Annotated in this window: 41 protein-coding genes and 3 tRNA genes; 22 read left to right on the top strand and 22 right to left on the bottom strand. The window is 71.0% G+C overall.

Annotated features, from left to right (window positions below; translation table 11 throughout):
• Window positions 1-391: 391 nt before the first annotated feature.
• On the top strand, window positions 392-1,426 hold the full coding sequence (locus tag ACFVW8_RS16510; protein WP_389690431.1) for a glycoside hydrolase family 6 protein: 1,035 nt from the start codon (window positions 392-394) through the stop codon (window positions 1,424-1,426).
• A gap of 33 nt (window positions 1,427-1,459) precedes the next feature.
• Here the strand turns inward: ACFVW8_RS16510 and ACFVW8_RS16505 are convergent, their stop codons facing one another.
• The 3 genes from ACFVW8_RS16505 to ACFVW8_RS16495 all read right to left on the bottom strand — a co-directional run bounded on the left by ACFVW8_RS16505 (window position 1,460) and on the right by ACFVW8_RS16495 (window position 5,926).
• A complete protein-coding gene (locus tag ACFVW8_RS16505) occupies window positions 1,460-3,394 on the bottom strand; it encodes a galactose oxidase-like domain-containing protein (RefSeq protein ID WP_389690425.1) in 1,935 nt (644 codons plus the stop codon).
• Window positions 3,391-5,304 (bottom strand): glycosyltransferase, encoded by a 1,914-nt coding sequence (locus tag ACFVW8_RS16500; protein WP_389690423.1) that lies wholly within the window; start codon window positions 5,302-5,304, stop codon window positions 3,391-3,393. Before ACFVW8_RS16500 ends, ACFVW8_RS16505 begins: the two co-directional genes overlap by 4 nt.
• A 548-nt stretch (window positions 5,305-5,852) precedes the next feature.
• Window positions 5,853-5,926, bottom strand: a tRNA-Lys gene (locus ACFVW8_RS16495).
• A 183-nt stretch (window positions 5,927-6,109) separates the two neighbouring features.
• On the opposite strand from ACFVW8_RS16495, the gene ACFVW8_RS16490 reads away from it, so the two are divergent.
• From ACFVW8_RS16490 to ACFVW8_RS16475, 4 genes are all read left to right on the top strand, one after another.
• Window positions 6,110-7,492: a peptidoglycan-binding protein gene (locus ACFVW8_RS16490; RefSeq protein ID WP_389690421.1), complete on the top strand. Its 1,383-nt coding sequence runs from the start codon at window positions 6,110-6,112 to the stop codon at window positions 7,490-7,492.
• A gap of 25 nt (window positions 7,493-7,517) precedes the next feature.
• Complete coding sequence (locus tag ACFVW8_RS16485) at window positions 7,518-9,860, top strand: SPFH domain-containing protein (protein ID WP_389690419.1); 2,343 nt, start codon at window positions 7,518-7,520, stop codon at window positions 9,858-9,860.
• Window positions 9,861-10,016: 156 nt separating this feature from the next.
• Complete coding sequence (locus ACFVW8_RS16480; RefSeq protein WP_389690417.1) at window positions 10,017-10,607, top strand: lytic polysaccharide monooxygenase; 591 nt, start codon at window positions 10,017-10,019, stop codon at window positions 10,605-10,607.
• 26 nt (window positions 10,608-10,633) lie between these two features.
• Window positions 10,634-12,310 carry an AMP-binding protein gene (locus ACFVW8_RS16475; protein WP_389690415.1) on the top strand — a complete coding sequence of 559 codons (1,677 nt, stop codon included), beginning with the start codon at window positions 10,634-10,636 and terminating at the stop codon, window positions 12,308-12,310.
• Here ACFVW8_RS16475 and ACFVW8_RS16470 read toward each other — a convergent pair.
• The gene (locus ACFVW8_RS16470) at window positions 12,287-13,792 is read right to left on the bottom strand and encodes an MFS transporter (RefSeq protein ID WP_389690413.1); all 1,506 of its coding nucleotides are present in this window, start codon (window positions 13,790-13,792) and stop codon (window positions 12,287-12,289) included. The two genes, ACFVW8_RS16475 and ACFVW8_RS16470, sit on opposite strands and share 24 nt — an antisense overlap.
• Window positions 13,793-13,922: 130 nt before the next feature.
• Window positions 13,923-13,996 (bottom strand) — tRNA-Lys (locus ACFVW8_RS16465).
• 163 nt (window positions 13,997-14,159) lie between these two features.
• Between ACFVW8_RS16465 and ACFVW8_RS16460 the strand changes: the two genes are divergently transcribed.
• From ACFVW8_RS16460 to ACFVW8_RS16435, 6 genes are all read left to right on the top strand, one after another.
• Window positions 14,160-15,170 (top strand): LacI family DNA-binding transcriptional regulator, encoded by a 1,011-nt coding sequence (locus ACFVW8_RS16460; RefSeq protein ID WP_389690411.1) that lies wholly within the window; start codon window positions 14,160-14,162, stop codon window positions 15,168-15,170.
• 148 nt (window positions 15,171-15,318) lie between these two features.
• On the top strand, window positions 15,319-16,692 hold the full coding sequence (locus ACFVW8_RS16455; RefSeq protein ID WP_389690409.1) for an ABC transporter substrate-binding protein: 1,374 nt from the start codon (window positions 15,319-15,321) through the stop codon (window positions 16,690-16,692).
• Complete coding sequence (locus ACFVW8_RS16450; protein ID WP_389690407.1) at window positions 16,689-17,684, top strand: carbohydrate ABC transporter permease; 996 nt, start codon at window positions 16,689-16,691, stop codon at window positions 17,682-17,684. Before ACFVW8_RS16455 ends, ACFVW8_RS16450 begins: the two co-directional genes overlap by 4 nt.
• 11 nt (window positions 17,685-17,695) lie before the next feature.
• Window positions 17,696-18,583, top strand: a complete 888-nt coding sequence (locus tag ACFVW8_RS16445) for a carbohydrate ABC transporter permease (RefSeq protein ID WP_389690405.1) — start codon at window positions 17,696-17,698, stop codon at window positions 18,581-18,583.
• Window positions 18,584-18,653: 70 nt separating this feature from the next.
• The gene (locus tag ACFVW8_RS16440; protein ID WP_389690403.1) at window positions 18,654-20,780 is read left to right on the top strand and encodes a glycosyl hydrolase family 28-related protein; all 2,127 of its coding nucleotides are present in this window, start codon (window positions 18,654-18,656) and stop codon (window positions 20,778-20,780) included.
• Between the two features lie 80 nt (window positions 20,781-20,860).
• Window positions 20,861-22,477 carry a glycoside hydrolase family 13 protein gene (locus tag ACFVW8_RS16435; RefSeq protein ID WP_389690401.1) on the top strand — a complete coding sequence of 539 codons (1,617 nt, stop codon included), beginning with the start codon at window positions 20,861-20,863 and terminating at the stop codon, window positions 22,475-22,477.
• Between the two features lie 345 nt (window positions 22,478-22,822).
• On the opposite strand, the gene ACFVW8_RS16430 is transcribed toward ACFVW8_RS16435, so the two are convergent.
• From ACFVW8_RS16430 to ACFVW8_RS16405, 6 genes are all read right to left on the bottom strand, one after another.
• Window positions 22,823-23,581, bottom strand: a complete 759-nt coding sequence (locus tag ACFVW8_RS16430) for an IclR family transcriptional regulator (protein ID WP_389690399.1) — start codon at window positions 23,579-23,581, stop codon at window positions 22,823-22,825.
• 166 nt (window positions 23,582-23,747) lie between these two features.
• A complete protein-coding gene (ehuA, locus tag ACFVW8_RS16425; protein WP_389690397.1) occupies window positions 23,748-24,599 on the bottom strand; it encodes an ectoine/hydroxyectoine ABC transporter ATP-binding protein EhuA in 852 nt (283 codons plus the stop codon).
• A complete protein-coding gene (ehuD, locus tag ACFVW8_RS16420; RefSeq protein WP_389690395.1) occupies window positions 24,589-25,233 on the bottom strand; it encodes an ectoine/hydroxyectoine ABC transporter permease subunit EhuD in 645 nt (214 codons plus the stop codon). Before ehuD ends, ehuA begins: the two co-directional genes overlap by 11 nt.
• Entirely contained in the window at window positions 25,230-25,961 is a 732-nt protein-coding gene (ehuC, locus tag ACFVW8_RS16415; RefSeq protein ID WP_389690393.1) for an ectoine/hydroxyectoine ABC transporter permease subunit EhuC, read from the bottom strand. The genes ehuD and ehuC overlap by 4 nt, the downstream gene beginning before the upstream one ends.
• 19 nt (window positions 25,962-25,980) lie before the next feature.
• Entirely contained in the window at window positions 25,981-26,883 is a 903-nt protein-coding gene (gene ehuB, locus ACFVW8_RS16410; protein ID WP_389690391.1) for an ectoine/hydroxyectoine ABC transporter substrate-binding protein EhuB, read from the bottom strand.
• A 256-nt stretch (window positions 26,884-27,139) separates the two neighbouring features.
• Window positions 27,140-28,099 (bottom strand): D-2-hydroxyacid dehydrogenase, encoded by a 960-nt coding sequence (locus tag ACFVW8_RS16405; RefSeq protein WP_389690389.1) that lies wholly within the window; start codon window positions 28,097-28,099, stop codon window positions 27,140-27,142.
• A gap of 182 nt (window positions 28,100-28,281) precedes the next feature.
• Between ACFVW8_RS16405 and ACFVW8_RS16400 the strand changes: the two genes are divergently transcribed.
• Window positions 28,282-29,106: a decarboxylase gene (locus tag ACFVW8_RS16400; RefSeq protein WP_389690387.1), complete on the top strand. Its 825-nt coding sequence runs from the start codon at window positions 28,282-28,284 to the stop codon at window positions 29,104-29,106.
• 72 nt (window positions 29,107-29,178) lie between these two features.
• Window positions 29,179-30,276, top strand: a complete 1,098-nt coding sequence (locus tag ACFVW8_RS16395; RefSeq protein ID WP_389690385.1) for an LLM class flavin-dependent oxidoreductase — start codon at window positions 29,179-29,181, stop codon at window positions 30,274-30,276.
• Window positions 30,277-30,317: 41 nt separating this feature from the next.
• Here the strand turns inward: ACFVW8_RS16395 and ACFVW8_RS16390 are convergent, their stop codons facing one another.
• Entirely contained in the window at window positions 30,318-32,213 is a 1,896-nt protein-coding gene (locus ACFVW8_RS16390) for a putative bifunctional diguanylate cyclase/phosphodiesterase (protein WP_389690382.1), read from the bottom strand.
• A gap of 431 nt (window positions 32,214-32,644) precedes the next feature.
• Here ACFVW8_RS16390 and ACFVW8_RS16385 point away from each other — a divergent pair, with 431 nt between their 5' ends.
• A complete protein-coding gene (locus tag ACFVW8_RS16385) occupies window positions 32,645-33,859 on the top strand; it encodes a M6 family metalloprotease domain-containing protein (protein WP_389690429.1) in 1,215 nt (404 codons plus the stop codon).
• A gap of 82 nt (window positions 33,860-33,941) precedes the next feature.
• On the opposite strand, the gene ACFVW8_RS16380 is transcribed toward ACFVW8_RS16385, so the two are convergent.
• The 7 genes from ACFVW8_RS16380 to ACFVW8_RS16350 all read right to left on the bottom strand — a co-directional run bounded on the left by ACFVW8_RS16380 (window position 33,942) and on the right by ACFVW8_RS16350 (window position 40,294).
• Window positions 33,942-34,015, bottom strand: a tRNA-Lys gene (locus ACFVW8_RS16380).
• Window positions 34,006-34,722: a bifunctional DNA primase/polymerase gene (locus ACFVW8_RS16375; protein ID WP_389690380.1), complete on the bottom strand. Its 717-nt coding sequence runs from the start codon at window positions 34,720-34,722 to the stop codon at window positions 34,006-34,008. The genes ACFVW8_RS16380 and ACFVW8_RS16375 overlap by 10 nt, the downstream gene beginning before the upstream one ends.
• Window positions 34,723-34,864: 142 nt before the next feature.
• Window positions 34,865-35,206 carry a hypothetical protein gene (locus tag ACFVW8_RS16370; protein ID WP_389690378.1) on the bottom strand — a complete coding sequence of 114 codons (342 nt, stop codon included), beginning with the start codon at window positions 35,204-35,206 and terminating at the stop codon, window positions 34,865-34,867.
• A gap of 112 nt (window positions 35,207-35,318) precedes the next feature.
• Entirely contained in the window at window positions 35,319-36,653 is a 1,335-nt protein-coding gene (locus ACFVW8_RS16365) for an AAA domain-containing protein (RefSeq protein ID WP_389690376.1), read from the bottom strand.
• Complete coding sequence (locus ACFVW8_RS16360; RefSeq protein WP_389690374.1) at window positions 36,650-38,260, bottom strand: hypothetical protein; 1,611 nt, start codon at window positions 38,258-38,260, stop codon at window positions 36,650-36,652. Before ACFVW8_RS16360 ends, ACFVW8_RS16365 begins: the two co-directional genes overlap by 4 nt.
• Window positions 38,251-39,417 (bottom strand): hypothetical protein, encoded by a 1,167-nt coding sequence (locus ACFVW8_RS16355; protein ID WP_389690372.1) that lies wholly within the window; start codon window positions 39,415-39,417, stop codon window positions 38,251-38,253. Before ACFVW8_RS16355 ends, ACFVW8_RS16360 begins: the two co-directional genes overlap by 10 nt.
• Window positions 39,323-40,294 (bottom strand): phosphatase PAP2 family protein, encoded by a 972-nt coding sequence (locus tag ACFVW8_RS16350; RefSeq protein ID WP_389690427.1) that lies wholly within the window; start codon window positions 40,292-40,294, stop codon window positions 39,323-39,325. The genes ACFVW8_RS16355 and ACFVW8_RS16350 overlap by 95 nt, the downstream gene beginning before the upstream one ends.
• A 299-nt stretch (window positions 40,295-40,593) precedes the next feature.
• On the opposite strand from ACFVW8_RS16350, the gene ACFVW8_RS16345 reads away from it, so the two are divergent.
• Window positions 40,594-41,190 (top strand): histidine phosphatase family protein, encoded by a 597-nt coding sequence (locus ACFVW8_RS16345; protein ID WP_389690370.1) that lies wholly within the window; start codon window positions 40,594-40,596, stop codon window positions 41,188-41,190.
• A 539-nt stretch (window positions 41,191-41,729) separates the two neighbouring features.
• Here the strand turns inward: ACFVW8_RS16345 and ACFVW8_RS16340 are convergent.
• The gene (locus tag ACFVW8_RS16340) at window positions 41,730-43,091 is read right to left on the bottom strand and encodes a tetratricopeptide repeat protein (protein ID WP_389690368.1); all 1,362 of its coding nucleotides are present in this window, start codon (window positions 43,089-43,091) and stop codon (window positions 41,730-41,732) included.
• 246 nt (window positions 43,092-43,337) lie between these two features.
• On the opposite strand from ACFVW8_RS16340, the gene ACFVW8_RS16335 reads away from it, so the two are divergent.
• On the top strand, window positions 43,338-43,832 hold the full coding sequence (locus ACFVW8_RS16335; RefSeq protein WP_389690366.1) for a hypothetical protein: 495 nt from the start codon (window positions 43,338-43,340) through the stop codon (window positions 43,830-43,832).
• A gap of 98 nt (window positions 43,833-43,930) precedes the next feature.
• Window positions 43,931-44,863 (top strand): spermidine synthase, encoded by a 933-nt coding sequence (locus ACFVW8_RS16330; RefSeq protein WP_389690364.1) that lies wholly within the window; start codon window positions 43,931-43,933, stop codon window positions 44,861-44,863.
• A 72-nt stretch (window positions 44,864-44,935) separates the two neighbouring features.
• On the opposite strand, the gene ACFVW8_RS16325 is transcribed toward ACFVW8_RS16330, so the two are convergent.
• Window positions 44,936-45,475, bottom strand: coding sequence for a hypothetical protein (locus ACFVW8_RS16325; RefSeq protein ID WP_389690362.1), 540 nt, complete (start codon window positions 45,473-45,475; stop codon window positions 44,936-44,938).
• Between the two features lie 89 nt (window positions 45,476-45,564).
• On the opposite strand from ACFVW8_RS16325, the gene ACFVW8_RS16320 reads away from it, so the two are divergent.
• The 3 genes from ACFVW8_RS16320 (at window position 45,565) to ACFVW8_RS16310 (ending at window position 49,376) form a co-directional block, all read left to right on the top strand.
• Entirely contained in the window at window positions 45,565-46,272 is a 708-nt protein-coding gene (locus ACFVW8_RS16320; protein ID WP_389690360.1) for a response regulator transcription factor, read from the top strand.
• A complete protein-coding gene (locus ACFVW8_RS16315; RefSeq protein ID WP_389690358.1) occupies window positions 46,269-47,729 on the top strand; it encodes an ATP-binding protein in 1,461 nt (486 codons plus the stop codon). The genes ACFVW8_RS16320 and ACFVW8_RS16315 overlap by 4 nt, the downstream gene beginning before the upstream one ends.
• A 129-nt stretch (window positions 47,730-47,858) precedes the next feature.
• Window positions 47,859-49,376 (top strand): cellulose binding domain-containing protein, encoded by a 1,518-nt coding sequence (locus ACFVW8_RS16310; protein ID WP_389690356.1) that lies wholly within the window; start codon window positions 47,859-47,861, stop codon window positions 49,374-49,376.
• A 198-nt stretch (window positions 49,377-49,574) separates the two neighbouring features.
• Here ACFVW8_RS16310 and leuA read toward each other — a convergent pair whose 3' ends face one another.
• The gene (leuA, locus tag ACFVW8_RS16305; protein ID WP_389690354.1) at window positions 49,575-51,371 is read right to left on the bottom strand and encodes a 2-isopropylmalate synthase; all 1,797 of its coding nucleotides are present in this window, start codon (window positions 51,369-51,371) and stop codon (window positions 49,575-49,577) included.
• Window positions 51,372-51,516: 145 nt separating this feature from the next.
• Here leuA and ACFVW8_RS16300 point away from each other — a divergent pair, with 145 nt between their 5' ends.
• Both ACFVW8_RS16300 and ACFVW8_RS16295 read left to right on the top strand, forming a co-directional pair.
• Window positions 51,517-52,218 (top strand): FadR/GntR family transcriptional regulator, encoded by a 702-nt coding sequence (locus ACFVW8_RS16300; protein WP_389690352.1) that lies wholly within the window; start codon window positions 51,517-51,519, stop codon window positions 52,216-52,218.
• A gap of 842 nt (window positions 52,219-53,060) precedes the next feature.
• Window positions 53,061-54,386 carry an ABC transporter substrate-binding protein gene (locus tag ACFVW8_RS16295; protein WP_389690350.1) on the top strand — a complete coding sequence of 442 codons (1,326 nt, stop codon included), beginning with the start codon at window positions 53,061-53,063 and terminating at the stop codon, window positions 54,384-54,386.
• Window positions 54,387-54,479: the final 93 nt, after the last annotated feature.

Raw genomic sequence — 54,479 nt, 5'->3', positions numbered from 1 at the left:
GCCCAGCCCGGGTCTGGGGGCCCCCGGTTGCGCCGTCTTACCCGTGGGCTCCCCGCCCGGGCCCTCCGCCCGGTGTTCCGGGCGCCGGCCGGGCCGGTCCTCGACCGCTGGGCGCGGGCCGCGGGAGTGGCCCTGCGCGGACACGGGAGGTCGGTGGCGTCCGGTCCGCCGCACACCCACTGTAGGACGCCGAACTCACCCCGCACACCTGAGTTCTGACGGTGCGTCGATAATCAGTCACTCTCCGCGCCCGGTCAAGCCGGGCAGAGCGTGGTGAACCCCCCGTAACAGCTCTTCGATGAAGTCGTGAGGGTCCGGGCCGCTCCCGTGCGCTGTGCCAGGATGGGCGGCGATGCGACTGTGCACCGCCGTCGCACCCGAGGGGGAGTGGATGTACGGCAGTCACAACGGCCGGTTCGGCATGCGGGGCACGGGCGTGGCCGTGATCGGAGCGGCACTGCTGCTCGCGGGATGTTCCTCTTCCGGCGACGACGGCAAGGGCTCCGGCGGGGGCAAGAACCCGGCGGCCATCGGCCAGCAGCCCAAGGCCACCGACCCGTACTGGGTCAACCCCGACGGGAACGCCGCCCGGCAGGTCGCCCGCTACACCGAGGACGGCGACACCAAGAACGCCGCACTGGTCCGCAGGATCGCGCAGCAGCCGGTCGGTGAATGGATCGGACCGGACAACCCGGAGGCCGAGGCGAAGGGCTTCACGGAGGCCGCCGACAAGGCCGGCCGGGAGGCACTGCTGGTCCTCTACAACATCCCGCACCGCGACTGCGGACAGTTCTCCAAGGGCGGCGCCGCCGACGGTGACGCGTACCGCAGCTGGCTGGAGGGCGTCGCCAAGGGCATCGGCGACCGCGGCGCCACGGTGATCCTGGAGCCCGACGCGGTGCTGCACCTGGTCGACGGATGCACCCCGCAGCAGTTCCACGAGGAGCGCTACGACCTGCTCAAGGGCGCGGTGGAGCGGTTGAAGAAGCAGCCGGGTACCAAGGTCTACCTGGACGCGGGCAACGCGGGCTGGCACACACCCGACGCGCTCTTCCAGCCCCTGCGGCAGGCGGGCATCGAGGCGGCCGACGGATTCGCGGTGAACGTCTCCAACTTCCAGACCACCGCGGTCAGCAAGGACTTCGGCAAGCAGCTGTCGGCGAAGGTCGGCAACAAGCCCTTCGTCATCGACACCAGCCGCAACGGCAAGGGCCCGTACACCGGCGGCGACCCCGCGAACAGCTGGTGCAATCCGCCGGGGCGCGCCCTCGGCGAGACGCCGACGACGTCCACGGGCGACGAGCAGGTCGACGCGTACCTGTGGATCAAGCGCCCGGGGGAGTCCGACGGCGACTGCCGGGGCGGCCCGAAGGCCGGTGCCTGGTGGCCCGAGTACGCGCTGGGACTGGCCCGCGGCACCGAGTAGGAAGGGACCTGTCCGGTGCCGCGGCCCGGGCGGCTACGGCACCTCCACCCAGGTCCCCTCGGACGGCGTGCCCTTGTCGTCGGTGACGAACAGCATGTACCAGCCCGACGGCACCAGCGCCCGGTTCTTCGGCACGGTCACCGAGATCCCGTCGTCGGACTTCTTCACGTCCAGCGCCACCGACCGCTGGTCGGTGTCGGTCACATGCGTGACCGCGCTCGGCCGCATCAGCTTCGCCGATTTGATCGTCGAGGCCTGGTTGGTGGTGAACATCGCCGTGCCGCCGCGCTCGATCCTCTTCGGTCCGGCGGTCAGCTCGGGCCGGGAGTCGCGGTACAGGTACGGCGGGGTGTAGATCTCGATGCGCTGCTCGAAGACGCCGGGCCGGGTGTTGGCCTTGTCGGAGTAGAGCGAGTCCGATCCGAAGATCATGACCCGGCCGTCCGGCAGCAGCACGGACCCCGAGTGGTAGTTGCGGCCCACCGCCGGGTCGGCGACCCGCTTGTACGTGTCCGACTTGGCGTCGTACAGCCGGGCCTGCAGGACGTTGGATCCGCCGCGGCCCCGGTAGTCGTTGGAGCCGCCGGTGACCAGCAGGGAGTCGTCGGGGAGCAGGGACGCGCTCGGGTAGCGGGTGCCCTCGTCCAGGGAGGCGCCGTCCTTGAACTTCGGGTCGGCGTCCTGGAGGTCGACCAGCCGGGACTTCTCACTGGACTTGTCGGACTCGCCGACCCCGCCGCCGCCGATCACCATGAACTTCTCGTCCTGGGCCGGAGGCAGCCGTACGGTCGCCGAGGTCTCCATCTTGTCCGGGTCGCTCAGACCGGGGATCTTGACGAACTTGTTCGTCGCCAGGTCCCAGACACCGGGGGCACGGCCGACCTTGGCGGGGCCGTAGCCGGCGTTGGAGCCGGAGTAGAAGAGCTTGCCGTCGTTGAGGAGGAAGACCGCGGGATAAGTGGGGAACTTCCGGATGACGCCGGTGTACTTCCACTTCTTGGTCTTCGGGTCGTAGACCTCGTCCTTGCCGGGGACGATCTGCCCGATCTCGTCCAGACCGGAGAGGGCGAGGACCTTGCCGTCCTTGAGCGTGGTGAGCGTCGGGTACCAGCGGGCCTCGTTCATCGGGTCGACGGTGATGTACTTCTCCGCCACCGGATCGAACTCGAAGGCCTCCCGGATGCCCTGGAAGTCCTTCTTGTCCATGGCGAGCTTCTGGGCGATCCCGTACACGTTGCGGGTGTCGGAGCCGGACAGGCCCGCTATTCGGTAGTTGTCCTCGGTGCCCGTCTCGTACTTCGTGCCGGACTTCTGCGCCTCGACGTAGATCCGGCCGAGTCCGGGGTCGTTGCGCAGGAACGCGCCGGTGTTCTTGTCGAACACCTTCTTGGCCTTCTCCACCAGCACGGGGTCCTTGGTGACGAAGGTCTTGCCGTTGTCCTTGCCGGTGAATCTGGTGCCCGCCGGAAGCGTGATCGGCTTGTCCGGGTCCTCGTTGTGGACGATCATCAGGCCGCCGGCCTTGGTGACGTCGCCCTTGAGCTTCTCGTACTGCTTCGTACCGCCGGCTATCAGCAGTTTGCCGTCGGGCAGCTGGGTGTGACCGGCACAGAACATGTCCTTGGGCGTGGGTATGTTCTTGAACTCATTGGTCTTCGGGTCCCACAGCACCGACCGGAAGCTCTTCGCGTCGAAGTTCTTCTGGTTGTTGCCCGAGCCCGCGACGAGCAGCACCTTGCCGGTGTGCAGCAGCGCCGCGTGGATCGTGTTGATCTTGTACTCGGACGGGATGTCCAGGAAGTCCCAGTGACCGTTGTCGGCCTTGTAGCCGGCCTGGTTGATCTTGTAATCGTGGTAGCGCTCGGTGCTGAAGCGGTAAAGCCACGGCCCGTTCGCGCCCACGAGCGCGAGAACCACCGCCGTACTGATCGCCATGCGGCGGGTACGGCGGCTCGGACGGTACTTCATGGTTTACGTCCCCCAAGGGCGATCTGCATGGTCTCTTCGTTGCCGGCCCAGTGGGGTTTCTCCTGCTGGGCGTCGGCGGGCGGGCCGCTCGGTGGCGGTGGTCCCGCGCGTCGCTTCTTCTTCTCCGCCCGCACGGTGTACTGCCAGCCGAAGACCGGCGCCGCGGTGATCAGCAGCGCCAGTGCGGCCCAGGTGAGCATCGCCGGATGGCTGTGGCCGAGAACGAACGACGCCACGATCGAGCCGCCGAAGACCAGGATGAAGAAGAGGTGGATGCGGAAGGTCCCGAAGAGGGTGTCCGGGCTGGAGGAGTCGCCCTTGGGCGTGACCACGAACGAGCTCTTGCGGCGCAGCACCGCGTCCATCAGCGAGCGGGCGTAGATCGGCGCGGAGAGGGCGGACATCACCATGCCGGCCAGACCGCCGGAGCCCTCGGGCTCGTGCGGCGAGACGTTGTGCCGGCGGTTCCAGATGTACAGGCCGATCTGGAGCGCGGAGGCGTTGCCGTACAGCATCATCCAGACCGTCGGATCGATCTGCACACCCGAGGCGCCCATCCCCAGGAACAGCGCGCAACTCAGCGCCGCGAGGATCCAGTTCATGGCGGACATCGGGTAGAAGATGATCATCATGGTGTAGTTGAAGAGCTTGCCCACGGGCAGTGAGAAGAAGCCCTTCCAGTACTGCTTGAGGATCGTCTCGTACGTCCCGCGCGACCAGCGCAGCTGCTGGGTGAAGAAGTCGGTCCACGCGGTCGGGCCCTCGCCCACGGCCAGGACGTCCGGGGTGTACACGGAGCGCCACTTGCGGCCGGTGTGCGGATTGCGGGCGCGGTGCATCTCGAAGCCGGTCGCCATGTCCTCGGTGATCGAGTCGTACAGACCGCCGATCTGCTTGAGCGCCGAGATCCGCACCGCGTTGCTGGTGCCGACGAACATCGGCGCGCCGTAGCGGTTGCCCGCGCGCTGGATCAGCGCGTGGAAGAGGAACTGCTGCGACTCCGCGGCCTTGGTGACGAAGGTGTCGTAGTTGCCGTAGACCTGCGGGCCGATGACGAAGCCGACGTCCGGGTCGCGGAAGTAGCCGAGCATCCGCTCCAGATAGTTGGGCATCGGCACGTGGTCGGTGTCGACCGAGGCGAAGAAGTCGTACGCGTCGCCGTGCGCGTCGAGCCAGGCGTTGTAGTTGCCGTGCTTGGTCTTCGCGCGGTGCGGGCCCTTGGCCTGGTTCCAGTGCGCCACGCCCTTGCGGGTGAAGTGGTGCACCCCGAGCCGCCGGCAGACCTCCTTGACGGCCGGGTCGTCGCCCTCGTCGAGGAGCCAGACGTGCATCAGTCCGCGGTGCCGGATGCGGACGGCGGCCTCCAGGGTCTTCGTCACCATCTCCAGCGGCTCCTTGCCGGGGACGAAGGAGGTGAGGAAGGCGACCCTGGTGCCGTTCTCCGGCACGACCGGGACGGGATCGCGGGCGACCAGCGTGGCGTGCGCGTTGGACAGGACGTTCATGGTGCGGAAGAGCTCGATCAGACCGATCGACACCAGCATCACGATGTCGAGGATCAGCAGCGTGTCGTTCTTGAGATTCGGATCGCGCTGCGTCCAGTGCTCGGGCTGCATCAGCCAGGCGAACAGGCCGAGCGAGACGAGCGGAGCGGCGCCCAGCAGGAGCGCCGCGCGTATCCGGTGCGGTTCCTGGGAGAGGAGCGAGCGGTACTGCACGGTGTACGGCTTGGCCGGATCGGGCTGGGTCAGTGGCCCGGCGAGCCGGCTGTAGTGCTCGTAGTCGTAGCGTGGCAGCGCCTTCTGCGGACGCCGGCGGCGGCCCCCGGTCCGGAGCTGCGGGGGTATCCGAAGCTGCGTGGTCCGGGACGGGTCGTTGTTCTGCCGGGCGCCTGGCGGCGTCGACGTCATGGGTCATCCCCCTGCACGCAGTCGGGCTGCGTGGTCGGTCGGTCCTTTCGCCCGCCGCGTGCCCCCCTGGAACGCGACCGACGGTTCAGTGGCAGGTCACCCTTCCTGAGACATGGAACGGCGCCCTTCCGGTTGCATGATGCCTGCTCGGCATTTGCTCATGCACGAGGCCCCCACCTCGTATCCGACACAACCGGAATATCCCCCTACTCACGCCCCCAACTGCGCGGGTCCCCGGTCCGGTTGGCGCCGACGACCCCCAGACAGGTTGGCCGACACCGGCCGTGATCGCAAGGGTGAAACAGGCTGTTAACCGCTCATACGCACGATTTGAGGGACTCTTGCGACGGGGGGACGCGGAGGCGTATGAGGTGGTCTGTGAGGTGTCCGCGAGAGCCCCTCGCGCCGCACGGTGACCGGATGGTGACTGTCCGTCGGCTGTGAGTGAGCTGTGCGTGAGCAAAGGGGCGGCGTGTCGTCCCCCGTGCGGAGGCGCCGGACAACGGTCAAGGCCCCCTCGCGCGTGGTGAGGGGGCCTTGACTTCGCGTGCGCCGCCAGGGACTCGAACCCCGGACCCGCTGATTAAGAGTCAGCTGCTCTAACCAACTGAGCTAGCGGCGCCTGCTGACCTGGAGAACATTACCCGATCCGGGGTGGTGCTTCCGACCATTTCCCTGCCGCAGCGGCCTGTCGGATGGTCGTTTTTTCTCTTCTATCCGTCAAAATGCATTATGTCAGGAGAGTTGAGACACTGACGCCCGTGCAGATGCGCCCAAAGATCTTGACGACTGCGGAGGGAATCGCATGACTGTGCCGGCCTTCGAGGAGTACGTACCCGCCATCGACTGCACCTGTGCGGGGTGCGCCGTACAACGGCGAACCGCAGCCGCGGCCCTGCCGACGCGGCAGGGAGGACATCCGGCCGCGCACGGCGCGCGGCGTGCGCTGGTGCTGGTCACCGCTGCCGGAGTGGTGCTGAGCGCCGGTCTGGCGGAGGCGGCGACCGCTGCGGCCGACCCCGCCCCGGTCACCGATCCGGGCCCGGTGGCGGACGGCGGCCCGCCGGCGTCCGGCGCGGTGACGGCGGACCTGGTCACACCGGCCGACCCGGTCGACGCGGCCGATCCGGACGATCCGGGTCCGCAGAGCCCACAGGGCGGACCGGGCCCCCTGCAGGGCGCGGGAGCCTCCGGCCCACCGGCCTCGCAGACGAGTACGCCCACGCTGCGCAAGACCACCCGGGCCGACATCATCAACCGCGCGAAGAAGTGGGTCACCGCGCAGGTCCCGTACAGCATGAGCAAGTACTGGTCGGACGGGTACCGCCAGGACTGCTCCGGCTATGTGTCGATGGCCTGGGACCTGGCCGGCAACGAGTGGACCGGCAGCCTCGCCTCGTACGGGACGCGGATCGCCCGGGAGGACCTCCAGCCCGGCGACATCCTGCTCTTCCACAATCCGGCCGACCCCACGAAGGGCTCGCACGTCACGATCTTCGGCGGCTGGACCGACTACACGCACACCCACTACACGGCGTACGAGCAGACCACGCCGCACACCCGCAAGCAGACGACGCCCATGGCGTACTGGACCAACTCGGGCAACTACGTCGCCTACCGCTACAACGGGCTGACCACCGGGTCCGGCGGCAGTGACTCGACGACGGCGTTCCCGGGGGCCGGGAAATTCGGCCCGGGTGCGAACAACGCCTACGTCACCCAGCTCGGGAAGCTGCTCGTCGAGCGGGGCGGCAAGCGTTTCTACAAGGTCGGCCCCGGCCCCGCCTGGGGCAGCGCCGACCAGAAGGCGACCGAGGCGTTCCAGAAGGCCCAGGGCTGGAAGGGCAAGGAGGCCGACGGGATCCCCGGCCCCGACACCTGGCGTCTGCTGACCACCGGAGGCGGCCACGACATCCCCGCCGCGGGCGGAACCGGCGGCTCGACCGCGGTGCCGGCCTTCCCCGGACGGGGCTATTTCCGGCCGGGTCAGTCCAACAGCCATGTCGACAAGCTCGGGAAACAGTTGGTGAAGAAGGGATACGGCAAGTACTACCTGTCGGGCCCCGGGCCGCGGTGGACGGAGGCGGACCGGCGCAATGTCGAGGCCTTCCAGAAGGCCCAGGGCTGGCGGGGCACGGAGGCCGACGGCTACCCGGGTCCGGAGACCTGGCGGCGACTCTTCGCGTGACACGACGGACATGACGGAGGCGGGAATGCGATCCACGGTGTCGGACAGCTCCGGAAACCCCGGGAACGGGGAGCATCCGGAGGACGGGGAGGAAAGGTACGGGGTGCTCCCGGTGCGGGAGTGGTCCGTGCCGGAGCACGGGCCCGAGGCGGGTGCGGACGCGTCGGCAGACGCGGAACCGCCCGCCCGCGCGGACGCGGAGGCGTCGCCCGCGGATGCGGACGCGGCACTCCGTGCGGGCGTGTCGGCTCGTGCGGACGCGTGGGCCGGTGCGGAAACGTCGGCGCGCCGGGACACGTGGGCCGGTGCGGGTGTGCCGGCCCGCGCGGGCGCCCGGCCGGATCCGGGCGGGCCGGCGGGCCCGCGTCCGGCGGCCGGGGTGTACGACTGGTCGGCCCCGGGAACATCGGGCGCTTCGAGTGTGTCGGAGGGGTGGCCGAGAGCGGGTTCCGCTTCGGCTCCGGTTCCGGGTGCGCCTCATGACGGCGGCTCGGGGGCGCGGACCGGTCCGGACTCCGTGGTCGATCTGGTGCTCGACCTGATGCCGGGCGAGGGTGAACGCGGAGGCTCCGCCTTCGGCGCGACCTCGGCGTCCGTGTCGGTGCCTGGCGCGCCGGCGGAAGCGGCGCGGCCTGCTGCTGATGCCGCCTTCGCCGATACGCCCTCTGCCGATACGCCCTCTGTTGATTCGGCCGCCGCTGATTCGGCCGCCGTGACGGAGGACGCCCTGCCGGAGGGTGCTCGGCAGGAGAGCGTCGGTCCTGAGGGTGCCGGTCCGGGGGGCATGACGACCGGTGCGGTCCCGGGGCCGGGGACCCGTTCCGGGCGGCCCCCGTGGGACGCGCAGCCGGGCAGCCTGGATCTGCTGCCCGCTCCCTCGCCGGAGAAGCGCGCGGCGACATGCGCGCCCGATCCCGGCGCGAGGGACGGCGCCTCGTGTCCGGAGGACGCCACGATCGCTTCCGCTTCCGCTTCGGCTTCCGCTTCTTCCTCCGACCCCGCGCCCGACGCCGATCCGGCCGCGCGTGAAGTCGTACGCGACTCCGCACCCGAAGTCGTACGCGACTCGGCCCCCGACCCGGAGGAGGAACCGTTCCTCTTCGATCTGGGTGACGCACCGGGTCCCGGCCGGGGGCTGGTTCCCGGCCCCGGGGCCGCCCCGGTCCGCCGGGACACCGGCCCGTCCCTCTCACTGTCCTTCGGCGGCGCCGACACCGGCGAACTCCGCACCGAGGTGCGGGTGGACACCGGCCGGCGCCACTCGGTCATCGCCAATGAGCGCACCGCCTCCATCCCCGTACACCTGCTCTTCCGTGACGATCCCTCGGACGCCTCGGACGCCGCCGCCCTGCCCGCCACCGTCGTACGGAGGGACGCGGTGAGCGAGCAGACGGCCGGGTTCCGCCGGCCACCGGTGCCGCGGACGCCGCAGGTGCGGCCCTCGACCCGGCCCGCGCCGGTCGCCGATCCGCGGCTCCACGAACGGCCGGGACCCGCGCTGCCCGGCTGGGTCGCGCTGCTCACCGGCCTCGGCGGACTCGCCGCCGCGGGCGGGGCCCTGTGGTGGACCGGTGCGCTGCCGGGCAGGGTGCTGTCCCGGATCGGGCTCGGCCCGCGTCCGTACGACGGCATCGGGCTCGGCACCTGGGCGGCGCTCGCGCTGCTGGGGACCGTGGTGCTCTTCGCGCTCGGCGGTCTGACCCGCGGCAGGGTCGGGTACGCGTGGGTGCTCACCCTCTTCGGCCAGTACCGCGGCAGCGTGCGGCGCACCGGGCTGATGTGGGTGAGCCCGCTGCTGCTGCGCCGCCGGGTCGACGTACGGCTGCGGCACTGGCGCAGCGAACCGCTGCCCGCGGTGGATGCGAACGGCACCGCGTTGCGGGTCGTCGTCCTCGTGGTGTGGCGGGTCAAGGACACCGTGCGCGCGACGCTGGGGATCGCCGACCACGAGGAGTATCTGCGCGAGCAGGTCGAGGCGGCGATGGCGCGGGTCCTCTCGCAACTGCCCGCCGACGCCTTCCACGAGGACGCCCACACCCTGCGCAACGCGGAGGCCGTCGGCGACGCGCTGACCCGGATGCTGAAGGCGGACTGCGAGCCGGTCGGCATCGAGGTGTACTCGGCGCAGCCGACCGGAATCGAGTACGCGCCTGAGGTGGCCGCGGCCATGCAGCGGCGCCGGATCGCGGCCATCGACGCCAAGCACCGGGACAGCGTGCTGACTTCGGTGGTGGATGCCGTGGACGACACGGTCAACCGGCTGACCGCCCGGGGGCTCGTGGAGCTCGACGACTACGAACGGAAGTCTCTGGTCAAGGACTTGACCGTGGCCTTCTACACCGGACGCAGCGGTGGGGACAGCGCCTGAGGTGCCTCGGAGGCGCTGTCGCGGGCAATCGGAATCCCACTCTCATTGGTCTGGACATGTTCATGATCCGTCAATAATCTAGGCCTTGGTCTAGACCGCACGAAGCGCGCAGCAGTGCTCATGGAACCTCCCCCACGTATCCGAGGAGCTACAGCCATGCGTAAGAGAACGAGTGCGGCCCTGGTCGGCCTTGCGGTAGCGGGCGTCTCGATGTTCGCCACCAGCAGTGCCGGCAGCCACGGCTACACGGACAGCCCCATCAGCCGCCAGAAGCTCTGTGCCAACGGCACGGTGACCGGCTGCGGCAACATCCAGTGGGAGCCGCAGAGCGTCGAGGGCCCCAAGGGCTTCCCGGCGGCCGGTCCCGCCGACGGGGCGATCTGCTCCGGCGGCCACGGCGAGTTCGCGCAGCTCGACGACCCGCGGGGCGGCAACTGGCCCGCCACCAACGTCACCGCGGGCCAGGGCTTCAGCTTCCGCTGGCAGTTCACCGCCCGGCACGCCACCACGGACTTCCGCTACTACATCACCAAGGACGGCTGGGACCCCACCAAGCCGCTCAAGCGCTCCGACCTGGAGTCGCAGCCGTTCATGACGGTGCCGTACAACAACCAGCAGCCCCCCGCCACGCTCACCCAGCAGGGCACCATCCCCACCCAGAAGACCGGGAAGCACATCATCCTGAGCGTCTGGAACATCGCGGACACCGCCAACGCGTTCTACGCGTGCTCCGATGTTCAGTTCTGACGCGTAGTCAGTTACCGTGCGGCGCCATGAGGAGCGCAGGCACCGTCGCGGAGCTCGTACAGCGTCAATGGGGCGACCACCGGCCCGGGCTGAGGCACGAGAACATCGTCCTCAGCCACCACCAGGTCGCCTCCGGCGCTGCCGCACGGGCCGCGCTCCTGGCGGATCTGCTGCCGGCGGGCGGCGAACCGCATCTCGGGGTACTGCTCGACAACACCCCCGAATTTCCTCTGTGGCTGAGCGCGGCGGCCCTGGCCGGGGCCGCCGTCGCAGGCATCAACCCCACCCGGCGCGGCGCCGAACTGGACCGCGACATCATGCACACCGAATGCCGGGTGCTGATCACCGAACGCGCCCATCTGCCGCTGCTCGACGGCCTCGATCTGCCCGGCGTCCGGGTGCTGGTCACCGACACCGAGGGATACGCCGCGCTGCTCGCCCCCTACGCAGGTGCCGAGCCCGGCGACACGGTCCTCGCCCGCCCCGGGCCCGGCACCCGGATGCTGCTCTACTTCACCTCGGGCTCCACCGGCGCGCCCAAGGCCGCCGTCTGCACCCAGGGACGGCTCGCCGCGGCCGGTCAGTCGCTCGTCGGCCACTTCGGCATCGGCCGCGATGACGTCCACTACATCTGCATGCCGATGTTCCACGGCAACGCGGTGATCGCCGACTGGGCGCCCGCCCTGGCCGGCGGCGCGGCCGTCGCCCTGCGCCGCCGCTTCTCGGCATCCGGCTTCCTCGCCGACGTACGCGCGCACGGGGCCACCTACTTCACCTATGTCGGCCGTGCCGTGCAGTACCTGCTGGCCACCCCCGAGCGTCCCGACGACCGGGAGCACTCGTTGCGCATCGGCTTCGGCACCGAGGCCGGCGCGGTGGACGCGGCCCGCTTCCGGGAACGGTTCGGGGTGCGGCTGGTCGAGGGTTACGGCTCCTCGGAGGGCGGCGCCGCGATCCAGCGGACCCCGGACACCCCGCCCGGCGCGATCGGCCGGGCGGCGGACCGCGACGACCTCGCGGTCGTCGACCCCGAGACCGGCCGCGAGCGGGTCGCCGCGGTCTTCGGCGAGGGCGGAAAGCTGCTGAACGGAGCTGCCGCGATAGGGGAGTTGGTCAACCGCGGCCGCACCCCGTTCGAGGGTTACTGGCGCAACGAGGAGGCGGACGCCGCCCGGGTGCGCGGCGGCTGGTACTGGACCGGCGACCTCTTCTTCCGCGACCCCGACGGCTTTCTCTACTTCGCCGGCCGTACGGAGGACCGGCTGCGGGTCGACAGCGAGAACCTGGCCGCTGCGATGATCGAGAACATCCTCGCCCGCTGGGCGGACGCGGCGGCCGTGGCGGTCTACGCGGTGCCCGACCCGGTCGCGGGGGACCAGGTCATGGCGGCGCTGGCGCTGCGTGAAGGAGTCCGGTTCGATCCGGCGGCGTTCGCCGTCTTCCTCCGGGACCAGCCCGACCTGGGGACGAAGATGGCACCCCGGTTCGTGCGGATCGTGTCCGCGATGCCCGTGACGGCGACGAACAAGGTGCACCGGGTCGGGCTGCGCCTGGAGGGTTTCCACTCCGGTGCCGATGTGTGGTGGCGGGACCAGGAGGGTGCGTACGTGCCGTTCGGGGAGAAACAACTGACAGCCCTCACAGCTGAGTTCGAGGAGCACGGCCGGGCCGGTCTGCTGTCACCGGACGCCGGTGGGGCCTGAGAGGACCACCCGGCGCAGGTGCGTCGCCGCCAGCACCGCCCCCGTCAGCAGGAGCAGCGCCCCCGCCACCGATGCATAACTCATGCTGTGCACGAAGGCCTCCCGCCCCATCGCGATCAGCGAACCGTCGCCGGTGGACAGTGCGCCCGGCAGCGTCTTGCGGGCCACGTCCGGTGCCGAGTCCGGCATGTCGGCGGTGTAGACCGCGGTCGCCACCGCGCCGAGCAGCGCCATCCCCATCGCGCCGCCGAACTCCTGCCCGGTCTCCAGCAGCGAAGAAGCCGAACTCGCCTTCTCCGGCGGGCTGGTGGACAGGGCCAGGTCCGATACGAGCGCCATCACGGTCACGATGCCGCTGCTCATCACGGCCGAGCCGACGAGCAGCACCCACAGGGAGTCCGTACCGGACAGGGCGAGGACCCCGAATCCGGCCGCGGCGATGACGAATCCGGCGCAGATGACGTGGCTGCGTTCGGTCCGCTGGGCGATGGCCGTGGCGGCGGGGGCCGCCGCGCCGACCGCGAGTGACGGTGCAAGGCTCCACAGCGAGGCCTCCATCGTGCTCATTCCGAGCACCGACTGCAGGTACTGGGTGGTGAAGAACGCGGAGCCCATCATCGCGAACGAGGCCAGCGCGTTCAGCCCGATCCCGGCGGCGAAGCCGCGGCCGCGGAACAGCTCCCGGCTGATCATCGCGTCCGTACGGCTGCGCTGCCGGCGGACGAAGAACCAGCCGATGACGAGCCCGGCGACGATGATCAGTCCGTCGCGCAGGTCCATGCCGTGGGCGGCGGTCTCCTTGACCCCGTAGACGACCGGCAGCACCGAGCCCATCGACAGCGGCACGCTGAGGAAGTCGAAGCGCCCCGGCTCCGGGTCCTTGAACTCCGGCACCAGGACCGGCACCAGGACCAGCAGCAGCACCATCGCCGGCACGTTGATCAGGAAGACCGAACCCCACCAGAAGTGCTCCAGCATGACGCCGCTGAGCACCGAGCCGAGTGCGATCCCGCCGGCCATGGCGCCGGACCAGATGCCGATGGCCCGGCTGCGCTGCTGTTCGTCGCGGAACATGTTCCGCACCAGGCCCATCGTCGACGGCATCAGCGTCGCACCGCCGATCCCCAGCAGGGCGCGGGCCGCGATGAGCATCTCGGGGCTGGAGGCGTAGGCGGCGCCGACCGAGGCCGTGCTGAAGGCGAAGGCGCCGATCATCAGCAGCTTGCGGCGGCCGATCCGGTCGCCGAGCGAACCCATCGTGATCAGCAGGCCGGCCAGCGCGAAGGCGTACACATCGAAGATCCAGAGCTGCTGGGTGGCGCTGGGCGCGAGGTCCCGGTCGATGGACGGGATCGCGAAGAAGAGGACGGACACGTCCATCGAGACCAGGAGGAGGGGGAGCAGCAGGACCACGAAGGCGGTCCACTCCCTGCGGCCGGCGCGCTCGCCGGGAGCTGTGGCGGTGCTCGTAGGTGTTGTCATGCCAGGGAATATACGAGCGTCTAAAACGGTTGTCTAGTACGTGTGTGTAAAACACTTGTACAGCTCGGAAGGCAGCACAAAACACACGAGGCGGTCCCCGTTGAACGGAGACCGCCTCGTGCGTTGTCTGTGCGCCGCCAGGGACTCGAACCCCGGACCCGCTGATTAAGAGTCAGCTGCTCTAACCAACTGAGCTAGCGGCGCCTGCTGACTCGAAAATAATACCTGGTCCTCAGGGGTGCCTGTGACACGCGCCCCGTCCCCCCGGGGCTCGTCGGCCGGCCTCGGATCTGCCTCCCTTGTAGAGAAAGTCACTTTCTTTCGTAAGTGATCTTTCTTTTTGCGTAGAGCTTTGTAGGCTGGCCCCGTGACGAAACGACGACTCTCCCAGGTGGCCGAGTTCGCGGGTGTCAGCGAGGCGACGGTCAGCCGCGTCCTCAACGGCAGCCAGGACGTGGCGAGCACGACCCGCGACGCGGTGCTGAGCGCACTGGACGTGTGCGGCATCGAACGGCCGCTGCGCTACCGGGCCCCGCGCGCCGCGCTGATCGGCCTGGTCGTGCCCGACCTCCAGAACCCGATCTTCTCCGCCTTCGCCGAGGCCCTGTGCGGGCTGCTCAACAAGCGCGGACTGATACCCGTGCTGTGCACCCGGACGGCCGACGGGGTCTCCGAGGCGCACTACATCGAGATGCTGCTGGACCAGAACATCGGCGGCATCGTCTTCATCGGCGCCAGCTATGCCGACGCGGGCCCCGAGCACGGCCGGGCGCTGCGGGAGCGCAAGGTGCCGATGGTGCTGCTCAACGCCGCGGACGAGAATCTCGGTGTGGCCCAGGTCCGGGTGGACGACGCCCTGGCCGCCGAGCAGGCGCTGACCCATCTCGCCTCGCTGGGGCACGAGCGCATCGGGATGATCCTGGGGCCGGTGGGGCACGTCCCCTCGGCCCGGAAGCTGGCCGGTTACGCGGCCTTCTGCAGTCGTCGCGGGGATGCTCCGGACGCATGGCGCCGGCTGGTGGCGCATGCGCTGTTCACCATGGAGGGCGGGTCCACCGCACTGCCCAGACTGCTGGCCGAAGGGGTCACCGGCATCGTTTGCGCCAGTGACGCGCTGGCGCTCGGCGCGGTGCGGGGAGCCCGCCGGCAGGGACTCTCGGTGCCGAAGGACCTCTCGGTGGTGGGCTTCGACGACTCCCCGTTCATGGTGGCCACCGAGCCGCCGCTGACCACGTCCAGACAGCCCATCCAGGCCATGGCCACGGCCGCCGTCGCCGCGCTCGTCGCGCAGATCGACGGCCATGCCAGTGCAAACGAACTGATGATGTTCGATACCGAGCTGATCGTCCGGGGGTCCACGGCGGCCCGCCCCCACTGAGCACGTTCGCGTTACCTCGGAAGGTCAAGAACATTACTTTCTTGCGTTGATGCATTGACTTCTTGCGTAACCGGCTTCTACCTTCAGCGCAGCTTCAAGCGCTCGGGGTCCGACAGCCCCGCGGTTCACCCAGGAAGGCTCGATTCGCATGGATGGCTCGTCCGGCATCAGCAGGCGTCAGGTTCTCGGTTCGGCGACGGCCGTCGCCCTGTCCCTCGCTCTCACGGCCTGCGGTGGCTCCGCCTCCTCGTCCTCCGGCGTGGACAAGAACGGCGTGGTGACGATCAGCGTCAACGGAATGCCGGCCAAGACCCAGCCGGTCGACCGCAAGAACTTCATGGAGGACGTCAAGGCGTTCGAGAAGAGCCACCCGAAGATCAGGATCGACGCCCGCGAAGGCCAGATGGACCCGAAGACCTTCGCGGCGAAGCTCGCGGGCGGCCAGCTGGAGGACGTCTACTACGTCTACTTCACCGACCCCGCGGGGCTGATCCAGCGGCGCCAGGCCGCCGACATCAGCAAATACGTCGCCGACGTGCCGTTCGTCAAGGGCATCGACCCGGCGCTTCTCAAGGTCTTCAAGGACGCCGACGGCAAGACGTACGGGCTGCCCACCGGCAACTACTCGCTCGGGCTGCTCTACAACCGCGCCCTGTTCAAGAAGGCCGGCCTCGACCCCGACAAGCCGCCGGCCACCTGGGAGGAGGTCCGCACCGCAGCCAAGAAGATCAGCGCACTCGGCGACGGCACGGTCGGATACGCCGACTACAGCAAGAACAACCAGGGCGGCTGGCACCTCACCTCATGGATCTACTCCATGGGCGGAGAGGTCGCGACGCAGCAGAACGGCACGTGGAAGGCGGCGTTCGACAGCGAGGCCGGACGCAAGGCCCTCCGGGCGCTGCACGACATGCGCTGGACCGACAACAGCATGGGCACCCGCCAGCTGCTGGAGATAGCCGACGTCCAGAAGCTGATGGGCTCCGGCAAGCTCGGAATGTACATGGCCGGACCCGACAACATCCCCACCATCGTCAAGCAGTTCGAGCGGAGCTACGACGACTACGGACTCGCGGCGATGCCCGGTACGGCCACCCTCGGCGGCGGTGACGGGTTCATGTTCAACCCCAAGGCCTCCCCGGAGAAGATCAGGGCCGGTCTCACCTGGGTGCAGTGGAAGTACCTGCGCAGCCCCGAGCGGGAGGCCGTGGACAGCAAGCGGGCCAAGAAGGACGGTGTGCCGATCGGGCTGCCGCAGCCCCGGCTGTTCGCCGGTGACACCCAGGCCGAAATCGACCGGATCCACGCGAAGTACGCCAACACCCCGGTCAGGAACTACCAGCCCTTCGTCGACCGCAACGCCCAGGTGGCGACCAAGGTCGAGCCGCCCAACGCCCAGCAGCTCTACACCGTGCTCGACGGCGTCATGCAGTCCGTGCTGACGAAGAAGGACGCGGACATCGACGCTCTCCTGGCCGAAGCTGCGAAGAAGGCCGGCGCCGTCCTCGCCTCGGTGAAGTGACCATGACCGTGTCGCCGCTCTCCTCCGCCGTGGCGAAGAGCACCGGCGAGGAGCAGGGGGACCCGGCACCGGGGTCCCCGGCCCCGGCCGGTACCGCCGGACCTGCCGGGCCACGCAGCTCCCGGCTGGGGCGCAGGGTCCGCGAGAACCTCGTCGCGTACCTCTTCCTCGCCGCCGGTGTGCTCTGCTTCGCCCTGTTCTCCTGGTACCCGATCGTCCGCGGCGTCCTCCTCGGCTTCCAGCAGGTCACCTTCGCCCAGCCCGCCCAGTGGGTCGGCCTGGACAACTTCCAGCGGCTGTTCGACGACCCGCTGTTCCTCACCGCCTGGAAGAACACCGGCTGCTTCACCCTGCTCGCCCTGGTCTTCGGCTTCGCGGCCCCGTTCGCCACCGCCGTCGTCCTGAACGAGCTGCGGCACGGCCGCTCGTACCTGCGGATGACCGTCTACCTCCCGGTCATGCTCCCGCCGATCGTCACCATGCTCCTCTGGCGCTGGTTCTACGACCCGGGCCCCGGACTGTTCAACAACGTCCTGGAGGTATTCCACCTCCCCGCCCAGCAGTGGCTGGAGTCGGAGAACCTCGCGATGGTCTCCCTGGTCCTGGTCTCCACCTGGGCCAACATGGGCACCACCACCCTCATCTACCTGGCGGCGCTCGGCGGTATTCCGGGCGAGCTGTACGAGGCGGCGGAGCTGGACGGGGCGTCCGTCCGGCAGCGGCTGTGGCACGTCACCATCCCGCAGATGCGCTTCATCCTGATGATCACGCTGCTGCTCCAGGTCATCGGCACCATGCAGGTCTTCGTCGAACCCTTCGTGCTCACCGGCGGCGGCCCCGACGACGCCACCGTCACCGTGCTCCTGCTGCTCTACCGCTACGCCTTCGTCTACAACGACTTCGGCCTGGCGAGTGCCATGAGCACGCTGCTGTTCGTGGTGCTCGGACTCTTCGCGGGCGTCTATCTGCGCCTGACCCGGACCAAGAACTGAGAGGAACCGCCATGGCCGCCGAAACCCCCGTACGCACCCTGATCGCACCCGCCGAGATGAACCGCCGCACCGGCAGGTTCCTCTACCGCTTCGTGCTGGTCCTCACCCTGATCGGCTTCACCCTCACCTTCGTCTTCCCGCTGTACTGGATGGCGACCGGCGCGATGAAGTCGTCCGCGGAACTGGCCGACCCCCACCCCACACTGCTCCCGCAGAGCTGGCACCCGGAGAGCTACGCCGACGCCTGGACCAACGTGGGGCTCGGGCACTACTTCCTCAACACCCTCGTCCTCGCGCTCGGCGCCTGGCTCACCCAGCTGCTGGTCGACGTCTCCGCCGCCTACGCGCTGTCCAAACTGCGGCCGTTGCTGGGCAACGTCGTCCTCGGCATGATGCTGGCGACCCTGATGCTGCCGGTGTCCGCGCTGCTCGTACCGACGTACCTGACCGTCGTCGACGTGCCGCTCCTGCACGTCAACCTGATCAACACCCCGTTCGCGATCTGGCTCCCCGCCGCCGCCAACGCCTTCAACATCTTCATCCTGAAGCGGTTCTTCGACCAGATACCCGCCGAGCTCCTCGACTCCGCACGCATCGACGGCGCCGGCACGGTCAGGATTCTGGTCTCGGTCGTCCTGCCGCTGTCCCGGCCGGTGCTCGCCGTCGTCTCGATCTTCGCGGTCGTCGGCGTCTGGAAGGACTTCCTCTGGCCGATGCTCGTCCTCCCCGACGAGGCACGCCAGCCGATCACCGTGGCCCTGAACCGGCTCTCCGAGTTCATGCCGGCCAACCAGCTGCTGGCCGGCATGGCCATGGCCGCCGTCCCGCTGCTCGTCCTGTTCCTGATCTTCCAGCGCCACATCATCGCGGGCCTCACCGCGGGCAGCCTCAAGGGCTGACCCGGCTCCCCCTCGTGCCCCCTTCGGGCGCCACCCCGCTAGTCCCCCCACCCAGGAAGGACACACTGCTGTGTCTCCTGCACCAAGAAAGCGCTCCCACACCCGCTCCCACACCCGCCTCTCCACTCTGCGTACCGTGCTGCCCCTGCTCCTGTCGATGCTCGGAATCCTGCTGTACGGGGCGACGGTGACGGCTACGGCACAGGCGGCCGACGCCGTCCTCCAAGCCGAGGACGCCTTCGTATCCGGCGGCGCAGCGAAGGCCACCGCCGTCACCGGATACGAAGGTGGCGCCTACGTCTCCGGCTTCACCGGCACCGGAGCCCGCGCGGTCTTCTCCGTCACCGCACCCAAGGCGGCCACCTATCCGGTGACGGTCCGCTACCGCACCCCCGGGAACAGCGACGCCACCGTCACGCTCCTCGCCAACGGCACCACCGCCCACCGGCTCACCCTGCCCGGCACCGGCGCCGCCTGGGCCACCGCCGACACCGACGTGTCGCTGCGCGCCGCGCTCAACAGCCTCACGCTGCGCACCGCACCCGGTGACAACGGCGACTACCAGCTCGACAGCATCGGCGTCACCGGCTCCACCCCCGCCGCGACCCGTGGCGCCACCCTCCCGTACACCGCCTACGAGGCCGAGGACGGCGACACCGACGCCACCACCACGGGCCCCGACCGCACCTACCTCACCGTCCCGTCCGAGGCATCCGGCCGCAAGGCCGTCGTCCTCGACGAGACCGGCGACTACGTGCAGTTCACCCTGACGAAGCCCGCCAACGCGCTGACCCTGCGCTACTCCCTGCCGGACAACGCGGCCGGCACCGGCGTCAACGCCTCCCTCAGCGTGTACGCCGACGGCACCGAGCTGAAGAACCTCGACCTGACCTCCAAGTACAGCTGGGTCTACGGCGAATACCCCTACACCAACGACCCCTCGCAGGGCTCCGGCCACCACTTCTTCGACGAGACCCGCACCCTGCTGCCCGGGGAGCTGCCGGCCGGCACCGTGCTGAAGTTCCAGAAGGACGCGGACGACACCGCGGCCTCCTACACCCTGGACCTCGTCGAGGCCGAGACCGCTCCGGCCGCGCTCACCATGCCCGACGGATTCGTCTCCGCCACCACGCTCGGCGTGACCCCGGACGACACGACGGACGACACCTCCGCCCTCAACGCGGCGCTGACCACCGCCACTTCGCAGGGCAAGGGGCTCTGGCTGCCCTCCGGTACGTACGACATCTCCGGGCACATCGATCTCACCGGTGCCGATCTGCGCGGCGCCGGCCAGTGGTACACCGTGCTGCGCGGCAAGAACGGCAAGGGAGGCCTCTTCGGTCACGGCGGCACCAGCAACGTCCAGGACCTGATGATCGCCGGTGACGTCTCCTACCGGGACGACGCCAACTTCGACGCGGCGATCGAGGGCGACTTCGGCAACGGCTCGACCCTGCAGAACATCTGGATCGAGCACACCAAGGTCGGCCTCTGGATCGACGCCCCGACCACCGGCCTCCTCGCCACCGGGCTGCGCATCCGTGACACCTTCGCGGACGGCGTCAACCTCCACAAGGGCACCGCCGGCAGTGAGGTGGTGCAGTCCAGTATCCGCAACACCGGGGACGACGGACTCGCGATGTTCTCCGAGTCCCAGGCCGTCACGGACTGCGCGTTCCGCTTCAACACCGTGCAGCTCCCGCTGCTCGCCAACACGGTCGGCATCTACGGCGGCCACGCCAACCGGGTCGAGGACAACCTCCTCGCCGACACGGTCACCGGCGCATCCGGCATCGCGATCAGCAGCCGGTTCGCCCCCGTGCCGTTCAGCGGCACCACCTCGGTCCAGCGCAACACCCTGACGCGGACCGGTGGTTACGAACCCAACTGGCAGAGCGAGCTCGGCGCGCTCTGGATCTACGCCGACTCCTCCGACATCACCGCGCCGGTCGAGCTGAAGGACAACGACGTCCTGATGAGTACCTACAGCGGGCTGCTCATCAGCTGGCAGAAGAACGTCGCCGACCTGACCGTCGACGGCCTGAACGTCGACAAGGCCGGCACGTACGGCATCGAGATCAACTCCGCGGGGGCCGGGACCTTCTCCGGCGTCACCGTGAGCGGCGCCACCGACGGCGGGCTCTCGCTCGCGGGCGGCTTCGCGATCACCCGAGGCACCGGCAACACCGGCTGGTAGCCCCGTCCGGTGCGGGGGGCGGGCCGCCCCTGACGGTAGCCCGTTCCCCCGCGCCACCCTTTACCGAGCAAGGAGTCTCAGTGACCCACTGGTGGCGGCACGCCGCGATCTACCAGATCTACGTACGCAGCTTCGCGGACGGCAACGGGGACGGCACCGGTGACCTCGCCGGGGTCCGCAGCCGGCTGCCGTATCTGCGTGAACTCGGCGTGGACGCCCTGTGGTTCAACCCGTGGTACGCATCGCCGATGGCCGACGGCGGCTACGACGTGGCCGACTACCGCGCCATCGACCCGCTCTTCGGCACCCTCGCCGAGGCCGAGCAGCTGATCGCCGAGGCCCATGGGCACGGGCTGCGGGTCCTCGTCGACCTGGTCCCCAACCACTGCTCCGACCGGCACACCTGGTTCCGCGCCGCGCTCGCGGCGGGCCCCGGCTCGGCGGAGCGGGAACGCTTCTGGTTCGTGTCCGGCCGGGGCGAGGCCGGCGAACTCCCGCCCAACGACTGGACGTCGTACTTCGGCGGCAGCGCGTGGACGCGGGTCACCGAGGCGGACGGCAGCGCGGGGCCCTGGTACCTGCACATGTTCGCGCCCGAGCAGCCCGATCTGAACTGGGAACACCCCGAGGTGCGGGCCGAGTTCGAGGACATCCTGCGGTTCTGGCTGGACCGGGGGGTCGACGGCTTCCGGATCGACGTCGCGCACGGCCTGGCGAAGAAGCCGGGGCTGCCCAATGTCGGCCCCGCGCCCGACATCACCGACCTCCCGTACCAGGACTGCGACGCCGTCCACGACATCTACCGGTCCTGGCGCAAGATCCTCGACTCGTACGACGGGGAGCGGGTGTTCGTCGGGGAGGTCTGGCTGCCGTCCGCCGAGCAGACCGCCCGCTATCTGCGCCCGGACGAGCTGCACTCCGCCTTCAACTTCGACTTCCTGTGCTGCCCGTGGGACGCGGCGGCGCTTCGTGGGGTCGTCGACGACACGTTCGCCGGGCACGCGCCGGTGGGGGCGCCGCCGACGTGGGTGCTGTCCAACCACGACACGATCCGGCACGTCACGCGGTACGGGCGCGCGGACACGTCCTTCGACATGGGCGACAAGCGGCTGCTCGATCCGAGCGACCCGGTGCTCGGGCGGCGGCGGGCGCGGGCTGCGGCGCTGCTGACGCTGGCCCTGCCGGGCGGGGTGTACGTCTACCAGGGCGACGAGCTCGGCCTGCCGGAGGTCCAGGACCTGCCCGACGCGCTCATCCAGGACCCCACGTTCGTCCGCTCCGACGGTACGGACCGGGGCCGCGACGGCTGCCGTATCCCCCTGCCGTGGCAGGCGGATGCGCCCTCGCTGGGCTTCTCCCCGGCGGGTGCCGCGGCACCGTGGCTGCCGCAGCCGGGGGACTGGTCGCCGCTGAGCGTGTCGGCCCAGCGCGAGGACCCGGACTCCTTCCTCACCCTGTACCGCACCGCGCTGGCCCTCCGCCGGGAGCGCTTCACCGCGCTCCCGGAGGCCCTGGCCTGGGTGGACGCGGGCCCGGACACGGTCTGCTTCGACCGCGCGGATTCCTTCCGCTGCGTGGTGAACCTGGGCGCGGATCCGGTGCGGCTGCCGGTGGGTGCGCGGGTGCTCCTGTCCAGCGCGGCGCTGGACGACCCGTCGCTGCTGCCGCGCGACACGGCGGTGTGGCTGGAGCGGTAGGCGCCCTCAGGCGCGGGACGGGCTGGGGTGGTGTGTCCTCAAGCGCCGGACGGGCTGGGGTGTGTCTGTCCTCAAGCGCCGGACGGGCTGAAAAGATGTCCTCAATCGCCGGACGGGCTTGATTTTGCCCGGCTGAGCTCGATCTGCCCGCCGACGTAAAACCGGCGTAAAACCCCAGTCCACACTGGCCAACCCCGAGCCCACACTGGCCCAACCCAGCCCACTCCGGCCAAACCCAGCCCGTCCGGCGATTGAGGACGGACGGTGCTCCGGGCGGGCCCGCACCTCCGGAATCCCAGCCCGTCCGGCGATTGAGGACAAAGGCCGTCCGGGGGCGCCCCGGCGCTACAGGGCCAGGGACAACAGCACCGGCGCCGCCCGCCGGTTCAACGTATCCGCCGCCTCGCGCAAGCGATGCGCATCCTCGACCGGCAGCGAAAGCGCCAGGCACCCCGCCGACGCCCCCGCGGTCAAGGGGACCGCCGCGCACACCGTGCCGACCGCGTACTCCTGGAGATCGAGCACCGGAACCGTCGCCGGCTGGCTGTCCAGCTTGGAGAAGAGGACCTTCTCGCTCGTGATCGTCCGCGACGTCAGCCGCGCGGTCTTGTGCCGCGAGATATGGTCGCGCCGCCCGTTCTGATCCAGCTGGGTCAGCAGGCACTTGCCGATCGCCGAGGCATGCGCCGCGGACCGGAAGTCCACCCACTCGTTGACCGCCGGCGTACCCGGCCCGTCGGCGTACTGGGTCACCCGGATCTCGCCGTCCACGTACCGGCTGATGTAGATCGCCGCACCGACCGAGTCCCGCAGCTGCACCAGCGCCTGCTGGAGCCGGGCCTCCACGGCCTGTCTGCGCGCAGCGCCGGAGCCGAGCAGCAACAGCGAGGCGCCGATGACATACGCGCCGTCGGCGATCTGCTCGACGTACCCCTCGCGGCGCAGCATCAGCAGGAGGGAGGCGAGATGCCCCACGGGCAGCCCCGTCTCCCGGGCGATCTGGGTGTCCGTCACCCCGTTGCCGTGCTTGGAGACCGCTTCGAGTACACGAAGGGCGTACTGCACCGAGTGGAACGGCGCGGTCGGTTCGGGCTTCAACGCCACGGTTTCCCCCTACCAGGTTGTGACCGCAAGCTCTGCCCTCACGATAGCCGCCAAAGAACCGCTGAGGGGCGGGTGTTGACGACTCGGCGGTGCGCCCCGGCGCTACAGGCTGGGGCGCACCCGTCCGGCATATGCCAACGTCACGGTCGCGCGTCGGACTCCGAGGTCACAGCACCGCGTTGAGGAATTCGCGAGTGCGTTCGTTTTCTGGATCCGTGAAGATTTTTTCCGGCGAACCCGACTCCACGACCCGTCCTGCGTCGAACATCAGTACCTTCTCCGAGACGTCCCGGGCGAAGTTCATCTCGTGGGTCACACAGAGCATGGTGATGTCGGTGTTGCGGGCGATGTCGCTCAGCAGCTCCAGTACGCCCGCCACCAGCTCCGGGTCGAGTGCCGACGTCACCTCGTCCAGGAGCAGGATCTCCGGCTCCATCGCCAGCGCCCGCGCGATGGCCACCCGCTGCTGCTGGCCGCCGGAGAGCTGGGAGGGGTGGGCGTCGATCTTCGCGGAGAGGCCGACCAGGTCGAGGAGCTCCTTGGCCCGGGTCTCCGCCTTGTCGCGGTCCATCCCCAGGACGTTGACCGGCGCCTCGGTGATGTTCTGGAGCACCTTCATGTTGGGGAAGAGGTTGAACTGCTGGAAGACCATCCCGATCTTCTTCCGCGCTTCGCGCAGATGCTTCTCGGACGCCGGCTTCAGCGAGCCGTCCGGCGCCTGCATGTGCGTCAGCGGGTCACCGTTGATCCGGATCACGCCGTCGCTGACCTTTTCCAGCGTCATCAGCAGCCGCAGGATGGTGGTCTTGCCGGAGCCGCTGGGCCCGATCAGGGTGACGTGCTCGCCGCGATCGACCGTGAAGTCCAGCTGGTCGAGGACGACATGGTCGCCGTACTGCTTGACGACCTTGTCGAAGCGGACCAGCGGATGCCCGGTGTCCTTGGAGGTGGAGACCGGCACGACGTCCTCGGGCGCCGTGGCCGCGGTCTTCTGCACGGGGAGAGGTTCAGTGGCCAAGGCGCTTCTCCAGCTTTCTCATCAACAGTGAGGTCGGGTAGCTCGCGACCAGGAAGATCAGGCCGGCGAGCGTGAACACCTCGGTGTACACGAAGTGCTCGGCCCCGTACTCACGGGCTTTGAAGACCATTTCCTCCACCGTGATCACGGCGAGGAACGGAGTCTCCTTGAACATCAGGATCGCGTAGTTGCCCAGCGCGGGCAGTACGTTGCGCACGGCCTGCGGCAGGATCACGGCCTGCCAGGTCCGCCGGGGCGACATGGACAGCGCCCGGCAGGCCTCCCACTGGCCCTTCGGCACACTGTCGATCCCGGCGCGGTACACCTCGGAGGTGTACGTGGCGTAGTGGATGCCCAGCACCACGATGCCGACGTACAGCGGTTCCACCGAGCTGAACACGGCGGCGGCGCCGACGAGCTGGATCAGCAGCGGAGTGGAGCGGATGAACTCCATCACCACCTTCACCGGCACGGTCACGAACCGGCTCGGGGCCCGTCCGGCGATCGCGATCACCAGTCCGAGCACCGCGGCGACCGCGATGCCCAGCACGGTGGCCAGCAAGGTGATCTTGAAGCCCTGCAGGAGCAGGGGCAGGGCCTCGCCGACGGCGTCCCACTTGAATCCCTCGTTCACCGGGCACCTCCAGCGGCGGCGGTCACGGCGCTGCGGGACTTCAGCAGGCTGCCCCCGCCGGTCTCCAGGCCGAGCCGCCGTTTGGCGGACCGCTCCAGCAGGTTCATCAGCAGGGTCAGCGCGTACGCGATCACGAAGTAGCAGACCAGCAGGGTCAGATACGCGACGAGGGTCTCACCCGTGCGGCTGCGCAGCTTCTCGACCGCGGTCATCAGATCGGCCGCCGAGATGAGCCACAGCAGCGGCGTGCACTTCAGCAGCTGGATCAGCAGGTTGGTGAGCGAGGGGAGCATCTGCACCCACGCCTGCGGCATGATCACCTTGCGCATCCGGTGCAGCGGCGTCATGTTGAGCGCGACCGCGGCCTCGTACTGGGCACGCGGCACGGAGTTGATCGCCCCGCGCACCACCTCGGCGCCGTACGCCCCGTAGTTGAGGCCGAAGGCGATGACGCCGCAGAGCAGCGGTGACAGCTCGTACCCCGTCAGCGGCGGCATCGCGTAGTAGAACCAGAACAGCTGGACGTACAGCGAGGTGCCGCGGAAGAACTCCACGACGACGCGCGAGACGCCGCGCGCCAGCAGCTTCCGGCTGATCGACATCAGGCCGAGCACGAACGCCAGCACCAGGGCCACCAGCGCGCCCAGGATCGTGGCCTCCAGCGTTACCCACAGGCCCGAGCGCAACTGTGGGAGATCGTCCATGAAGGCGGAGAAGAAATCACTCATGCGGTGGGTTCCGTCCCTGTCAGCCCTTGCACAGATCGGCCGTCTTCAGGTTGGCCGGCGGAAGCTCACTGGCTCCGAAGCCGTAGTCCTGGAGCAGGCTCACATAGCGCGACTTGTCGGCGACGATCTTCTTCAGCTCACGGTTGAACGCGTCCCGCAGATCCTCGTTGCCCTTGCGGAAGACGGCGCCGCCGGGGCTGTACTGCTTCTTGCCCTTGAGCTCCGGCAGGAAGGCCTCGGTCACTTCGGTGCCCGAGTTGGTCTTGGCGAGCCAGCGCAGCGAGATGCCGGTCAGCAGGAACGCGTCGACCCGGCCGCCCTTGACCGCGTCCGCGCCGTCCTGCGGCTTCTGCAGCGTCTTGATCTTGTCCTTGGAGATGCCGGCACCCTCGGCGTACGAGCCCTCGACCGCACCCGCCATCACACCGATGGTGATCCCGGCCGCCTTCGCGGACGCCAGGTCGGTGATCTTCTTCGGGTTGCCCTTCTTCACCATCATCGCGGTCGGCGAGATGAACTCGGGCTCCGAGAAGAGTGCGTTGGCGCAGCGCTCGGGGGTGATCGCCATACCGGCGCTGACCACGTCGTACTTCTTGGCCTGAAGGCCCGGGATCAGCCCGTCCCACTCGGAGAGGGTGGGCCGCAGCTCCTTGACCCCGAGGGCCTTGAAGATCTCGCTGTGCAGCGCCGGCGCCTCGCCCTTGAGCTGCTTGCCCTCCATGTAGCCGTACGGGGCCTCATCCGCGTACGCGACCCGGACGAAGCCCTGCTTGCGGAGCTTGTCGAGGGCTCCCTCGCCGTCCGCGGAGTCGGCGCCGGTCTTGCTGCACGCGGTGAGCAGGCCGGGCACGACGAGCAGACCGCCCACGGCTGCCGATCGGTTGAGAAAGCCCCGGCGGGACAGATTCGGGAAGTCAGCCATGGTTCGCAGTCTCCTGAAGGGGTCGAACAGTCCGGACAGGGTGAACGCCTTCCCTGTCCCGTACGTCTATGCAGGAGTAAGTCGCATGTAATCGAACGGTGGCCGGAGGGTGACCTTCCCGTGTCCGAAGTTGGGCGGAGTGCGACGGTCCGGGTGCGGGGTGTATTTCCCTGCGGTGCGCGATGGGTGACGGGGTGTTATCGGTAGATGTCCGTAATGGGGTGGTGAAGTCGGTATCGATCGGGCCCCGTTGAGGTCACTCGTCCGGATCCGCTCCTGGGACGTGGCCGAGCCGCTTGTCCACCACGTTCGGCAACGGCTGCCCGGCCGCCCACCGTTCGTACATCGCGACGAACTGCTCGCCCAGCCGGTCGCGCCAGCCCGCCGTGTCACCGCTCATGTGCGGCGACACGATCAGACCGGGCACGTCCCAGAGCGGGCTCTGCGGACCGAGCGGCTCCCGCTCGAAGACATCGAGCGCCGCACCCGCGATCCACCGCTTGCGCAGCGCGTCCACGAGGTCGTCCTCGACGACCATCGGGCCGCGCCCGACATTGATGAACCGGGCCGAGGGCAGCATCAGCCCGAAGAACCGGGAGTCGAACATCCCGTACGTGCGCGGGGTCAGCGGCGCCGCGCAGATCACCCAGTCGGCCCGTGCCGCCAGCCGGTCCAGATCGGCTGTTCCATGGATGGTGCGCCGGGCCGTGCGCCCCACCAGCGCCACCTCGACGCCCAGTGTCATCAGCACCCGGGTGATGGCCCGCCCGATCGGTCCGGCTCCGACCACCACGGCGCGCGATCCCGCGACCGGGACGCTCTCGCGGTGCTGCCACCGGCGTCGGCGCTGGAGCTCCAGCGTGCCGGGAAGATCCTTCGCGAACGCCAGCACCAGCCCCGCCACGTACTCGGCGATCGGCTGCTCGAAGACGCCCCGGGCGTTGGTGACCACCGTGTCGCAGTCCACCAGCTCCGGGCAGAGCAGCCGGTCCACGCCCGCGCTCGCCGTATGCACCCAGGCAGGGCGGGGTCCGTCACCGGGCCACGCCTCCCGCACCGCGTCGGAGGTGAAGTCCCAGACGAGCAGGACATCGGCCGACGGGAGCTGCGCGGCCAGGCCGGCCCCGTCGACGTGCCGGACCCGGACCCGTCCGGTCAGCCGGCCGAGCCGGGGCGGCGGATCTGCGTCCAGGACGAGCAGGACGGGCTCCGGCATGGGGGGCGGTTCCTCCCGCGTCGGCCGAGGTGGGCTGAGGCCCCACGCTGGCAGCCGCCCCCGTGCCCGTCAACAGGTCGGAGCGATGACCGGGGCGGATGGGGGAATACTGGACAGAGATGGCAGAGTTCCGGGGCTCCGGAACACAGCCGCACAGCAGTCGGCACACAGGAAGGGTGGATATGACGACCGTCGGATTCCTCTACCCGGGCCATTTCGCGGAGGACGACTACCCGCGGATGGAGATCCTGCTCGACAGCACCATCAGACTCGTCGTGAACCACACCGAGTGCCCCGACGACGCCTACAGCGAGGACGCCCTGCGGGAGCTGGGCGCCCCCGGCCGGCTGGCGACCGGTGCCGAGGAGCTGCAGCGGTCCGGGGTCGAGTCCGTCGTCTGGGCCTGTGACGGCGGCAGTTTCCTGTACGGCCCGCAGGGCGCACACGACCAGGCTGCGGCCGTGGCCCGCGCGGTGGGCGTGCCGGTCTCCAGTACCTCCGTCGGTTTCGTCCACGCGGTACGGAAGCTGGGCGCCGCCCGGGTGGCCGTCGCCGCGACCTACCCCGAGGAGATCGCCGCCGGCTTCACCGCGTTCCTGGAGGCCGAGGGCATCGAGGTGCTCGCCACCCGTGCGGCCGGGGTCGCCACGGCCGCCGAGGCCGCCGCGTGGGGACCGGACCAGGTCGCGGAGCTGGCTACGGCGGCCGACCACCCGGACGCGGACGTGGTCCTGCTGCCGGACACGGCCCTGCACACGGTCGGCCACCTCGCGGAGCTGGAGGAGCTGCTCGGCAAACCGGTCCTCACCGCGAACCAGGTGAGCGTCCGGGAGGCCCTGCGCCTGGCGGACCGCCCCGCCTGGGCGCCCCGGCTCGGCGAGCTCTTCGCCGCCCGCGAATCGCCGCCCGCTCCCGCCACCCCGTCCTCGGGCCGGAGTATCTGGGGCAGCGGACGCAATTACGCCCACGGCGGCAACCGGCACGGCGGGGGAGCCACCCGGGAATAACCGGAGCCCACCTCCTGTTCGTTGTCTCCGGACGCACGAGCGACATACGAGCACCACCGGAGAGGTCAGGACGTGGACGAGATTCGAGGCGACGAGATCCGTGGCAAGGCGGAGGGGACGGCACCCGTTCCGCTCTCCGTGCTCGATCTGGTGACCGTGGGACAGGGCAGTACCGCGAGCCAGGCGCTGCGCACCGGGGTCGAGATCGCGCAGCTCGCCGAGCGGCGCGGCTTCCACCGCTACTGGGTCGCCGAGCACCACTCCATGCCCGGTGTCGCCTCCTCCTCGCCGGCTGTGATCCTGGCCCACACCGCTGCTCATACCGAACGCATCCGGCTCGGCTCCGGCGGCGTCATGCTGCCCAACCACGCCCCCCTCGTCATCGCCGAACAGTTCGGCACCCTGGAGGCCATGGCCCCCGGCCGGGTCGACCTCGGCCTCGGCCGCGCCCCCGGCACCGACGGCGCGACGGCCGCCGCCCTGCGGCGGACCGAGCGGCTCAACGAGGGCGCCGACGATTTCCCCCAGCAGCTGGCCGAGCTGACCCGCTTCCTGGACGACGACTTCCCCGACGGTCACCCCTACGCCCGCATCCACGCGGTCCCGGGCCCCGTCCAGGCCACCTCCGAGGGCGGCGTCCAGTCCCCGGCCCGGCCGCCCCTGTGGCTGCTCGGCTCCTCCGGCTTCAGCGCCCGGCTGGCCGGCGTGCTCGGCCTGCCCTTCGCCTTCGCCCACCACTTCTCGGCCCAGAACACCGTTCCGGCCCTGGAGCTGTACCGGGAGTCCTTCAAGCCGTCCGCGGTCCTGGATGCCCCGTACGCCCTGATCGGCGTCGCGGCCCTGGCCGCCGACGACGAGCGCGAGGCCCGCCGCCAGGTGCTGACCGGCGCCCTGTCGATGCTCCGTCTGCGCTCCGGCCGCCCCGGCCTGGTCCCGACGCCCGAGGAGGCGGAGGCGTACGCCTTCACCCCGATGGAGCGCGAGTTCGTCGACAGCTGGCTCGTCAACATCGTCCACGGCACCCCGGACGAGGTCCGCACCGGCCTCGACGACCTGGCCAAGCGCACCGGCGCCGACGAACTGATGATCACCGCCAACGCCCACGGCGGCGAGGCCCGGTTGCGCAGCTACGGCCTCATCGCGGACGCGTACGGCCTGCCGGGGGCCTGACCCGGACGCCGGGCCGGCCGTCCGGGGCGGCGGCCGCTGCCTCAGGCCTCCAGCGCGCGGGCGTCGATCAGTTCGGCGATGCGTTCCGGGGCGACCGCGCGGGAGTAGAGCCAGCCCTGCCCGGTGTCGCAGCCGATCCGCCGCAGCCGCTCCGCCTGGCCGGCCGTCTCCACGCACTCCGCGGTGACGGTCAGGCCGAGCCGGTGCGCGAGCTGGACCATGGCCTCGACGATCGTCTCGTCCGCGGGGCTGGGATGCGTGCCGTCCTCGTAGCGGAAACCGCGTACGAAGGCGCCGTCCAGCTTCAGCACGGAGACCGGCAGACGGCTCAGGTAGGCGAGGTTGGAATAGCCCGTCCCGAAGTCGTCGATGGCGATGCGGACGCCCATGTCGCTGAGGGCCTGGAGGGACTGGAGCGGGCGGCCCGCCGAACCCATCACCGCGGACTCGGTCAGCTCCAGCTGGAGCAGCGCCGGGTCAAGACCGGTCTCGGCGAGGATCTCCGCCACATCGGTGACCAGGTCGGAGTCCCAGACCTGCCGCACCGCGACGTTGACGCTGATGAACAGCGGCGGCTCGGCCGGGTGGTCGAGCTGCCAGCGCCGGGCCTGACGGCATGCCGCGCGGAGCACCCACCGGCCGAGCTGCACGATCGAGCCGTCCTCCTCGGCGATCGCGACGAACCGATTCGGCGAGAGCATGCCGAACTGCGGATGGTTCCAGCGGACCAGCGCCTCCACTCCGGTCACGACCCCGTCGGCCATGCCGACCAGCGGCTGGTACTCGATGGTGAACTCACCGCGTTCGACGGCCGGCCGGAGGGTGGACGAGAGGGCCTGGCGGGTCATCCGGTGGGCGTTGCGCTCCGGGTCGAAGAGGGTCCAGCGGGCCTTGCCGTCGGCCTTCGCCCAGTACAGCGTCGTGTCGGCGGCCTGCATGAGACCGGTGGCCGAGGTCCCCGCCACCGGCCGTTCCACCACGCCGATCGACGCCGAAACGGAGAGCCGCTGCCCGGCCAGTTCGAAGGGCTTCTGGAGGGCGGTGAGCACCGTGCGGGCGAGGTCGGTCAGCTGCTGGGTGCCGGTGGACTCCTCGACCAGGATCGCGAACTCGTCGCCGCCGAGGCGCGCCACCAGCGGGGTGCCGGTGGGGCGCGGAGCCTCCTGCTCGGCGCAGTCGGTGAGCCGGGCGGCGACGGCGGCGAGCAGCCGGTCGCCGATCCGGTGGCCCAGGGTGTCGTTGACGGCCTTGAAGCCGTCGAGGTCGAGGTAGACGAGCCCGATCCGGTCATGGCCGGGAAGGGCGCCGTCCTGGGGTGCGGGCGTCTCCAGGACGGCGGAGAGCCGCTCGAAGAACAGCATCCGGTTCGGCAGCCGGGTCACCGGGTCGTGCATCTGGAGATGGCGCAGCCGCTTCTGCAGCTCGCGCCGGTCGCTGACGTCCGCGACGGAAAGCAGCACCTGGCCGGGCGGGCGGTCCGCGCCGGCCGTGCCCAGGGCGCCGCCGGCGGCGTCCGCAGCCGTGGCGGGCATCGGCACGACGGTGATCTCGGCCCACAGCGAGCGTCCGTCGGGGTGCTTGAGCCTGCGGGTGCAGCGGAAGCGGGAGCGCCGGCCGTGCAGCACCTCGCGGTACGCGTGCCAGCTGCGGCCGTCCGCCGCGATGTCGACCAGATCGGATGCGGACTGCGCGGTGAGCGCCGGGGCGGCGATGCCGACCAGGGCGGACAGGGCCTCGTTCGCGGTGACGACCAGGCCCTCGTGGTCGACGACGGCCATCGGGAGTGTGGCGGCGAGGAAGGCGGCCCGGTAGTCGTGCGGCACGGAGACGGCTGCTCCGACGACGGGCCATGAACCGTCACAGTCGGTGATCGACGGTCGTGCGGAAGAGGGTGCTGTGCCTGCCGGGGGCCTCGGCCCATCGGAGGTTGCGCTCACCGTTCGCTCCCGCCATGCAGTTCTGTCCCGGACAGGTCTGGTCGGACTGGCCCGCCGCGTGGAGGCGCCGTTGTCAGAGGCGGAAACCGCGCAGGAAAGCGAGGTGAAGCATAGAGGTTGGCGGCTCGGCCGTTCCAGCGCCCCGACCGTTCCGGACCGCGCGCCCGCTGGGCATGGGCCATTCGCGCGCAGTTCCGGTTTGCCCATGACTGATCGTTTCCGTGCGGTTATGTTCTCTCCCGTTGCGATGGTGATCGAATGTGACTGTCCGTGAAAGCGGTGCATGGGGTGGCCACTGACCCGAGTGGGGCAGCCCAACAGGACGTACCGCCCCGAACCGGCACAGGGTGGTCGGGAGGGTGCTGAAGATCCGAGGCGTCCGCACCCCGCACCCGGAGGTAGATGTGCCGCGTCAGCTCGGACCCGGAGGAGTGGTGAGACCGAGTCCGCGCGCCATGGCCGCCGGACTGATCTCGCTCCTGGCGCTCGTCGCCACCTCACTCGTCGCGGGCCCCGCCGTGGCCGCCAACGGTGCCGCCGACGCCTGCGCACTGCCCCGGACCGAAGCCCATCACTCGCTGGGCCTGGACGAGTGGAACGGCGCCTACCCGCGCCCCGACCACCCGCTCGACGCGGTCATGGTCTTCCTCTCGTTCCCGGACGCCAGGCCCGACACCACCCCCGCCGAGCTCACCTCCGACTACTTCCCCGCCACCACCCGGTTCTTCCAGCGCGCCTCGTACGGAAAGTTCACCCTGCGCCCGCACCCGCAGCAGCGGTGGATCCAGATGCCCAAGCCGTCGGTCTGGTACGGCGTAAAGCGTGACTGGGCCAACGACCGGCGCAGCGCCTATCTGCACGACGCCATCGACGCGGCCGACCCGCACGTGGACTTCTCGAAGTACGACATCGTCTACCTCGTCGCCGACCCGGACGCCCCGGGCGTCGACTCGGACGCCACCAAGGTCGTCAACTTCGACCGGCCGATCCATGCCGACGGTACGGACATCAGGCGCGTCGTCACCGTTTTCGAACAGCACCCGCCGGACCACAACGTGCTGGCCCACGAGACCGGACACGTCTTCGACCTGGCCGACCTCTACCACCGGCCCTCGGACGGCAAGGGCGACTGGGACACCTATGTGGGCGACTGGGATGTGATGGGCAGCCAGTTCGGGCTGGCGCCCGATCTCTTCGGCTGGCACAAATGGAAGCTCGGCTGGCTGGACGACCGGCAGGTGACCTGCATCCAGAGCGACCGGATCGTCACCCTGGAACCGATGGCGGCCGTGCCCGTGCCCGGCGCGTCCATCGGGACCCGGCTCGCGGTGATCAGGACCGGCGAGGGCAGCGCCGTGGCGATCGAGGCCCGCAGCGCCACCGGCAACGACCGGTCGACCTGCGCCGAGGGGGTGCTGCTCTACCGGATCCGCAACGGGACCCCGTCGGGCGGCGGGCCGGTCGACGTCATCGACACCCACCCCGACACCGACTCCTGCTGGGAGCAGTCGGTCTACCCGCCGCTCGCGGACGCCCCGCTGCGGGTCGGCGAGACGTTCTCCATCCCGGGCGCACATGCCATGATCGAGGTCGCCGACCGGACCCCCTCGGGCGCCTGGACGGTCCGGATCACCACCGGGACGTAGGACGGCGGTCTCCGGGGCTCGGCGGCAGGACGACGGCAACGAAAAAGCCCCCTCGCTCTCGCGAGGGGGCTTTCTCCGTCTGTGCGCCGCCAGGGACTCGAACCCCGGACCCGCTGATTAAGAGTCAGCTGCTCTAACCAACTGAGCTAGCGGCGCCTGCTGACGTCGTAGACCTTAGCACCCTGATCGGCGGGAGGAAAAATCGAAATACGGGGCCCCGACGCGGGCACCGACCGGGCCACCCGCACACAGGCCCAGAGCAGTACGTCGGGCCCCGGCAGCCAGGGGCTACGGGTATCGGGGGCCACCACCCAGCGGGGGCCCGAACCGTTCGGTGCGCAGGTCAGGGGCGGCACGGTCACCGCGTCCCCGGTGCCGTGACAGAGCAGCGGGGGCACCTTCCGGTCGCCGTCGTCCTGCCCCGGTGAGCCCCGGCCGGCCCTGGACGACGGGCCGCCGCCCCACTCCTCCCAGTCCAGCAGCGAGGGCAGCCGCTGGGCCGTCCCGGGGGAGGCGAACAGCAGCATCCGGCCGCGGTGCGTGGCGACCGGTCCGGAGCCCGGACCGTCCGCCCAGAGGTGTTCGAGCATCCGGCGCCCGAAGAGCGTGGGCACGTTCACCACGTCGAAGGCCGAACCGCACGGCAGTACCCCGGGAGCGGACGGATGCGACTCCCACTGGGCCAGCGCGCTGCGCGGATACGCCGCGGCACCGGCCAGCCAGGCGGCGCCGGCCGCGGTGACCTGAGCCGTCTGGTTCCCGGCCTGCTCGCGCAGGGCGGCGAATACGTCGACGTCCCGGTCGTCCCGGTAGGGGCCGTCGCCGTGGTGCAGGGTCGTTTCGTCTGGCAGCCAAGCGGTCATATGCACAGGTCTACCGGGAGTGATCGACCGGATTCCCAGAGTTGTCGGAAATCAGGACAGCTCGGGGTGGCGAGGAGTATCTTGCCCCCAGGCATATGCCAGTGGTTCTACCCATGGTCAGCGTCGGCTCGGAGTGGAGCCGTCAGGGCCGGGGGGCGTTCAGCAGACTCCGGCCGAACTCGACCATCTTCTTCGCATAGTCCTCGGTCCACTCCGCCCGCTGTGCGATGTCCGCGGTGGTGAGCCGGTCGAACCGGCGCGGATCCGCCAGCTGCGCGGCCGCGACCGCCTGGAACTCGACCGCGCGGTCCGTCGCCGCGCGGAAGGCCAGCGCCAGCTCGGTCGAGCGGCTCAGCAGTTCCTTGGGATCCTCCATCGACTCCAGGTCGAAGAAGTGCTCAGGATCGGCGACCGCCGCCGACGGCTCGAAGAGCAGGGGTGCGGGGCGCAGCCGCTGCCGCTCGTTCCGCTCGGGTTGTGCCATGTGGTTGTTCCTCCTCCGGTGGGCCGACGGCCACCCTCTATTGTCCAACCCGCCGCAAGGGGGCCCCGGGGCGCGCTTCGAAAATCCCCGCTGCCCCCATGCGCCCCCGCCCTCAACGCCCCCATCGCACCCGGTGTTCCGCCAGATGTGCCAGCACCCGGTGATTCGCCTCCCAGCCGTCCGGGAACTTCACCGTGACGCCCAGCTGGACCGGCTCCGTCGACGGGTGCTCGTCCAGCAGCTCCGCGACGCCCGCGCGGCAGACCACGATGCAGGCGTGCCGGTGGCGTGAGGCCAGCACGCACAGCCGGCCCGTCTCCAGATGGAACGCCGTGGCGTCCGGCCGCCCGGACAGCGGGTGCAGCACCACCGTCACATCGAACTCGCGGCCCTGGAGCCGGTTCGCGGTGTCCACCGCCACGCCCGTCACCCCCAGCTCGTCGAGCGCCGCCCGCACCGCCGCCGCCTGGTCGCGGTGGGCCGTGCCCACCGCGATCCGGTCCGCCGTCACGGGGGCCGGGTCCGGGGAGCGCTCGCTGGTGGCCGCGCCACCCCGGTCGAGAAGCCGGCGCACCACCGTGGCCACCGCCCGGACCGCCTCCGGGTCCGTGCGCGGGGTGTGCCGGGCAGGAAGCTCCAGCAGACCCCAGCCGGACTCCGCGGCCTCGTCCAGCACCCGGTCCGCCGCCGACCCGTCGGACCCCACGCCGAACGACAGCAGCCGGTCCCCGTGGTCCGTACCGCTGCGGAACGGGGTGTACGGGTAGAACGCCTCCGAGACCAGCTGCGCGGCCGAGGCCGGCAGCCGCCACGAGACCGGCAGCCTGCGCTGCGGCAGCTCAGGATTGTGCGCCAGCAGCGTGGTGACCGCGCTCGCCGACGGGTCGTAGCTCAGCCCCGCCCACTGGTCGGCGCCCACGATCGAGAACGGGTCCAGCTGCCCCGGATCGCCCACGAACAGCGCCCGCTCGAAGAGCCCGGCGACGGCCAGCAGCGCGTCCGAACGCATCTGGTACGCCTCGTCGACGATCGCGTGCCCCCACGGCTCGACGTTCTTCACATGGGCCCACTTGGCGGCTGTCGAGATGACGATGTCCAGCCCGGCCAGATCCGCCGCCTTCGCCGACTTGCGTACGTTGGCCAGCCCGTCCAGCACCTTGTCGTACGGGTCGGAGTCGTTGCTGTGCAGCCGGCCGACCGGCAGCCCGGGATCCTTCTCCGCCAGCCGGACCACCAGGTCGTCGACCTGGGCGTTCGTCTGCGCGACGACCATCAGCGGGCGCCCGGCCGCCGCGAGTTCGAGCGCGGCGCGGACCACCAGGGTCGACTTGCCGGCGCCGGGCGGGGAGTCCACCACGATGCCGCGGGCCGTGCCGTTCAGCGTGTCGTCCAGGATCCGGGCGGTGGCCAGGCCCGCCGCCGCGCCCGGGTCGAATCCGTCGCTCACAGCACGTCCTCCGAGGTCACGGGGTCAGGGCTCTCGGCGGTCGCCGCGGTGGCGCCCGGCGGACCGCCGTGGGTCCACGGGGTCTCCTCCGCGTCCGGCAGCTTCGGGCCGCCGCGCTGATCGTGCTCGAAGAGCGTCCAGGCGATCCGGTCACCGGGCTCCGGCACCGAACCCGGGGCCGGCTCCTTGCCCCGGCCCATCCGGTCGGTGATCCGCAGCACCAGGGCGGGCGCCACGCCCTCCTCCTGCGGCCCGTGCCCGGCGAACTCGGCGGTCTGCGGCTTGCCGTCCAGCGAGCGGTAGACCTTGACCCGGTCGGCCAGCTGCGGCCGCTCGGCCGTGCGGACGGTGACCAGCGGGCGCGGCGAGGGACGCTTCGACTCGCTGTACGCCATCTCCACGCCGGTCACCTCACCGAGGAACGCCTCGCCCGCCAGCCGGCGGCCGGCCAGCACCAGCGGATCGTCCAGCGCCTCCTGGGCCTCCAGCTGCGCCTGGGCGGTCTCCCGCGAGGCGAGCTTGCGGGCCGCGGTCACCGCGTCGTCCCGGCGCGGCTGCGGTGGCTCCCCGGACCGCACCCGGTCGCGGTGGCCGGTGAACGACCAGCGGTCGCGGGTCCAGCGGTCTTCGGCCCTGGACGCCTCGGGCAGCTCCCGCAGCAGGTCCAGGCCCCGCCACACGGCGTCCCAGGTCGGCCGCAGCACGCCCGCCAGCAGCGCCCTCGTCTCCCGCTCGGCCGCGGTCAGCTCGGCGAGCCGGGCATCGGCCGCCAGACCGTCCTCGGCGGCGGCGAGCGAGGTGCGCGCCCGGTCGTACTTCTCGATCGCGGGGGCCAGCAGCCGGTTGTCGAAGTCCGGGTCGGTGGCCGGTCCCGCGGGTGGGCACAGCAGCTGCCCCTCGCGATCCCTGGCCAGCTCGGCGCGGAGCGCGGCCTCGGCCCCCGACGCGCCGGCCGGCGGGTCGATCCAGGCGAGCAGGGCGCCCAGATGCTGGTCCTCCAGGGTGGACTGGCCACTCGCCCAGTGCCGGTTCAGCAGATCGGTGCCGGCCAGCAGCAGCGCGGAGCCCGGCACCCGGGCACGCTCGCCGTAGTGCGTCAGCCAGCGGCCCAGCAGCGGCACCCGGGCGGGCGCCGGATACGGGGTGTCGGGGTCGTCCTCGGCGGTGCGCCGGAACCGCATGGAGCGGCCGAGCAGCCGGACGAACTCGATGCCCGCCCGGCTCGGCACGATCAGCTGCGCCGCGTCCGTGCACAGCTCGGTCTCGACCTTGACCTTCTTGCCGGTCGCCGGGTCCGTCTCGCTGCGCTCGGCGGGCTCGATCACATCGGCGTACGACTCGATGTGCGGCAGCACGGCCTCGGCCAGCTCGGCCAGGAACGAGAACCGCAGATCACGGTCGCGCGGCTGGGCCACGACCAGCAGCCGGGGCGCGTCCCGGTCGGTGCCGACGAGGGCGCCGAGCGGGGCACCGGCCTCGCCCGCGGTGGTGAGCGGCACCAGGACGAGCGGCCGGTCGGTGAGATGGCGGTGGCGGACCGTGGTCATCGGCTGCGCCCGGCCGCTCTCCACGGCCTCCAGCCTGGCCAGGGTGGTGATCAGCGACATGCGGCGCCGCCTTCCAGCGCCTCGGCGCGCAGGGCCGCCGCCCGGCGCAGGGCGGCGACCGTCGGATCCGCCGGGTCGCCCTCCTTGCCCGCGGCCGCTGCCAGTACCTCGCCGACCGTGGTCAGCCCGCCGAGCTCGCCCCGCACACTGCGGCCCAGCGCCTCCACGGCGCCGGCCGCGCGGGCCCTGCCCCGGCAGTGGAAGGCGAGCTCACAGGCGGCCAGGCACTCCGGCGCGTACGCCGCGCCGACCGACTCGACGGCGGCGTCCAGCTCCTCGGGGGAGCGCTCCGGGTCGAAGGTGGTGCCCTCGGGCAGGGCCGCCGCGATGTCCTCGATCCGGGTGAGCCTGGTCAGCTGGCGGCGGGTGACCGCGCGCTGCTTGCGCACGTCGACGACGGACGCGGCCGGCAGGTTGGAGAAGTCCTTGGGGCAGACCAGCAGCACCCGATGGCCGACCTCCGCCCCTTCGACGGCCCCGGCGATCCGCTCCAGCGCCAGTACGTACACCGCGGACTGGCGGGCGGCCGCGCCGACCTTCGCCGCGTCGGCGGAGCCGTCGATCATGGGGAAGGACTTGATCTCGACGACCGTCCAGGTGCCGTCGGGGTGGACCACCACCGCGTCCGGCTCCAGATAGGCGGGCGAACCCGCCACCTCCAGAGCCAGCATCGGGTGGTCCAGGAGTGCCCAGCCGCCCGCACCGGTCGCCTCCCGCAGGGCCAGCGCGGTGCGCGCGGCGCGGCCCTCGGGCCCTGCGGCGGTCAGATCCGGCACCGTGACGTCGTGCGGCGGTTCGCCGGGGCCGCCGAGCCGCTCGTGCAGCAGGCGCATCAGCTCCGTACCGCCGTCGGCCTTGACCTTGGCCTCGAAGGCGTTGCCCCGCATGAAGGCGAACTGGGACTGGCCGAACGGGGCCGGTGAACCGAGTGCGGTGGCCAGCGCGGACTTGTCGACGCCGGCCCCGTCGAGCAGGGCACGCCGCTTGCAGCCGGGGTTGGCGGCGAGCGCGGCCAGTGCGCGGGCGTCCAGCGGGCGGGGTGGAACGGCCGGGCCTCTCAGCTCAGCGAGCCGCTGCCGCAGTGTCACCGCCTGCGGCTCTTCCCGCGGAGGCGGGGACATCGGCCGGGGCAGGTGGACCGGCCGGTCCTGCGGCATCGGTGGGATCTGCGGAGGTGGTCCGCTGGCCGGGGATTCGCTCACCCGCGGAAGTCTTGCATCCGGCACTGACATCCGGGGACTTCGTGGCCGCGGTCACCCGTGCGAAGCGGGCCAGGGCCGCGTTCGTGACCTGGTTGGCCAGCCGCATCACGGGCCGGGCCAGCAGGGCGCCGAGCCCCATGACGGCCGCGCCGGCGACGGCGTCCAGGAAGTAGTGGTTGGCGGTACCCATCACCACGAAGGTGGTGATCAGCGGGTACGCGATACCGGCGGCCCGTACGAGCGGGTGGCGCCCGTGGCGCCACAGGAGTATGCCGCACCACAGCGCCCAGCCGACGTGCAGACTGGGCATCGCCGCGTACTGGTTGGTCATCCCGCCCATGCCGCGCGGGGCGCTCGCCTCGGTGCCCCACCAGCCGTACGAGCTGTACTGCGCCATCGTGTCGACGAAGCCGTGTCCGGCGGCCAGCAGCCGCGGCGGGCAGGTCGGCATCAGCGTGAAGCCGATCAGGCCGAGCATGGTGGAGGTCATCAGCCAGGTGCGGGCCCGGCGATAGGCCTCCGAGTGCCTCCGGAACATCCATATGAGGACGCCGGGGGTGACCAGGTAATGAAGCGAGGCGTACGCGAAGTCGGCGGGTATGCCTATGGAGGAGTGCGCGGTGAGCAGCCGGTTGAGCGGGTGCTCGAAGTTGATGTGGAGCGTCTGTTCCAGGTGCAGGAGGCGCAGCCCGTGGTCCACGGCCGCCGACACGTCCCCGCGCACCAGCAGTCTGCCGCCCGAGTACGCTGCGTACACCAGGGCGAGCAGCGGCAGCTCGGTCCACCAGCGGGGCCGGGGGCGCGGCTCGGGCGCGGTGGTGGCGTGCGGCATCCGGAAGTTCTCCATCACGTTTTCATGCGGCCGACGGCAGACGTTCAACCGTACGGTGCGGTTCGGCCGGGATTCCCCCGGGGTGCCCTTCGACACCCCCAGCTGCTCTGATGAGGCTGTGCTGAGAGGGACGCCGGTGCGGCCCTCCAGGTTGCCTCTCGGGCAGGTACGCGATGATGGAAATCCGGACGATCCGTTCCAACCGTTCACCTTTGATACGCCGGACGGTTACGTCCCCGTCGATGTCCAAGATCTCAGATCCACGCGTCGGAGATCTCAGTTTCAGGGAGAGCCGTCATATGGCACCGCGCATCCTGCTTGCCCGGCACGGACAGACGGAGTGGTCCGTCAAGGGCAATCACACCGGCAGGACGGACATCCCCCTGCTCGACACCGGGCGCGCGGGCGCCAAGCTGCTCGGCGAGCGGCTGCACCGCGGGCCGTGGGCGGACCTGCCCGGTCTGGAGGTCCGGACCAGTCCGCTCGTGCGGGCCGCGGAGACGTGCGAGCTCGCGGGGTTCGGCGACCGGGCCGAGCGGTGGGACGCGCTGATGGAGTGGGACTACGGGGCGTACGAGGGCATGACTCCGGCCGCGATCAAGGCGATCCGCCCGGACTGGTTCATCTGGCGTGACGGGGTGCCTGAGGGGGAGACGCTCGCCGAGCTGTCGGCCCGGGCCGACGAGATCGTCGAGTGGGCCCGCTCCGCCGACCGCGACGTCCTGGTATTCGCCCACGGTCACATCCTGCGGGCGCTGGGGGCACGGTGGCTGGGCGAACCCGTCTCGTTCGCGTCCCGCGTCCGTCTTGATCCGACGTCGCTGTCGGTCCTGGGGTGGGCGTACGGATCGCCGGCGGTGGAGCGCTGGAACGACACGGGCCACCTGGAGCGGTAGCCCCGGTGGCGTCGGCGCCCTCTGCGAGCCGGCGCCCTTCGCGGGCCCGGCCCCCTTCGCCCGTCCGGCCTGTCCGGCCCGCCTGGCCCGCCCAGCCGTCCGGCCCACCAGCCCGTCCGGCGTTTGGGGCCGGAACGCTGAACTCCTCGTTCCGGCAACCCAGCCCGTCCGGCGTTTGAGGACGGAACCCTGTATCCCGGTCCGGGGTGAGCCACCTCTGCCTTCAGCGCCGGACGGCCTGATTTGCCTGCCCAGGTCCGGGCGGAGGGTTCCGTCCTCAATCGCCGGACGGGCTGGTGGGGTCGGCCTGGGAGGGGGCGCCCCAGGTCCGGGCGGAGGGTTCCGTCCTCAATCGCCGGACGGGCTGGGGTTGGCCGGGCTGGAGGGCCGTGGAGGTGGCGCGGGACGGGCTGGGTTGGCCGGGGTGGAGGGCCGGGAGACGGCGCCGGGCGGCCCGGGCGGTAGGGCCCGGAGGGGACACCGGGGGCAGGGCCCGGAGATGGCGCCGGAGGCGGGTCCCCGGGGCCGGGGCGGGAGGGCTACGGCTTCGGGGGTGTCGTGCCGTGGCGGTCGAGGAAGTCCGTGATCTCGACCGACCCCCGCCCCCGCGGCCGCAGCACCGCCACCGCCCCCGCCAGCATCGCCCTGATCCGTGAGGACCGGACCTGGTCCAGCAGGTCCAGCACCTGGTGCCCCGTGGCCGCCGCCTCCTCCGCGAGGCCGGCCCGCGCCAGGTCCGTGGTCAGCTCGGCCCGGTACAGCGCCAGGTTCCGGGTGAAGTGCGGTTCCTGCAGCCGCGTCGCATGCCGCGCGTGCCGCGCCGCCCGGGACCAGTCACCCAGCGCCGACCAGCACTGCGCCTCCAGCATCTCCAGCTCCGCCTCCCGGAAGAAGCTCATCCACTCCGGGTCCGCCGCGGACGGCCCCCGCCCGAACGCGGTGTGCGCCCGGCCGAGCGCCCGCTCGCAGCCGGTACGGTCCCCGAGCCCCGCCCGGCCACCCGCCTCCCGCAGCGCGAGCAGCGCCATCAGCCGCGGTGAGCCGAGCGGTTGCGCGGCCCGCTGCCCCGCCTCCGCCGCCCGCACGGACTCGCGGGACCGCCCCGTGTCCCGGGCCAGGAACGACGCGTTGCAGAACGCGTGCGCCTCCAGCGCCCGGTCCCCGGCCACCCGTGCGGTGGCCAGCGCCTCCGCGTAGTGCGAGCGCGCGTCCTCGAACCGGCCCGAGTCATGGGCCAGCCAGCCCACCGAAATGGCCAGCTCACCGGCGCCGGAGTGCAGCCGGTCCGCGGTGGAGCGCCGGGCCGTGGTGCCGGCGTCGAGCAGCGCGTACGCCGCCCGCAGCGGCTGCGAGGCCCGCCGGTACAGGCCGTCGCCGCCGTGCCGGTCGTCCAGCAGACGGATCTGCCGCACCGCCTTCTCGACGGCGTTCACCTCGGCCTCGCCCACCCGGCGCTGCGCGGGCAGGGACACGGCGGTGGCTGTGCCACCGAGGCCGAGGCCCAGGGAGGCGGCCGCCACCGTGGTGGAGCCGCTCGTCATGAATACGCGACGCAGCACGTCGCACTCCTCGTCGGTGCCGCTGCCGAGCAGCGGGGAAGTAGGGGGCGCAGGGGCGTCCGCGGAGGACCGGGCACCCCGGCCGCGTACCGATTCGCGCGGCGAGAAGCCCAGGTCCGCCAGGTCCGACCCGGGGAACATGTGCAGGAAGACCCGCTCGTACGCGTAGTTCGGGCAGCGGATCTCGCCGGATTCCACCCGCCCGATGTAACGGGCGTCGCACGCGACCTGCTCGCCGATCTCGCGGGCGGACCTGCGTACCGCGGCAGCGAACTCCCCGGCGGAGCGCTGTCCGCGCAGCCGTCGGAAGGCGAGGTTGGGAACTGCCCGTGTCGACACCATGGCGGGGCCCTCTCTGGTGCGAGCCGGGCGCTGATTCCGGTGTCCGTGTCCCGGCGGAGCAAGAACGTACCTGCTGTGACAAGTCGCACACGCTGCGTTTACCAATAAAACAGACATCTTGCCCACGATCCGCCATGAACTGCCACCCTTTGCGGCGGTCCGGGGCCGTAGCCCTTGACGCGGTCGGCGCGTTGGTCCACATGGAGACGGAGTTCGGCTCCGCCCGGCGATGAGAGGAGAGGTCCCTTGTTGCATCTCGACATGGCGACCGACTCGCGGACGACCGCGACGACGAGCGTGACGACGAGCGTGACGACGAGCGTGACGACGGCGACGCCCGGTCCCATGGCGCCCGCCGGGGGGCCCGGCGCGCCGGACCCGCTTCCCGGCGCCGAACCCTGCGACCTGGTGACCGTCCCCGCCCGGCAGGGCCTGGAGGCCGTGGACATCCTGCGCCGCGGCACCGCCCAGGAGGCCGTCGGCCCGGTCCTCCACGACGGCCCCTGCGCCACCCTCGGCTTCCTGGTGCCGCCGGGCACCGCGGAGGCGTGGGACGTACCGGGCAGTGCGTGTACGCAGACGGACGGCCGCGGGCTGCGCATCCCCGCCGAGCCGCCCGTCTCCGGCAGCGGCTGGCTGCTGCCGCCCGAGGACGACGCCCCGGTCACCGACCCGGCCGTGCTGCGGGCCGCGCTCGACCAGGCCGCCCGGCTGATCGAGGCGGCCGACAACTGCCGCTGAGCTCATAATGGCCGGACGGCGGGCACCCCGGAACAGCCCGTCACGGCCGGTCCCGACCGGCCCCGGACACGATGAGCAGTGAGCAGGGACGAGAAGCAGTGGCACGTCGAGGAGCGGCCGGCGGCGCGGGCGACCGCAAGCAGCGCGCGGACCGCAGGACCGACCGCAAGACCTCCCGGCCGGGCGCCGGCCCCGGAGGGACCGGCAACGTCTCCGAGCCGGTGGACGGCGGTCTCGCCGAGCTGGTGCCCGACCGGGAGCGCAGGCGGGCCTGGACGCTGACCATCGACGGCGCACCGCAGTCGCACGTCGACCTGGACGACCCGGCGTACCTCGCCTTCGAGTACCAGCGCCGGATCGGCCACATCGCCGACCTCTGCGCCCCCGCCGGGCAACCCCTGCACGTCGTCCACCTGGGCGGCGGGGCCTTCACGCTCGCCCGCTACATCGCCGCGACCCGCCCCCGCTCCACCCAGCAGATCGTCGAGGTGGACGCCGCCCTCGTCCAGCTGGTGCGCCGGGAGCTGCCGTTGGACCCGCAGGCCAGGATCAGGGTCCGTGCCACCGACGCCCGCACCGGTCTCGGGAAGATCCAGGACGGCTGGGCGGACCTCGTCATCGCCGACGTCTTCAGCGGCGCCCGGACCCCCGCCCACCTCACCAGCACCGAGTTCCTCGCCGAGGTCCGCCGGGTCCTGAAGCCCGGCGGGAGCTACGCGGCCAACCTCGCAGACGGGCCCCCGCTGGCCCATCTGCGCGGCCAGATCGCCACCGCCGCCACCGTCTTCCCCGAGCTGGCGCTCGCCGCCGACCCGACCGTGTTCCGCGGCCGCCGCTTCGGCAACGCCGTGCTGCTCGCCTCGGACGTGGCGCCGAAGACCGCGGAGCTGACCCGCCGGGTGGCGACCGATCCGCACCCGGGGCGCGTCGAACACGGACGGGCGCTCGCCGACTTCACCGGCGGCGCGGCCGCGGTGCACGACGCGGACGCCCGGCCGTCACCGTCTCCGCCCGCCTCCGCCTTCGACTGACGGCCGGCCCACGGTCTGCACGAGGCCGAAAGGGCGGCACGGGTGTCGACCATCCGCCCGCGACAGCGCCTCTCAGGACTTCACGGTCTCCACCTGCGGCGGATGGTCGTTCCAGGTGCAGAACACCGAGACCGTCGTGCCGTCGTCCCGGGCGAAGTTCACCCGGATCCAGGTCGTGTTCGTCCAGACCCGCATCGACCACCCCGGCTCCGGGGTCGCCGACACCAGCTTCGCCCGGTCCGCGCCCAGCTCGAACGCGACCCGGCCGCCGTCGGTCGAGTAGCTCTTCACCGTGCCTGTGCCAGTGGCCTTGGGAGTGGCCCGGGGAGTGCCCGCCGGGGCGTGCGACCGCGCGGGGGAGGGGCTCACGGATGGTTTCGGGGTGGCACGGGGGGTGCTGCTGGGCGACGGGGACGGCCCCGGGCGGTGCGTCGAGGACGACAGCGCCTCCGAGGTGGCCCCGTTCCCCCGGGCGCTCGCGGAGATCGGCACGGCACGCGGCGGGTCGTACGCGGTCCCCGCCATCACGGTGTGCACGCCCCACCACGACAGCGTGACCGCCGCGCCTGTGGCGAGCGACCACGCGAGTGCGTGTACGGCTCCTCGTTGCATCCGGCACATCCTGCACCATGGGGGCCTGTCATTTCCTCCTACTGCCACCGGCCGGACTTGGACATGCCGGATGGCGTACGGTGCCGCCCATGCCAAGTGTGCTCGTGGTCGAGGACGACCAGTTCGTACGTTCCGCCCTCATCCGGCACCTCACCGAGGCCTCCCACACGGTACGGAGTGTCGGCACCGCGCTCGAAGCGCTGCGCGAGGTCGCCCACTTCCGGTTCGACGTGGTCATCCTCGATCTCGGGCTGCCCGATCTCGACGGGTCCGAGGCGCTGAAGATGCTGCGCGGGATCACCGACGTGCCCGTCATCATCGCGACCGCCCGCGACGACGAGAGCGAGATCGTCCGGCTGCTCAACGACGGCGCGGACGACTACCTCACCAAACCGTTCTCCGTGGAACACCTCTCCGCGCGGATGGCCGCCGTGCTGCGCCGCTCGCGCGCCGCGGAGGGCCGGGAGCCGTCACCGCGGGTGATCCAGGTCGGCGGGCTCTCCATAGACCCGCTGCGGCGCCGGGCCGAGCTCGACGGCACGGACCTCGACCTCACCCGGCGGGAGTTCGACCTGCTCACCTTCCTGGCCGGCCGGCCGGGCGTCGTCGTCCCGCGCAAGGAACTCCTCGCGGAGGTCTGGCAGCAGTCGTACGGAGACGATCAGACCATCGACGTCCATCTCTCCTGGCTCCGCCGGAAACTGGGCGAAACGGCCGCCCGGCCGCGCTATCTGCACACCCTGCGCGGCGTCGGCGTGAAACTGCAGCCGCCCGCCGCGCCGGAGCGGCCCGCATGAGATGGGCGCTGGTCAAGGTCTGCCTGGCCGTCACCGTGATGGTCGTGGTCGCCTTCGCCGTACCGCTCGGCCTCGTCGTCAAGGAGATGGCGCGCGACCGCGCCTTCTCCGACGCCGAACGGCAGGCCGCGACGATCGGCCCCACGCTCTCCATCACCAACGACCGCGCCGAACTGAACAAGGCCGTGCTCACCACCGAACCCGGGGCCGTCGGCCGGATGGCCGTCCACATCCCCGCCGCCGACGAGGCGGACCGCCCGGCGGTGGAGATCGGCAGCAGGCGTGCCACCCGCAAGGACGTGGAGACCGTACGGGAGTCGGGGCGCGCCTCCATCACCGAGGTGGCCGGCGGCTCCGCGCTGCTCCAGCCCACCGCGCTCGGCGCCGGGGGCACCGCCGTCGTCGAGGTGTTCGTGCCCGATGACGAGGTCTCCAACGGCGTCGCCACCGCATGGCTGATGCTGGCGGGCGTCGGCATCGCGCTGATCGTCGGCTCGGTCGCCGTGGCCGACCGGCTCGGCGTACGCATGGTGGAGCCCGCCCGCCGCCTCGCCGGGGCCGCGCACGACCTGGGGGAGGGGCGGCTCGGGACCCGGGTGCCGGAGGAGGGACCGACCGAACTGCACTCCGCGGCCGTCGCGTTCAACTCCATGGCCGACCAGGTCGTCCAGCTCCTCGCCAACGAACGGGAGCTGGCCGCCGACCTCTCGCACCGGCTGCGCACCCCGCTCACCGTCCTCCGGCTCAACGCGGCCTCGCTCGGCGAGGGCCCGGCAGCCGACCAGACCCGGGCGGCCGTCGAGCAGCTGGAGCGCGAAGTCGACACGATCATCAGGACCGCCCGGGAGCAGCGCCCGCAGACCCAGGGGCAGGGCGGCGGTCCGGGGGCCGGCTGCGACGCCTCCGAGGTGATCCGCGAACGCATGGCCTTCTGGTCGGCGCTGGCCGAGGACGAGGGCCGCGAGGTGCGCCTGGCGGGAGTGGACCGTACGGTTCGCATCCCGGTGGCCCGGCCCGAACTGGCCGCGGCTCTTGACGCGTTGCTCGGCAACGTCTTCCGGCACACCCCCGAGGGCACCGCCTTCGCCGTGGATGTGCACCACAGCGGCGACGCGGTGATCGTGCTGGTCTCGGACGCGGGCGGCGGCATCGCGGACCCCGCGGCGGCGCTGGCCCGCGGCGGCAGCGGTCGCGGCCGCAGCGGGCGGGGCGGTGCGAAGGACACGGTGGGCTCGACCGGTCTGGGTCTCGACATCGTGCGCCGGGTCGCGGAGTCCACCGGGGGCGATGTGCGGATCGGGCGCTCGGTGCTCGGCGGCACGGAGGTACGCATCTGGATCGGGCTCGGCGGGCAGCGGCCGAAGGGCCGCGGGCACCGGGTCGGACGGCAGCGGCGGGGAGTGACCCGCCGGACGGCGGGGACCCGGTTCCGCTCGGGGGCGGGCCCGAACCTTTAGCCCGGCCGATGCGCTCCTTAAGCCCACCCTAAGAACATCAACACGGGTCCCGTCTACGGCATTTGCCGGTTTCGCTGTCGCTAGCGTGCTCTCACATCCCCCACTTCCGTATGACGAGGCAGGAACGCGATGGGCACCAGCACGCACCGGCGCACGGCGAGCACCAGGACCAAGATGATCGGCGCGGTCGTCGCCGCGGCCGTGATCGGCGGGACGGTCTTCGCCCTCACCGGCACGGCCCAGGCATCGGCGGTCGGCGCCGCGTACACCAGGACCAGCGGCTGGACGGGCGGCTACACCGGGCAGTACGTCGTCACCAACGACACGGACCAGGCCAAGTCCGGCTGGACGCTGGAGTTCGACCTGCCGGCCGGCACCGAGCTGAGCTCCCTCTGGAACGGCGAGCACACCGTCGACGGCAGCCACGTCACCGTCAAGCCGTCGAGCTGGGACAAGGAACTGGCCCCCGGCAAGTCCGTCACCATCGGGTTCGTCACCAGCTCGGACGGCAAAACGGCCGATTCCGGCGCGGACGACAAGGCGACCGACCCCACCGGCTGCCTCATCGACGACGCCAAGTGCTCGGTCGACACCGGCGCCACACCGGAGCCCAGCGGCCGCCCCACCAAGACCGCGACCCCCACCCCCACCGGCTCGGCGACCCCCACCGACCCGCCGACCGGGACCGCGGCACCGGACCCCACACCGAAACCCACCAAGACCGACGCCGACACCGGCAGCGGCGGCACGGCGAGCGGAGCGGGCTTCGCCCCGTACGTCGACACCTCGCTCTACCCCGCCTTCGACCTGACCGGCACCGCCACGAAGAGCGGCGTCAAGGAGTTCAACCTCGCCTTCGTCACCTCCGGCGGCAGCTGTGCCCCGCTCTGGGGCGGTGTCACCGGCCTCGGTGACGACCAGGTCGCCTCCCAGATCGGCGACCTGCGCGCGGCGGGCGGCGACGTCCGGGTCTCCTTCGGCGGCGCGTCCGGCTCCGAGCTGGCACTGAACTGCACCTCGGCAGCCGACCTGGCCGCGGCCTACGGCAAGGTCGTGGACACGTACAAGCTGACCAAGGTCGACTTCGACATCGAGGGCGGCGCACTGCCCGACACCGCGGCCAACTCCCGCCGCTCCCAGGCCATCGCCGAGCTCCAGAAGTCCCACCCGGGCCTGGACGTCTCCTTCACCCTGCCGGTGATGCCCGAGGGCCTGACCCAGCCCGGTGTGGACCTGGTCGCCGACGCGAAGAAGAACGGCGTGGACGTCGGGGCCGTCAACATCATGGCGATGGACTACGGCCCCTCGTACAGCGGCGACATGGGCGAGTACGCGATCCAGGCGGCCACGGCCACCCAGGCCCAGATCAAGGGCGTCCTCGGGCTCTCCGACGCGGACGCGTGGAAGGCCGTCGCGGTCACCCCGATGATCGGCGTGAACGACGTCAGCACCGAGATCTTCAAGGTCGAGGACGCCGCGGAGCTGGTGAAGTTCGCCCAGGAGAAGGGCCTCGGCTGGCTCGCGATGTGGTCGGGCACGCGGGACAAGGAGTGCGAGGGCGGCGCGAAGCCGACCGCGGACGCGTCGTGCAGCTCGATCGCCCAGGAGCCGCTTGCCTTCACGAAGGCGTTCGGCGCCTACAAGTAGCCACCACCCCCCGCGCACCCCGGCCGGCCCCCACTCCCCCCACATCCGGCCGGGGTGCGCCCCTTTTTTTGTGTCCTCACTCGCCGGACAGGCTTGATTTTCCCCCGCATCCCCGCACTCCTCAGCCTGACCGGACACCGTTTCAGCCCGTCCGGCGATTGAGGACAAGGCGCGCAGCCGGAGCCCGCCGGCCCCGCGTTACCCCGCCGCCCGGTTCACCGCCGACAGCACCGCTCCCACCGCCGCCGCGACACCCGACGCGTCCTGCCCCGCCCCCCAGCACACCGTCTCGCCCACCCGGCACTCCGCATACGCGGACACCGCCCCGGCCCCGGGCGCCGCCCCGGCCGCTCCGTGCTCCGCGTAGTCGAGGACCGCCACCTCCACCCCCGCGGCGGCCAGCGCGTGCGTGAACGCGGACACCGTGCCGCTGCCCGTGCCCTCGTAGTCGCCCTCGCGCCCGTCCACCCGCAGCGTGCACACGAACCGGTGGCCACCGGCCGGATCACGCTCTGTCGACCAGGACGTCAGAGCGATCGTCCCGTCCCGCCCGGGGACCAGATACGTCGACTCGAACAGCTCCCACAGATCCTTCGGCGTGGCCTCCAGACCGCTGTCATCGGTCGCGTTCTGCACCGTGCGGGAGAACTCCGCCCGCATCCGGGCGGGCAGGTCCACCCCGTGGCCGCTGCGCAGCAGATGCGCGATGCCGCCCTTGCCCGACTGGCTGTTGACCCGGATCACGGCCTCGTACGTACGCCCCACGTCCGCCGGGTCGATCGGCAGATACGGCACCGACCACGCCTCGGACCCGCTGCTCGCGCGGTGGGCGAAGCCCTTGCTGATCGCGTCCTGATGGGTGCCCGAGAACGCGGTGTACACCAGGTCGCCGCCGTACGGATGGCGGGGCGGCACCGGCAGCCGGTTGCAGTGCTCGACGGTGCGGCGGATCTCGTCGATATCAGAGAAGTCGATCATCGGGTCGATCCCCTGGGCGTGCAGATTGAGGGCCAGGTTGACCAGGTCGACGTTGCCGGTGCGCTCCCCGTTGCCGAACAGGCAGCCCTCCACCCGCTGCGCCCCCGCCAGCACGGCGAGCTCCGCGCACGCCACCCCCGTACCGCGGTCGTTGTGCGGGTGGACGGAGAGGATCACCGCATCGCGGCGCTCCAGGTGGCGGTGCATGTACTCGATCTGGTCCGCGTAGACGTTCGGCGTCGCGATCTCCACGGTGGCCGGCAGGTTGTGGATCACCGGCCGGTCCGGCGAGGCGTCCCAGAGCTCGGTGAGGCTGTTGCAGATCTCCAGGACGAAGTCCGGCTCGGTGAGGATGAAGACCTCGGGCGAGAACTCGAACCGGATGTCGGCCCCGGGCCTGGCCCGCGCCAGCCGCTCCATCTGCCGCGCGGCGTCCAGCACCACGCCGTGCACCTCGGCCCGGTCGCGTCCCAGTACGACGTCCCGCCAGGCGGGCGCGGTCGGGATGTAGAGGTGGACGACCGCCCGGTCCATGCCCGCGACGGACTCGAAGGTCCGCTCGATCAGATCCGCCCTGGCCGGGGTGAAGACGACCGGCGTGACATCGTCCGGCACGGCCCCGCTCTCCACCAGATGCCGGACGAAGTCGAAGTCGGTCCGGCTCGCGGACGGGTAGCCGACCTCGATCTCCTTGAAGCCCATCGCGACGAGCAGATCGAACATCCTGCGCTTGCGCGGGGTGTCCATCGGCTCGGCCAGCGCCTGGTTGCCGTCCCGCAGATCGACGGGCACCCAGAGTGGGGCCCGCTCGAATCGGGCCTGCGGCCAGGCGCGTCCGGTCAGCGGGATGTCGACGCGGTCGAAGGCGGAACGGTAGCGGTGGGACGGCATCGAGCTGGAACGCTGCGGGTTCCAACGGGGCGCGGCCCCGGGTACGGGCCCGCGCGGCGTGCAGATCGTGGGGAAGCTGTGCATCGGTGACAGACGGTCGGACATGAACGCGGTCTCTTCTCGCATCGCCGGATGCGACCGGCACAGCACGGCACCCCGCGGCGGGGTGCCGATCGCTTCAGGCCCCGCCGCGGCAGCCGAGAAGAAGGAGACCGCGGTACGTCATGATCGGTACAGTAGCCAGAAAACAACTCCTCAGACAACCTGACAGGTGAACCCCGTGTCCTCGCTCGGCCCTCTCCGCCCCAGCCCTCTGGTCGAACAGGCCACGAGCCATCTGCGCGCCCAGATCACCGAGGGGCACTGGTCGGTCGGCACGAAGATCCCCGGCGAGACCACCCTCGCGAAGACGCTGGGCGTGGGCCGCTCCACGGTGCGCGAGGCGGTGCGCACGCTTGCCACGCTCGGCCTCCTCCAGTCCCGCCAGGGCGCCGGCGTCTTCGTCATCGCCGACCATGAGGCGGAGGAGTGGCCGGTCCGGCTGCGACGGGCCGCGGTCGCCGATGTCTACGAGGTGCGCATGCTGATCGAGGTCCAGGCGGCCCGGCTGGCCGCCGGGCGCCGCACCGACGAGGACCTGGTCGTGCTGGACGCGGCACTCACGGCGCGGCGGACGGCGGGTGCCGGGGCCGACGGCGCGTTCGTGGACGCGGACATCGCCCTGCACCGGGCTGTGGTGACGGCCGCCCACAACCCCGTACTCACCGATCTCTTCGGCGAGTTCGCCCCCGCGCTGCGGCAGGCGCTCATCGACCTGGTCGAACTGCTCGGCCTGCGCCGCGAGGACCCGCACCACGGTGACGCGGCGCACCAGGCGCTGATCACGGCGGTCGTGGCGGGCGACGCGGAGTCGGCGGCCCGGGCCGCCCAGGCGGAGCTCGAACAGACCCTGGCCCATCTCCGTAAGGCCTGACCCCGGCGCCCAGGGATTCAGACGGCTCCGGGCGACGGCGCGGGCACGGGCACGGGCCGAGGGCGCGGCCGCTTCAGTGCCGTGGCCGACGGCAGGGAGGAACCGGGACCCCGGGTCGCCGTGGCCGGGCGGCAGGGCGGAACCGGGATCCCCGGTCGCCGTGGCCGGGCGGCAGGGCAGGACCGGGACCCATGGTCTCTCGGTCCCCTGACACACGGACGGGGATCGGATCGGATCAGCTCCGGCCGGATCGGGCCGGACCAGGTCGGGCTGGCTCGGGCCGGCTCGGGCTCCGGCATCTGCCCGCCGCATGCGCCCCAGTCATGATCCCGACCGCCGCCTTCGGGGAAAGAACACGGGAGCGCTCCCCGACACCCCCGCAGCGCGGTCTCCTGTTCACCTTCCGGCGGACGGGGCGGGGGGAATCGGGGGCGACCGGGGGTGTTTCGGATGGCCGGAGGAAATCCCGCGAGATCATCGAGGCGTGCCGGCCCCGGCACCACAAATGGCCCCCAACAGGCCCGTCACCTGCGGTAATTCGGGAATGATGGATTCCGCATCCCCTGTCCACACGCTTTGGCAAGCCTTTGGCCGGACACGGTCTCGTGACTTGCAGGACACGCTCGCGCAACGGAAGCGTCTTCAACTCTTGACACCCACCCCTCCCAGGCAGGAACCTTCCGACATCGACGCATGGGAGCGCTCCCACATTGCATGAGGATTTCTCGTGCGAACGGCACTGCCCGTGTCCTCCCCCCCAGAACCACCCGGCACCCGCACCCACCAGCGCGTATGCCACGCAGTCAGAACGCCAGTCCCACCCTGGAACAAGGAGTAGTGGAATGCGTATCACCCGCACCGTCGCCGGCCGAAGCCGCAAAGCCGCGGTTCTGGTCACCACGGGCCTGACAGCCTCGGCCCTGATGCTGACCGGCTGCAGCAGCGACTCGGACTCATCGGACACGAGTTCCGATGCGAACGGGAAGATCACGCTGACCGTCGCCGACTACGGGCAGTTCGGCTACAAGGAAGCCGGTCTCTTCGCCAAGTACCACGAGCTGCACCCGAACATCACGGTCAAGGAAGACACCACCGCCGAAGAGAAGAACTACTACCCCAAGCTGCTCCAGCAGCTGACCTCGGGCAGTGGACTGGCGGACGTCCAGGGCGTCGAGGTCGGCCGGATCAAGGAGGTCGTCGACACCAAGGCGGACCAGTTCGCCGACCTCAGCAAGGTGATCGACGTCGACAACTGGGTGTCCTGGAAGGAGAAGCAGGCCACCACCAAGGACGGCAAGGTGATCGGCGCGGGCACCGACATCGGGCCGATGTCGCTCTGTTACAACACCGAGCTCTTCAAGAAGGCCGGCCTGCCGACCGACCGCAAGGAAGTCGCGGCGAAGTTCGCCGGCGGCTGGGAGGACTACCTCAAGCTCGGTGAGGAGTACCAGAAGAACGCCCCGGCGAAGACCTACTTCATGGACTCCGCGAGCGCGATGTTCAACGCCGTGGTCAGCTCGAACCCGAAGCAGTACTACGACGAGTCCGGCAAGCCGATCTACAAGGACAGCCCCGGCGTCAAGCAGGGCTGGAACCTCGCCGCAGAGGCCGCTGACAAGAAGCTGACCCAGGGCCTCGCCCAGTTCGGCGACCCGTGGAAGGCCGCTCTGCGCAAGAGCACCATGGCCACCGTGGTCTGCCCCGCCTGGATGGCCGCCCAGATCTCGGACGCCGCCGGTGAGGGCAACAAGGGCAAGTGGGACATCACCACCGCCCCCGGTGAGACCGCCTCCAACTGGGGCGGCTCCTTCCTCGGCGTCCCGACGGCGGGCAAGCACATCAAGGAGGCCGGTGAGCTCGTCAAGTGGCTGACCGCCCCCGAGCAGCAGGCCGCCGTCTTCAAGGCGACCGGTCTCTTCCCGTCCAACAAGGGCGCGTACGACCTGGCCGACGTGAAGACCGGCAAGCTTCCGTACTTCAACGACGCGCCGATCGGTGAGATCTACGCCGACGAGGCCAAGTCCATCCCCGAGACGGTTATCGGTCCGAAGGACGCTGATATCAAGGACGCCATCTCCACCCAGATCAACAACATGGAGCAGCGCGGAACCAGCCCTGACAAGGCCTGGGACACGGCGGTCGACAAGATCGACAAGGTGATCGGCTGACGGTCGCAGCGGCGGGCGGCCCCAGGGCCGCCCGCGCCTGCGTGTCCCCATCCCGCGCCGGGGCGGCCCGTCTCCCGGTGGGCTTCCGTGGGG

This window comes from Streptomyces sp. NPDC058221 (assembly GCF_042882365.1).
Taxonomy (GTDB): domain Bacteria; phylum Actinomycetota; class Actinomycetes; order Streptomycetales; family Streptomycetaceae; genus Streptomyces.
This window is presented reverse-complemented; position numbering and strand designations above follow the sequence as displayed.

Coding starts and splice junctions, on each gene's coding strand:
- ACFVW8_RS16510 (WP_389690431.1), top strand. CDS start 392: ATGTACGGCAGTCACAACGGCCGGTTCGGCATGCGGGGCACGGGCGTG.
- ACFVW8_RS16505 (WP_389690425.1), bottom strand. CDS start 3,394: ATGAAGTACCGTCCGAGCCGCCGTACCCGCCGCATGGCGATCAGTACG.
- ACFVW8_RS16500 (WP_389690423.1), bottom strand. CDS start 5,304: ATGACGTCGACGCCGCCAGGCGCCCGGCAGAACAACGACCCGTCCCGG.
- ACFVW8_RS16490 (WP_389690421.1), top strand. CDS start 6,110: ATGACTGTGCCGGCCTTCGAGGAGTACGTACCCGCCATCGACTGCACC.
- ACFVW8_RS16485 (WP_389690419.1), top strand. CDS start 7,518: ATGCGATCCACGGTGTCGGACAGCTCCGGAAACCCCGGGAACGGGGAG.
- ACFVW8_RS16480 (WP_389690417.1), top strand. CDS start 10,017: ATGCGTAAGAGAACGAGTGCGGCCCTGGTCGGCCTTGCGGTAGCGGGC.
- ACFVW8_RS16475 (WP_389690415.1), top strand. CDS start 10,634: ATGAGGAGCGCAGGCACCGTCGCGGAGCTCGTACAGCGTCAATGGGGC.
- ACFVW8_RS16470 (WP_389690413.1), bottom strand. CDS start 13,792: ATGACAACACCTACGAGCACCGCCACAGCTCCCGGCGAGCGCGCCGGC.
- ACFVW8_RS16455 (WP_389690409.1), top strand. CDS start 15,319: ATGGATGGCTCGTCCGGCATCAGCAGGCGTCAGGTTCTCGGTTCGGCG.
- ACFVW8_RS16445 (WP_389690405.1), top strand. CDS start 17,696: ATGGCCGCCGAAACCCCCGTACGCACCCTGATCGCACCCGCCGAGATG.
- ehuC (WP_389690393.1), bottom strand. CDS start 25,961: ATGAGTGATTTCTTCTCCGCCTTCATGGACGATCTCCCACAGTTGCGC.
- ehuB (WP_389690391.1), bottom strand. CDS start 26,883: ATGGCTGACTTCCCGAATCTGTCCCGCCGGGGCTTTCTCAACCGATCG.
- ACFVW8_RS16405 (WP_389690389.1), bottom strand. CDS start 28,099: ATGCCGGAGCCCGTCCTGCTCGTCCTGGACGCAGATCCGCCGCCCCGG.
- ACFVW8_RS16400 (WP_389690387.1), top strand. CDS start 28,282: ATGACGACCGTCGGATTCCTCTACCCGGGCCATTTCGCGGAGGACGAC.
- ACFVW8_RS16375 (WP_389690380.1), bottom strand. CDS start 34,722: ATGACCGCTTGGCTGCCAGACGAAACGACCCTGCACCACGGCGACGGC.
- ACFVW8_RS16370 (WP_389690378.1), bottom strand. CDS start 35,206: ATGGCACAACCCGAGCGGAACGAGCGGCAGCGGCTGCGCCCCGCACCC.
- ACFVW8_RS16360 (WP_389690374.1), bottom strand. CDS start 38,260: ATGTCGCTGATCACCACCCTGGCCAGGCTGGAGGCCGTGGAGAGCGGC.
- ACFVW8_RS16355 (WP_389690372.1), bottom strand. CDS start 39,417: ATGCCGCAGGACCGGCCGGTCCACCTGCCCCGGCCGATGTCCCCGCCT.
- ACFVW8_RS16350 (WP_389690427.1), bottom strand. CDS start 40,294: ATGCCGCACGCCACCACCGCGCCCGAGCCGCGCCCCCGGCCCCGCTGG.
- ACFVW8_RS16345 (WP_389690370.1), top strand. CDS start 40,594: ATGGCACCGCGCATCCTGCTTGCCCGGCACGGACAGACGGAGTGGTCC.
- ACFVW8_RS16340 (WP_389690368.1), bottom strand. CDS start 43,091: ATGGTGTCGACACGGGCAGTTCCCAACCTCGCCTTCCGACGGCTGCGC.
- ACFVW8_RS16325 (WP_389690362.1), bottom strand. CDS start 45,475: ATGCAACGAGGAGCCGTACACGCACTCGCGTGGTCGCTCGCCACAGGC.
- ACFVW8_RS16320 (WP_389690360.1), top strand. CDS start 45,565: ATGCCAAGTGTGCTCGTGGTCGAGGACGACCAGTTCGTACGTTCCGCC.
- ACFVW8_RS16315 (WP_389690358.1), top strand. CDS start 46,269: ATGAGATGGGCGCTGGTCAAGGTCTGCCTGGCCGTCACCGTGATGGTC.
- ACFVW8_RS16310 (WP_389690356.1), top strand. CDS start 47,859: ATGGGCACCAGCACGCACCGGCGCACGGCGAGCACCAGGACCAAGATG.
- leuA (WP_389690354.1), bottom strand. CDS start 51,371: ATGCGAGAAGAGACCGCGTTCATGTCCGACCGTCTGTCACCGATGCAC.
- ACFVW8_RS16295 (WP_389690350.1), top strand. CDS start 53,061: ATGCGTATCACCCGCACCGTCGCCGGCCGAAGCCGCAAAGCCGCGGTT.